General features: G+C 70.1%; 57 protein-coding genes, 1 tRNA gene, 1 pseudogene and 1 riboswitch (1 of these 60 cut by a window edge). Of the genes and pseudogenes, 38 read left to right on the top strand and 21 right to left on the bottom strand.

From position 1 onward, the window contains the following. Positions 1–701 precede the first annotated feature (701 nt). The 18 genes and pseudogenes from NVV99_RS00005 to NVV99_RS00090 all read left to right on the top strand — a co-directional run. A pseudogene (locus NVV99_RS00005) lies at positions 702–1,529 on the top strand (tetratricopeptide repeat protein); the annotation flags it as partial. Then, positions 1,526–2,557, top strand: coding sequence for an HAD-IIA family hydrolase (locus NVV99_RS00010; RefSeq protein ID WP_019289626.1), 1,032 nt, complete (start codon positions 1,526–1,528; stop codon positions 2,555–2,557). The pseudogene NVV99_RS00005 and the gene NVV99_RS00010, both read left to right, overlap by 4 nt. Positions 2,558–2,609: 52 nt before the next feature. Continuing rightward, positions 2,610–2,840, top strand: coding sequence for a hypothetical protein (locus NVV99_RS00015; RefSeq protein ID WP_019289625.1), 231 nt, complete (start codon positions 2,610–2,612; stop codon positions 2,838–2,840). Between the two features lies 1 nt (position 2,841). Next, positions 2,842–3,666, top strand: coding sequence for a TlyA family RNA methyltransferase (locus tag NVV99_RS00020; protein ID WP_024101115.1), 825 nt, complete (start codon positions 2,842–2,844; stop codon positions 3,664–3,666). Next, positions 3,663–4,607, top strand: coding sequence for an NAD kinase (locus NVV99_RS00025; protein WP_006552721.1), 945 nt, complete (start codon positions 3,663–3,665; stop codon positions 4,605–4,607). The genes NVV99_RS00020 and NVV99_RS00025 overlap by 4 nt, the downstream gene beginning before the upstream one ends. A 1-nt stretch (position 4,608) precedes the next feature. Beyond that, positions 4,609–6,378 carry a DNA repair protein RecN gene (gene recN, locus NVV99_RS00030; protein WP_260782735.1) on the top strand — a complete coding sequence of 590 codons (1,770 nt, stop codon included), beginning with the start codon at positions 4,609–4,611 and terminating at the stop codon, positions 6,376–6,378. Between the two features lie 85 nt (positions 6,379–6,463). After that, positions 6,464–7,648: a putative cytokinetic ring protein SteA gene (gene steA / locus NVV99_RS00035; protein ID WP_024101114.1), complete on the top strand. Its 1,185-nt coding sequence runs from the start codon at positions 6,464–6,466 to the stop codon at positions 7,646–7,648. After that, the gene (locus NVV99_RS00040) at positions 7,645–8,595 is read left to right on the top strand and encodes a copper transporter (protein WP_019289621.1); all 951 of its coding nucleotides are present in this window, start codon (positions 7,645–7,647) and stop codon (positions 8,593–8,595) included. The genes steA and NVV99_RS00040 overlap by 4 nt, the downstream gene beginning before the upstream one ends. 159 nt (positions 8,596–8,754) lie before the next feature. Further along, entirely contained in the window at positions 8,755–10,509 is a 1,755-nt protein-coding gene (locus NVV99_RS00045; RefSeq protein ID WP_024101113.1) for a CTP synthase, read from the top strand. Between the two features lie 5 nt (positions 10,510–10,514). Beyond that, the gene (locus NVV99_RS00050; protein ID WP_024101112.1) at positions 10,515–11,141 is read left to right on the top strand and encodes an NUDIX hydrolase; all 627 of its coding nucleotides are present in this window, start codon (positions 10,515–10,517) and stop codon (positions 11,139–11,141) included. 3 nt (positions 11,142–11,144) lie between these two features. Continuing rightward, positions 11,145–12,116 (top strand): site-specific tyrosine recombinase XerD, encoded by a 972-nt coding sequence (xerD, locus tag NVV99_RS00055; RefSeq protein ID WP_019289618.1) that lies wholly within the window; start codon positions 11,145–11,147, stop codon positions 12,114–12,116. 134 nt (positions 12,117–12,250) lie between these two features. Continuing rightward, the gene (locus tag NVV99_RS00060; protein ID WP_024101111.1) at positions 12,251–13,234 is read left to right on the top strand and encodes a ParA family protein; all 984 of its coding nucleotides are present in this window, start codon (positions 12,251–12,253) and stop codon (positions 13,232–13,234) included. Positions 13,235–13,302: 68 nt separating this feature from the next. After that, positions 13,303–14,136, top strand: a complete 834-nt coding sequence (locus NVV99_RS00065; RefSeq protein WP_050993493.1) for a ScpA family protein — start codon at positions 13,303–13,305, stop codon at positions 14,134–14,136. Positions 14,137–14,333: 197 nt separating this feature from the next. Next, positions 14,334–14,966 (top strand): SMC-Scp complex subunit ScpB, encoded by a 633-nt coding sequence (gene scpB / locus NVV99_RS00070; protein ID WP_051424918.1) that lies wholly within the window; start codon positions 14,334–14,336, stop codon positions 14,964–14,966. A 10-nt stretch (positions 14,967–14,976) separates the two neighbouring features. Continuing rightward, on the top strand, positions 14,977–16,092 hold the full coding sequence (locus NVV99_RS00075) for a pseudouridine synthase (protein ID WP_260782736.1): 1,116 nt from the start codon (positions 14,977–14,979) through the stop codon (positions 16,090–16,092). 32 nt (positions 16,093–16,124) lie between these two features. Beyond that, complete coding sequence (gene cmk, locus NVV99_RS00080; RefSeq protein ID WP_039958193.1) at positions 16,125–16,787, top strand: (d)CMP kinase; 663 nt, start codon at positions 16,125–16,127, stop codon at positions 16,785–16,787. Next, a complete protein-coding gene (gene der / locus NVV99_RS00085; protein ID WP_019289613.1) occupies positions 16,784–18,214 on the top strand; it encodes a ribosome biogenesis GTPase Der in 1,431 nt (476 codons plus the stop codon). Before cmk ends, der begins: the two co-directional genes overlap by 4 nt. A 97-nt stretch (positions 18,215–18,311) precedes the next feature. Next, positions 18,312–18,385, top strand: a tRNA-Pro gene (locus NVV99_RS00090). A gap of 517 nt (positions 18,386–18,902) precedes the next feature. Here the strand turns inward: NVV99_RS00090 and NVV99_RS00095 are convergent. After that, the gene (locus NVV99_RS00095; protein ID WP_024101108.1) at positions 18,903–19,298 is read right to left on the bottom strand and encodes a RidA family protein; all 396 of its coding nucleotides are present in this window, start codon (positions 19,296–19,298) and stop codon (positions 18,903–18,905) included. A 126-nt stretch (positions 19,299–19,424) separates the two neighbouring features. On the opposite strand from NVV99_RS00095, the gene NVV99_RS00100 reads away from it, so the two are divergent. Next, positions 19,425–20,441 carry a YafY family protein gene (locus NVV99_RS00100; protein ID WP_024101107.1) on the top strand — a complete coding sequence of 339 codons (1,017 nt, stop codon included), beginning with the start codon at positions 19,425–19,427 and terminating at the stop codon, positions 20,439–20,441. On the opposite strand, the gene NVV99_RS27230 is transcribed toward NVV99_RS00100, so the two are convergent. Continuing rightward, positions 20,368–20,574 (bottom strand): hypothetical protein, encoded by a 207-nt coding sequence (locus NVV99_RS27230; RefSeq protein WP_197539122.1) that lies wholly within the window; start codon positions 20,572–20,574, stop codon positions 20,368–20,370. The genes NVV99_RS00100 and NVV99_RS27230 overlap by 74 nt on opposite strands. On the opposite strand from NVV99_RS27230, the gene NVV99_RS00105 reads away from it, so the two are divergent. Then, on the top strand, positions 20,519–20,740 hold the full coding sequence (locus NVV99_RS00105; RefSeq protein ID WP_019289610.1) for a hypothetical protein: 222 nt from the start codon (positions 20,519–20,521) through the stop codon (positions 20,738–20,740). The two genes, NVV99_RS27230 and NVV99_RS00105, sit on opposite strands and share 56 nt — an antisense overlap. A 123-nt stretch (positions 20,741–20,863) precedes the next feature. Continuing rightward, the gene (locus tag NVV99_RS00110; protein WP_024101106.1) at positions 20,864–21,280 is read left to right on the top strand and encodes a VOC family protein; all 417 of its coding nucleotides are present in this window, start codon (positions 20,864–20,866) and stop codon (positions 21,278–21,280) included. 21 nt (positions 21,281–21,301) lie between these two features. Here NVV99_RS00110 and NVV99_RS00115 read toward each other — a convergent pair whose 3' ends face one another. Beyond that, positions 21,302–21,697, bottom strand: coding sequence for an MmcQ/YjbR family DNA-binding protein (locus NVV99_RS00115; RefSeq protein WP_024101105.1), 396 nt, complete (start codon positions 21,695–21,697; stop codon positions 21,302–21,304). A gap of 40 nt (positions 21,698–21,737) precedes the next feature. Then, positions 21,738–22,775 carry a phosphotransferase family protein gene (locus NVV99_RS00120; protein WP_024101104.1) on the bottom strand — a complete coding sequence of 346 codons (1,038 nt, stop codon included), beginning with the start codon at positions 22,773–22,775 and terminating at the stop codon, positions 21,738–21,740. A 197-nt stretch (positions 22,776–22,972) separates the two neighbouring features. On the opposite strand from NVV99_RS00120, the gene NVV99_RS00125 reads away from it, so the two are divergent. The 11 genes from NVV99_RS00125 (at position 22,973) to gcvP (ending at position 32,809) form a co-directional block, all read left to right on the top strand. Continuing rightward, positions 22,973–23,590, top strand: a complete 618-nt coding sequence (locus NVV99_RS00125) for a CoA pyrophosphatase (RefSeq protein ID WP_019289607.1) — start codon at positions 22,973–22,975, stop codon at positions 23,588–23,590. Between the two features lie 111 nt (positions 23,591–23,701). Next, entirely contained in the window at positions 23,702–24,304 is a 603-nt protein-coding gene (locus NVV99_RS00130; protein WP_024101103.1) for a CDP-alcohol phosphatidyltransferase family protein, read from the top strand. Positions 24,305–24,308: 4 nt separating this feature from the next. Further along, positions 24,309–25,172 carry a DUF881 domain-containing protein gene (locus NVV99_RS00135; RefSeq protein WP_024101102.1) on the top strand — a complete coding sequence of 288 codons (864 nt, stop codon included), beginning with the start codon at positions 24,309–24,311 and terminating at the stop codon, positions 25,170–25,172. Further along, positions 25,169–25,528 carry a small basic family protein gene (locus NVV99_RS00140; protein ID WP_006552743.1) on the top strand — a complete coding sequence of 120 codons (360 nt, stop codon included), beginning with the start codon at positions 25,169–25,171 and terminating at the stop codon, positions 25,526–25,528. Before NVV99_RS00135 ends, NVV99_RS00140 begins: the two co-directional genes overlap by 4 nt. 2 nt (positions 25,529–25,530) lie before the next feature. Beyond that, positions 25,531–26,292: a DUF881 domain-containing protein gene (locus NVV99_RS00145; protein WP_024101100.1), complete on the top strand. Its 762-nt coding sequence runs from the start codon at positions 25,531–25,533 to the stop codon at positions 26,290–26,292. A gap of 42 nt (positions 26,293–26,334) precedes the next feature. Next, complete coding sequence (gene gcvH, locus NVV99_RS00150) at positions 26,335–26,739, top strand: glycine cleavage system protein GcvH (protein ID WP_006552745.1); 405 nt, start codon at positions 26,335–26,337, stop codon at positions 26,737–26,739. A gap of 155 nt (positions 26,740–26,894) precedes the next feature. Then, positions 26,895–27,356: a glycogen accumulation regulator GarA gene (gene garA, locus NVV99_RS00155; RefSeq protein WP_006552746.1), complete on the top strand. Its 462-nt coding sequence runs from the start codon at positions 26,895–26,897 to the stop codon at positions 27,354–27,356. Further along, a complete protein-coding gene (locus NVV99_RS00160) occupies positions 27,356–28,093 on the top strand; it encodes a MerR family transcriptional regulator (RefSeq protein ID WP_006552747.1) in 738 nt (245 codons plus the stop codon). The genes garA and NVV99_RS00160 overlap by 1 nt, the downstream gene beginning before the upstream one ends. A 148-nt stretch (positions 28,094–28,241) precedes the next feature. Next, entirely contained in the window at positions 28,242–28,715 is a 474-nt protein-coding gene (locus tag NVV99_RS00165) for a bifunctional nuclease family protein (RefSeq protein WP_006552748.1), read from the top strand. Between the two features lie 239 nt (positions 28,716–28,954). Then, positions 28,955–29,581, top strand: a complete 627-nt coding sequence (locus tag NVV99_RS00170; protein WP_006552749.1) for a MerR family transcriptional regulator — start codon at positions 28,955–28,957, stop codon at positions 29,579–29,581. 117 nt (positions 29,582–29,698) lie between these two features. Further along, positions 29,699–29,794, top strand: a riboswitch (glycine riboswitch). Positions 29,795–29,956: 162 nt separating this feature from the next. Then, positions 29,957–32,809, top strand: a complete 2,853-nt coding sequence (gene gcvP / locus NVV99_RS00175) for an aminomethyl-transferring glycine dehydrogenase (RefSeq protein ID WP_024101099.1) — start codon at positions 29,957–29,959, stop codon at positions 32,807–32,809. Between the two features lie 136 nt (positions 32,810–32,945). Here the strand turns inward: gcvP and NVV99_RS00180 are convergent, their stop codons facing one another. The 6 genes from NVV99_RS00180 to NVV99_RS00205 form a co-directional block, all read right to left on the bottom strand. Then, the gene (locus NVV99_RS00180) at positions 32,946–34,103 is read right to left on the bottom strand and encodes a metallophosphoesterase (RefSeq protein WP_024101098.1); all 1,158 of its coding nucleotides are present in this window, start codon (positions 34,101–34,103) and stop codon (positions 32,946–32,948) included. Position 34,104: 1 nt separating this feature from the next. Then, positions 34,105–35,838, bottom strand: coding sequence for a substrate-binding domain-containing protein (locus tag NVV99_RS00185; protein ID WP_197539121.1), 1,734 nt, complete (start codon positions 35,836–35,838; stop codon positions 34,105–34,107). Between the two features lie 142 nt (positions 35,839–35,980). Next, entirely contained in the window at positions 35,981–38,164 is a 2,184-nt protein-coding gene (locus tag NVV99_RS00190) for a malate synthase G (RefSeq protein WP_006552754.1), read from the bottom strand. Between the two features lie 66 nt (positions 38,165–38,230). Continuing rightward, positions 38,231–39,169 (bottom strand): hypothetical protein, encoded by a 939-nt coding sequence (locus NVV99_RS00195; protein ID WP_006552755.1) that lies wholly within the window; start codon positions 39,167–39,169, stop codon positions 38,231–38,233. After that, positions 39,166–40,284 carry a hemolysin family protein gene (locus NVV99_RS00200; protein ID WP_006552756.1) on the bottom strand — a complete coding sequence of 373 codons (1,119 nt, stop codon included), beginning with the start codon at positions 40,282–40,284 and terminating at the stop codon, positions 39,166–39,168. The genes NVV99_RS00195 and NVV99_RS00200 overlap by 4 nt, the downstream gene beginning before the upstream one ends. Further along, on the bottom strand, positions 40,281–41,684 hold the full coding sequence (locus NVV99_RS00205; protein ID WP_019289600.1) for a hemolysin family protein: 1,404 nt from the start codon (positions 41,682–41,684) through the stop codon (positions 40,281–40,283). The genes NVV99_RS00200 and NVV99_RS00205 overlap by 4 nt, the downstream gene beginning before the upstream one ends. 304 nt (positions 41,685–41,988) lie before the next feature. On the opposite strand from NVV99_RS00205, the gene NVV99_RS00210 reads away from it, so the two are divergent. After that, positions 41,989–42,630, top strand: coding sequence for a bifunctional 2-polyprenyl-6-hydroxyphenol methylase/3-demethylubiquinol 3-O-methyltransferase UbiG (locus NVV99_RS00210; RefSeq protein ID WP_051424829.1), 642 nt, complete (start codon positions 41,989–41,991; stop codon positions 42,628–42,630). Here NVV99_RS00210 and NVV99_RS00215 read toward each other — a convergent pair. The 7 genes from NVV99_RS00215 to NVV99_RS00245 form a co-directional block, all read right to left on the bottom strand. Further along, positions 42,584–43,483, bottom strand: a complete 900-nt coding sequence (locus NVV99_RS00215; protein WP_024101095.1) for a DMT family transporter — start codon at positions 43,481–43,483, stop codon at positions 42,584–42,586. The two genes, NVV99_RS00210 and NVV99_RS00215, sit on opposite strands and share 47 nt — an antisense overlap. 4 nt (positions 43,484–43,487) lie before the next feature. Then, positions 43,488–44,939 (bottom strand): NADP-dependent phosphogluconate dehydrogenase, encoded by a 1,452-nt coding sequence (gndA, locus tag NVV99_RS00220; protein ID WP_024101094.1) that lies wholly within the window; start codon positions 44,937–44,939, stop codon positions 43,488–43,490. 71 nt (positions 44,940–45,010) lie between these two features. After that, positions 45,011–45,961 carry a M56 family metallopeptidase gene (locus tag NVV99_RS00225; protein ID WP_006552761.1) on the bottom strand — a complete coding sequence of 317 codons (951 nt, stop codon included), beginning with the start codon at positions 45,959–45,961 and terminating at the stop codon, positions 45,011–45,013. A 13-nt stretch (positions 45,962–45,974) separates the two neighbouring features. Then, complete coding sequence (locus NVV99_RS00230; protein WP_006552762.1) at positions 45,975–46,385, bottom strand: BlaI/MecI/CopY family transcriptional regulator; 411 nt, start codon at positions 46,383–46,385, stop codon at positions 45,975–45,977. Between the two features lie 78 nt (positions 46,386–46,463). Continuing rightward, a complete protein-coding gene (locus NVV99_RS00235; RefSeq protein ID WP_006552763.1) occupies positions 46,464–47,336 on the bottom strand; it encodes an ABC transporter ATP-binding protein in 873 nt (290 codons plus the stop codon). Beyond that, positions 47,333–48,469, bottom strand: a complete 1,137-nt coding sequence (locus NVV99_RS00240; protein ID WP_019289597.1) for an iron chelate uptake ABC transporter family permease subunit — start codon at positions 48,467–48,469, stop codon at positions 47,333–47,335. Before NVV99_RS00240 ends, NVV99_RS00235 begins: the two co-directional genes overlap by 4 nt. Then, positions 48,466–49,884 carry an iron ABC transporter permease gene (locus NVV99_RS00245; RefSeq protein WP_024101093.1) on the bottom strand — a complete coding sequence of 473 codons (1,419 nt, stop codon included), beginning with the start codon at positions 49,882–49,884 and terminating at the stop codon, positions 48,466–48,468. The genes NVV99_RS00240 and NVV99_RS00245 overlap by 4 nt, the downstream gene beginning before the upstream one ends. Before the next feature lie 196 nt (positions 49,885–50,080). On the opposite strand from NVV99_RS00245, the gene NVV99_RS00250 reads away from it, so the two are divergent. From NVV99_RS00250 to NVV99_RS00260, 3 genes are all read left to right on the top strand, one after another. Beyond that, a complete protein-coding gene (locus NVV99_RS00250; RefSeq protein ID WP_006552766.1) occupies positions 50,081–50,797 on the top strand; it encodes a hypothetical protein in 717 nt (238 codons plus the stop codon). Between the two features lie 221 nt (positions 50,798–51,018). Beyond that, a complete protein-coding gene (locus NVV99_RS00255; RefSeq protein ID WP_024101092.1) occupies positions 51,019–51,504 on the top strand; it encodes a hypothetical protein in 486 nt (161 codons plus the stop codon). A gap of 118 nt (positions 51,505–51,622) precedes the next feature. Further along, positions 51,623–52,072 (top strand): PaaI family thioesterase, encoded by a 450-nt coding sequence (locus tag NVV99_RS00260; RefSeq protein WP_024101091.1) that lies wholly within the window; start codon positions 51,623–51,625, stop codon positions 52,070–52,072. 55 nt (positions 52,073–52,127) lie between these two features. On the opposite strand, the gene NVV99_RS00265 is transcribed toward NVV99_RS00260, so the two are convergent. After that, positions 52,128–53,567 (bottom strand): NAD(P)/FAD-dependent oxidoreductase, encoded by a 1,440-nt coding sequence (locus tag NVV99_RS00265; RefSeq protein ID WP_024101090.1) that lies wholly within the window; start codon positions 53,565–53,567, stop codon positions 52,128–52,130. 79 nt (positions 53,568–53,646) lie between these two features. Continuing rightward, positions 53,647–54,690: a tyrosine-type recombinase/integrase gene (locus tag NVV99_RS00270; RefSeq protein ID WP_024101089.1), complete on the bottom strand. Its 1,044-nt coding sequence runs from the start codon at positions 54,688–54,690 to the stop codon at positions 53,647–53,649. Positions 54,691–54,841: 151 nt separating this feature from the next. Between NVV99_RS00270 and NVV99_RS00275 the strand changes: the two genes are divergently transcribed. Next, entirely contained in the window at positions 54,842–55,066 is a 225-nt protein-coding gene (locus NVV99_RS00275; RefSeq protein WP_024101088.1) for a DUF2188 domain-containing protein, read from the top strand. A gap of 45 nt (positions 55,067–55,111) precedes the next feature. Here the strand turns inward: NVV99_RS00275 and NVV99_RS00280 are convergent, their stop codons facing one another. Beyond that, positions 55,112–56,308 carry a Fic family protein gene (locus NVV99_RS00280; protein ID WP_024101087.1) on the bottom strand — a complete coding sequence of 399 codons (1,197 nt, stop codon included), beginning with the start codon at positions 56,306–56,308 and terminating at the stop codon, positions 55,112–55,114. Between the two features lie 130 nt (positions 56,309–56,438). On the opposite strand from NVV99_RS00280, the gene NVV99_RS00285 reads away from it, so the two are divergent. Continuing rightward, positions 56,439–56,645: a hypothetical protein gene (locus tag NVV99_RS00285; protein ID WP_041803376.1), complete on the top strand. Its 207-nt coding sequence runs from the start codon at positions 56,439–56,441 to the stop codon at positions 56,643–56,645. Positions 56,646–56,669: 24 nt separating this feature from the next. Here NVV99_RS00285 and NVV99_RS00290 read toward each other — a convergent pair whose 3' ends face one another. Next, positions 56,670–56,812: the end of an NAD(P)/FAD-dependent oxidoreductase gene (locus tag NVV99_RS00290; RefSeq protein ID WP_024101085.1), read on the bottom strand. The gene runs 1,444 nt beyond the window's last position; 143 of the gene's 1,587 nt are visible here — the last part of the coding sequence; the start codon falls outside the window, past its right edge; its stop codon occupies positions 56,670–56,672.

A 56,812-nucleotide genomic window follows, 5' to 3' on the forward strand; every position in this document is an offset into this window, starting at 1 on the left:
TGCGCCGATGGTACTGCACTCGACAGGGTGTGGGAGAGTAGGACACCGCCGAACACCCGTTCCGAAAGGGGACCCACTCGTTTGGGTCCCCTTTCGTGTTTTCATGAGAGGATCTTTCTGTGTCCGACGGCAACGGTGAACGTCGGTCCTTCAGGAGTGGAGGATCCACTCCGTGGTCGGGCCGCAAGAACGAGCGCGAGGAACGCGCCGGCGACAGCCGCGACGAGCGCGCACCCCGCGACCGCGACGAGCGTGGACGCGGCGACGACCGCCGGCAGGGTGGCTACGGATCCGCCGGACGTTCGTCCGGACGAGACGACCGTCCGCAGCGCGGTGACGATCGGCGCCCGCACCGGAGCGACGATCGGCGCCCCCAGCGCAGTGACGATCGGCGCCCCCAGCGCAGTGACGATCAGCGCTCCCAGCGTGGCGACGACCGCCGTTCCTTCCAGGGCGGAGACCGCCGGGATCGCGGCCGCGACGACGCTCGTTCCGGTCGCAGCGACCGTCCCTACCGCGAACGTTCCGGAGGCGACGACCGCCCCCGCCGCAGCGATGACCGGTCGAGCCGCGGCGACGAGCGTGGTCGGCAGTACGGCGACCGTCCCCGTCAGGTTTCGGACCGTCCCGGCGGTGAGCGCAGCTACGGCAACCGCGACGATCGTCGTGGTGGCGACCAGCGAGGCAGTGACCAGCGAGGTGGCGGCGACCGGCGAGGCTATTCCGGCGACCGCCGTGGCCCCCAGTCCGGTGACCGTCGTGGCGAGGGAGCACCCCGTCGTCGTGGCGGTGAAGGTGGATTCGGCCCGGGTCGCGGGCGCGATGGCATCGCACCGCAGCGTCGCGATGCACGTCCGGACGAGCCGGACATCCCCGACGACGTCGAGGCATCCGAGCTTGACCCGACGATCCGCCGCGATCTGCTGAGCCTGGACAAGTCGAACGCGAACTCCGTCGCCCGGCATCTGGTGATGGCCGGTCGTCTGCTCGACGACGATCCTCGCGCCGCGCTCACCCATGCTCGCGCCGCCCGTCAGCGCGCCGGCCGCATCGCGGTCGTCCGCGAGGCCGCCGGCATCACCGCCTACCACGCCGGGGAGTGGGCGGAGGCGCTGTCCGAACTCCGCGCAGCACGTCGCATGTCCGGTGGTACCGGACTGCTCGCCGTGATGGCCGACTGCGAACGCGGTCTCGGTCGCCCCGAGAAGGCGCTCGAACTGGGCCGGAGCGAGGAAGCTCGCAAGCTGACCGGCGACGAGGCGACAGAGCTGCGGATTGTCCTCGCCGGTGCCCGCATGGATCTCGGTCAGTACGACCAGGCCGTCGTCACCCTGCAGACGCCCGATCTCGACCCCGAGCGGACCGGTACACCGGCTGCCCGTCTCTTCTACGCCTACGCCGACGCTCTCGTCGCCGCCGGGCGGACCGAAGAAGGCCTGCAATGGTTCCTGCACTCCGCAGGCGCGGACATCGAAGGCGTCACCGACGCCGAGGAGCGGGTGGAGGAGCTCACCGGAGAGTCGCCGTGACCGACGGCACCGACGTTTCCGGCAGTACGGCTTCCAGCGACAGTCTGCGTCGGATCTACGACGTCCTGCTGCTCGACCTCGACGGCACCGTCTACCGGGGCGCCGAACCCGTCCCAGGTGCCCGCGAGGCGCTGGCCGCCGGTGACGACACCGTTCTGTACGTGACGAACAACGCCAGCCGCCGGCCGTCGGAGGTCGCCCTGCACCTGCGAGAACTCGGCTTCCCGGCCGACGACTCGTCGGTGGTGACGAGCTCGCAGTCCGCTGCGCGCCTGCTGGCCGAGCGGTTCCCGGCCGGTGTGCCGGTGCTCGTCGTCGGCACCGAGGCCCTGGCCGAGGAGGTGGCCGGTGTCGGCCTCACCCCGGTTCGGTCCGCGGACGCGCATCCGGTGGCGGTCGTGCAGGGGCATTCCCCGGACACCGGATGGGCGATCCTGGCGGAGGCGACGCTCGCCGTCCGCGCAGGCGCTCTGTGGGTGGCCACCAACGTCGACTCGACCCTGCCGACCGAGCGCGGACTCGTCCTCGGCAACGGGTCGATGGTCGCGGCAGTGCACAACGCCACCGGCGCGACCCCGATCGTGGCGGGCAAACCCGCAGCTCCGCTGCTCGAGGACGCGATCCGTCGCGGCGGTGCCCGTCGTCCCCTCGTCATCGGTGACCGGTTGGACACCGACATCGAAGGCGCCAACGCCGTCGGTGCGGATTCCCTGCTCGTGCTGACCGGGGTCAGCACCGTCGACGATCTGCTGCGGGCTCCGGCCGAGCAGCGCCCGACCTACGTCGCGGCCTCGCTCACGAGTCTCGATCAGCCGGCCGACCGGCTCCGTGTCGCATCGCACGACTCGTGGGACGTCACGGTCGACGGGGGTGATCTTCACCTCGCCGCCGCGCCGTCGGCCGCCGATCCGATGGAGGCGCTGCGGGGTCTGCTCGACATCGCCTGGGCCAACCCCGGATTCGGACAGGTCCGTCCGGTGGACGAGCGGGCGCGGTCCGTCGTGGACGCGTGGGCGGCGACGGTCTGATCCGCACCGGAGGGTGTAGCCCGGTCGCATCCATCGACTAGCGTGGACGGCGATGAGCACGCCGATTCCACGTCCGGGCGAACACCTTCCCGGCGCACGCCCCACCGTCGATCCCGCACACGTCCGCGAGGAGGTCGACGCTTTGCTGGCGCGTGTCCGCGAGGGCGCATCCGTCCCCGGTGCCGAGAGCGCCGATCAGTCCGTGCTGCTCGAGCAGGCCGACCTGCTCGAACGAGCCCACGAGGTCCTCGTGCAGGCTTTGTCGACCGTGGACAAGATCTGACGTGGCACGCCGGGCACGCGTCGACGCGGAACTGGTGCGGCGGGGTCTGGCGCGCTCACGCGAGCACGCCAGCGAACTGATCGCCGCAGGTCGGGTGCTGATCGCCGGCACCGTGGCCTCCAAACCGGCGACCGCCGTCGAACCGAACACGCCGCTGATCGTCACAGAGGGGAGCGACGAGGTCTCCTGGGCGTCCCGCGGTGCCCACAAGCTCCTCGGCGCCCTCGAGGCGTTCACGCCGCAGGGGTTGCAGGTGTCGGGGCGTCGCTGCCTCGACGCCGGCGCGTCGACCGGCGGTTTCACCGATGTCCTGCTGCACGAGGGTGCCGCGGAGGTCGTCGCAGTGGACGTCGGCTACGGCCAGCTGATCTGGCGCCTGCAGTCCGACGAGCGTGTCCACGTGATCGATCGAACGAATGTGCGTAGCATCGACGCGGAGACGATCGACGGGCGTGTCGACCTGGTGGTCGCGGACCTGTCGTTCATCTCGCTGAAGTTGGTGTTGCCGGCGTTCGTCGCCTGCGTCGCCCCCGGCGGCGACCTGCTGCCGATGGTCAAACCGCAGTTCGAGGTGGGCAAGGACCGGGTCGGCAGCGGTGGCGTGGTGCGCGATCCGGCGCTGCGCACCGAGGCGGTGCTCGACGTCGCGCGCGAAGCGCAACGCCAGGGTCTGCTCACCCTCGGAGCGGTGGCGAGTCCGCTGCCCGGACCGTCCGGGAACGTCGAGTACTTCCTGTGGCTGCGGGCCGGAGAGCCGGGGCCGGCGGAACTCGACCCTGCGGTGGTCGAACTGATCGAGCGTGCGGTGCAGGAAGGACCACAGTGAGCGAAGAGACCGCCGCGGAGGGCGCGGTGCGATCGGGCCGGGAGATCCTGCTGGTCTCCCATTCGGGGCGCGACGAGATCGCCGGCACCGCGCTGCGGGTCGCCAAGATGCTCGGTGAGGCCGGTATCGGTCTGCGCACCCTCGACGACGAGGCGGTGAGCAACGGACTCGGCGTCCTCGCCCTGCCGGGCAGTTTCATCAGCGTCGTCGAACCGGGACCGGAGGCGGCCGCCGGCTGCGAGATGGTGATCGTCCTCGGGGGCGACGGCAGCTTCCTGCGGGCCGCCGAACTCGCGCAGTACTCGGCGGTGCCCGTCCTCGGGATCAACCTCGGCCGCATCGGTTTCCTCGCCGAGTCCGAGGCCGAACACCTCGAGGAAGCGCTCATGCAGGTGGTGCGCCGCGAGTACCGCGTCGAACAACGCATGACGCTCGACGTGACGGTGCGCATGGACGCCGAGGTCCTCGACCGCGGGTGGGCGCTCAACGAGGCGAGTCTCGAGAACAAGTCGCGGCTCGGGGTCCTCGAGGTGGTGCTCGAGGTCGACGGTCGTCCGGTCTCGTCGTTCGGCTGCGACGGTGTCCTCGTCGCCACCCCGACGGGATCGACGGCCTACGCCTTCTCGGCCGGCGGACCGATCGTCTGGCCCGAACTCGAAGCGCTGCTGGTGATCCCGAGCAACGCACACGCTCTGTTCGCGCGCCCGCTGGTAACCAGCCCCGAGTCGATCATCGCCGTCGAGACCCTCGCCGGCGGCCACGACGGGGTGGTCTTCTGCGACGGTCGCCGCATCATCGACGTCCCGGCCGGGGCCCGGCTCGAAGTGGTGCGAGGATGCGATCCGGTCCGCTGGGTGCGGCTCGATTCGGCACCGTTCGCGGATCGGATGGTGCGCAAGTTCGAACTTCCGGTGAAGGGCTGGCGGGGAAGGAAACTCTGAGATGCTCGCAGAGATCCGGATCGACAACCTGGGTGTGATCTCCGAGGCGTACGCGCGCTTCCACGGGGGACTGACGGTGCTCACCGGCGAGACCGGTGCCGGCAAGACGATGGTCGTCACGAGCCTGCATCTGCTCTCCGGGGTGCGCGCCGACCCCTCCCGGGTACGGGTCGGCGCCAACCGCGCCGTGGTCGAAGGACGCTTCGAGATCGAACCGGCGCCCAGCCACATCGAACAGCAGATCGCCGAACTGCTCGAGGCCACCGGCGCCCAGCGCGACGAGGACGGCAGCATCATCGCCGTGCGCACCGTCGGCAGCGACGGCCGCTCCCGCGCCCACCTCGGCGGACGCAGCGTGCCGGTGGGGGTGCTGTCCGAGTTCACCGGGCCGCTGCTGACCGTGCACGGCCAGAACGACCAGCTGCGGCTCCTGCGTCCCGACGAGCAGCGCGCCGCGCTCGACCGGTTCGGCGGCAAGACCGTCGCCGGTCTGCTCGACCGCTACCGAACCCGGCGACGCCGCTGGCTCGAGGCCCGCGCCGAACTGCAGGAACGCACCGAACGGTCGCGTGAGCTCGCGCAGGAGGCCGATCGCTTGCACTTCGGTCTCGACGAGATCGACCGCGTCGCACCCGAACCGGGGGAGGACACCCGCATCGTCGACGAGGTGCGGCGCCTGTCCGACCTCGACTCGCTGCGCGAGGCGGCCACCGTCGCGCACAACGCCCTCGCCGGCGACGACAGCGGCGACGCCGACGCGTACTCGGCGGCACTCGACCTGCTCGGCGAGGCCCGCGCCCGCCTCGAGGGCTGCGACGATCCCGCCCTGCGCGAGCTCGGGCCCCGCCTCGGCGAGGCGATCGCGGTGGTCACCGACGTCACCGGCGACATCTCCGGTTATCTGTCCGACCTGCCGTCCGACCCGAGCGCGCTCGAGACCCTGCTCAACCGGCAGGCGGAACTGAAGAACCTCACCCGCAAGTACGCCGCCGACATAGACGGCGTGCTCGAGTGGGCGCGCGAGGCCCGCGAACGCCTGTCCGGACTGGACGTCTCCGCGGAGGCGATCGACAAGCTCGCCGCCGAGGTCGACGCGGAGGCCGCCGCGACCGCGGAGACCGCCACCGCGCTGTCGGCGGCGCGGCACAAGGTCGCCGGCAAACTCGCGAAGGCCGTGAGCAAGGAACTGTCCGGCCTCGCGATGGGGCGCGCCGTGCTCGACGTGCACATCGCCGACCGCGCGGCGACCGTGAGCGACACCGCCCCGCTGTCGGTCGGCGACCGGCTCCTGCACGCCGGCGAATCCGGGATCGACGAGGTGGAGTTCCGGCTCGCTCCGCACAGCGACGCCCCGGCCCGCCCGCTCGCCCGCAGCGCGTCCGGCGGTGAGCTCTCCCGCGTCATGCTCGCCCTCGAAGTGGTGCTCGCCGGTTCCGAGCGCGGCGCGACAATGGTCTTCGACGAGGTCGACGCCGGGGTCGGTGGCCGCGCCGCCGTCGAGATCGGCCGGCGTCTCGCGCGCCTGTCGCGCACCCACCAGGTCATCGTGGTCACGCACCTGCCGCAGGTCGCGGCGTTCGCCGACACCCATCTCGTCGTCGACGAGGTCGACGACCGGGCCGGGGTGATCAGCAGCGGGGTGCGCACCCTCAGCGAGGAGGAGAGGGTTACCGAACTGGCCCGCATGCTCGCCGGTCTCGACGACACCGAGACCGGACGTGCGCACGCCGAGGAACTGCTGGCCGTCGCCCACGCCGAGCGCACCGGCTGACCCGCCCGGCGCGCCGGGGTGATGTTCACACGACTACCGGCGCGCCTCCACAACCTCACTCGTATACCGGCGCATCATCTCTTGCATGAAGATGCCGGCGCTGCTGTCCCGTAACAACGAAACGTTGCCCGGAGTGAGTGGCATTGCCCGGGTCGACAGGAACACCGCGAAGCTGCTGCGCCGGATCGGTCCCGGCGACGTGGTCGTCCTCGACGCCATCGACCTCGATCGTGTCACCGCCGACGCGCTCGTCGAGGCGGGCGTCACCGCGGTGATCAACGCGTCCCCGTCGATCTCGGGCCGGTACCCGAATCTCGGTCCCGAAGTGATCGTCGCGCACGACATCGTGCTCGTCGACAACGTCGGCACCGAGGTCTTCAAGAAGATCAAGGACGGCGCGAAGGTCCGGGTGCACGAGGGTGGCGTGTACGCGGGGGAGAAGCTCCTCATGGAGGGCGACGAGCAGACCGACATCGAGATCTCCGACCGCATGATCGAGGCGCGAACCGGGCTCGTCGATCACCTCGAGGCGTTCTCGGGCAACACCATCGAGTTCATCCGCTCGGAGAGCCCGCTGCTCATCGACGGCGTCGGCATCCCCGACATCGACCTGGACCTGCGCGACCGGCACGTCGTCGTCGTCTCCGACGGCCCCGGGCATGTGCAGGACCTCAAGGATCTCAAGCCGTTCATCAAGGAGTACTCACCGATCCTGGTGGGCGTCGGCCCCGGCGCGGACGCCCTCTTCAAGGCGGGCTATCGCCCCGACCTCATCGTCGGCGACCCCGACGAGATCGGCACTTCCACCCTCAAATCGGGCGCCGAAGTGGTGCTGCCCGCCGACCCGGACGGCCACGCCCCGGGTCTCGAGCGGATACAGGATCTCGGCATCGGCGCGATGACCTTCCCCGCCGTCGGCACCCCCACCGACCTGGCGCTGCTGCTCGTCGAGCATCACGGTGCGGCGCTGGTGGTGACCGTCGGCAGCACTGTCTCGCTCGACGAGTTCTTCGACCACGGCCGTCGCGACACCAATCCGTCGGCGGTGATGACCCGTCTGAAGGTCGGGCCGAAACTCGTCGATGCGAAGGCGGTGGCCACCCTCTACCGCAGCCGCGTCTCGGGCGGCGTGATCGCCCTGCTCGTCTTCGCGGCCCTCATCGCCGTGATCGCCGCACTCGCCGTGTCCAATCTCGGTGCCGACGTCGTCGAACTCGCCCGGCAGTGGTGGGACTCCGCCGTCGAGTGGATTCGGGGTCTGCGCGCGTGATCTCGATGCGCCATCACGTCGTCTCCCTGGTGGCGGTGTTCCTCGGCCTGGCGGTCGGGATCGTGCTCGGCTCCGGATTGCTGGCCGACAGCGTCGTCTCCGGCTTGCGCGACGACAAGGCCGAGCTGCGCCGCGAGATCCAGGAGGCCGAGGACCACGGCAGCCGGCTCGAGGCACAACTGCTCGCCGCCGACGGGTTCGACTCGACCGTCGGCCCGCGGATCGTGCGCGACGAACTCCTCGACCGCACCGTCCTTCTCGTGACCACCCCGGACGCCGCACCCGAGGACGTCGACGCCGTCGTGCGGTCCGTCGGTGATGCCGGCGGCCGGGTCACCGCCCGGATCGCGCTGACCGATTCGTTCGTCGACGCCTCCGGCACCGACCAGCTCCGCACAACCGTCACCAACGTCGTGCCCGCCGGCGTGGAACTGCAGACCGGCGCCGTCGACCCGGGCAGCCTCGCCGGGGATCTGCTCGGCGCGGTGCTGCTCGTCGACCCGGGCACCGGACAACCGCGCAGCACCCCCGAGGAACGCGCCCTCGCCCTGACCACACTGCGCAGCGGCGGTTTCGTCACCTACGAGGACGGTCAGGTCGAACCGGCCCAGAGCGCCCTCGTTGTCACCGGCGACCACAGCGGCAACGCCGAACGCGCCGGCAATCGCGGGTCGCTCATCGCGCGCTTCGCCGGGGTCGTCGACGGCCGCGGCGCCGGCGCGGTGCTCGCCGGCCGCACGGGGGCAGCGGAGGGCAACGGACCGATCGCCGTCGTGCGGGCCGACGCCGCGCTCGCCGCGGGCCTGTCCACGGTCGACAATCTCGACCGCGAATCGGGGCGCCTGACGACGGTTCTGGCGCTGCGCGAGCAGTACGACGGGGGCACCGGCCGGTACGGGACGGGGCCGAGCGCCACCGCCGTCACCGTCGGCTCCCCGGCCCGCTGAGCGTCGCCGCCTGTGACGTCGATTGCACCGAGGGTCGGCAATCGCGAGTCGGGTACGCGCCCGCCCACGGAGGTGTTACCGTGAAGTTCCGTGGGTCGGCAGGCCCCAGCTGTATCGCATCAGTCCAAAAGTCCTGCACCTGACGTCACGGGAGCTTCTTTGCCACAGTCACGCCACTCGCGTACCCCTACCAAGCACATCTTCGTCAGCGGGGGCGTCGCGTCCTCTCTCGGCAAGGGGCTCACAGCGTCGAGCCTGGGCACTCTGCTCACCGCACGCGGCATGCGCGTGACGATGCAGAAGCTCGACCCCTACCTCAACGTCGACCCCGGCACGATGAATCCGTTCCAGCACGGTGAGGTCTTCGTCACCGAGGACGGCGCCGAGACCGACCTCGACGTGGGCCACTACGAGCGCTTCCTCGACCGCGACCTGTCCGCCGACGCGAACGTCACCACCGGGCAGGTGTACTCCACGGTCATCGCCAAGGAACGCCGCGGCGAATATCTCGGCGACACCGTGCAGGTCATCCCGCACATCACCGACGAGATCAAGCGCCGCATCCTCGCTATGGCCGCACCCGACTCCGAGGGCCAGACCCCCGACGTGGTGATCACCGAGATCGGTGGCACCGTCGGCGACATCGAGTCGCAGCCCTTCCTCGAGGCCGCCCGCCAGGTGCGCCACGAGGTCGGCCGCGACAACTGCTTCTTCCTGCACGTCTCGCTCGTGCCCTATCTCGGGCCGTCCGGTGAGCTGAAGACCAAGCCGACCCAGCACTCGGTGGCCGCGCTGCGCAACATCGGTATCCAGCCCGACGCGCTCGTACTGCGCTGCGACCGCGACGTGCCGGCCTCGCTCAAGGCGAAGATCTCGCTGATGTGCGACGTCGACGTCGCCGGCTGCATCTCCTGCCCCGACGCGCCGAGCATCTACGACATCCCGAAGGTGCTCCACAGCGAGGGACTCGACGCCTACGTCGTGCGCCAGCTCGGCCTGCCCTTCCGGGACGTCGACTGGACCGTGTGGGGCAACCTGCTCGAGCGGGTCCACAACCCCCGCGAGACCGTCGAGGTCGCGCTCGTCGGCAAGTACATCGACCTGCCCGACGCCTACCTGTCGGTCACCGAGGCGCTGCGCGCCGGCGGTTTCGCGCACCGCGCGAAGGTCAAGATCCGCTGGGTCGCCTCCGACGAGTGCGAGACCGAGGCCGGTGCGGAGAAGCACCTCGGCGACGTCGACGCCGTCCTGATCCCCGGCGGCTTCGGCATCCGCGGCATCGAGGGCAAGCTCGGCGCCATCCGGTTCGCCCGCACCCGCCGGATCCCGCTGCTCGGCCTGTGCCTGGGCCTGCAGTGTGTCGTCATCGAGGCCGCGCGGTCGGTCGGCATCGAGGACGCGTCGTCCACCGAGTTCGATCCCGACACCACCGCCCCGGTGATCTCCACGATGGCGGACCAGGAACAGGCGGTCGCCGGTGAGGCCGATCTCGGCGGCACCATGCGTCTCGGTGCCTACCCGGCCACGCTGAAGAAGGGCTCGGTCGTGGCCAGGGCCTACGGCAGCGAGCAGGTCTCCGAACGGCACCGGCACCGCTACGAGGTCAACAACGCCTACCGCGACAAGATCGCCAAGTCCGGTCTGGTGTTCTCCGGCACCTCCCCGGACGGGCGACTCGTCGAGTTCGTCGAGTACCCGGCCGAGCAGCATCCGTTCTTCGTCGCCACCCAGGCGCACCCGGAACTCAAGAGCCGGCCCACCCGCCCGCACCCGCTGTTTTCCGGCCTCGTTGCCGCGGCACTGCAGTACAAGGCGGCTGAGCGACTCCCGGTCGACATCCACGGCGAGAACAGCACCTCCGAGGAATCGGTCGGCTCGACCGCGTCGACGTCCACCGCCGGCGACGCCGAGTAGTCGACATGGCGCAGCGACACGACTTCCGCACCCTGGACAGCCGGCGGATCTACACGGGCGCCATCGTGTCGCTGCGCGTCGACATCGTGGCGATGCCCGACGGGCACACCGCCGAACGCGAAGTGGTCGAACACCACGGTGCGGTCGCGGTGGTGGCCGTCGACGAGAAGGACCGGGTGGTGCTCGTGCACCAGTACCGGCACCCGCTCGGCCGGCGACTGTGGGAACTGCCCGCCGGGCTGCTCGACGCACCCGGCGAGGACCCCCTCGACACCGCCCGCCGCGAACTCGCCGAGGAGACCGGCCTGGCCGCCGCCGACTGGGAACTCCTCGTCGACATCGCGCTCTCACCCGGATTCACCGACGAAGCCGTGCGCGTCTTCGCCGCCCGCGGCTTGAGCGAGGTCGACCGGCCCGAACCCGAGCACGAGGAGGCCGATCTCGAGGTCCGCCGCGTCCCGGTGGACGAGGCCGTGGCGATGGTGCTGCGCGGGGAGATCGTCAACGCCACCGCGGTGTCCGGTCTCCTCGCGTTCGCAACCGCCCGCGCGACGGGCACCGCGACCCGCGCACCGGACGCGCCGTGGCCGGACCGGCCCACCACCTTCGCCCGCACGCGCGCGGAGGGGTGAGCAGTGCTGCCCGGTGAGGAGCGTCCCGCCACGCAGGTCGCTCCGCAGCCGTCCCCGACACTCACCGGGCAACTCGACGCCTATCTCGCGCACCTGACCGTCGAACGGGGGGTCGCGACGAACACCCTCGCCTCCTACCGCCGCGACCTGCTGCGCTACGTCGAACACCTCACCGACATCCACATCGGTGACCTCGCCGACGTGCACGAACACCACATCAGCGACTTCGCCGCGAGCCTGCGCCGCGGAGACCCGGAACGCAACCGCCCGGCGCTGGCAGCGAGCTCGGCCGCCCGCGCCCTGATCGCCGTGCGCGGCCTGCACCGCTTCGCCGCCGCCGAAGGACAGACCCCGGTCGACGTCGCCCGCACCGTCAAACCCCCGGCGGCCGGGCGTCGCCTGCCCAAGGCGCTGACCGTCGACCAGGTCACCGCGATCCTCGACGCCGCCGGCCGCGACGCCGACGGACCCCGCAGCATGCGCGACCGCGCCCTGCTCGAACTGCTGTACTCCACCGGCGCCCGCATCTCCGAGGCCGTCGGGCTCGACGTCGACGACATCGACACCGAATCACGCTCCGTGCTGCTGCGCGGCAAGGGCGGCAAACAGCGACTCGTCCCGGTCGGACGCCCGGCGCTCGGCGCGCTCGACGCCTATCTCGTGCGGGGACGACCCGCCCTGACAACCGGCCGCACCGCCGCGGTCTTCCTCAACGCGCGCGGCGGCCGCCTGTCGCGGCAGAGCGCGTGGAAGGTGCTGCAGACCGCCGCCGAACGCGCCGGAGTCGACGTCGGGGTGTCGCCGCACACGCTGCGGCACTCCTTCGCGACGCACCTGCTCGACGGTGGCGCCGACGTACGCGTGGTACAGGAGTTACTGGGGCATGCTTCTGTGACGACCACGCAGATATACACCCTGGTCACCGCCGGTGCCCTCCGCGAGGTATGGGCGCAGGCGCATCCGCGGGCACGATGACCGACTCCGCAGGGGACGCGTGTCCGTGCGGTGATCCTGCCGACGAAGCGGTAGCGTTCTGGGGACGAGCCGCCGGGTCACCCGACGGGTCGACGAGAAGACATCCGGGTCGCAAGACAGGGGGAGTACCGAACGTGGGCACACCTCGGCCACCCGCCACGTACACGGAGCCGGAGCACCTCCGGTCGAACACCGTCCCGGTCGACGCACACGGCCGCGAGGACACCGACAGAACGTCCACCACCGAGCCTTCCACCACCTCCGGAACCGCTGCCGAGTCCGATCTCGGACCGACCGGCCGGCCACGCCGTCCCGTCCCGGAACCGGTGCCGTTGTCCACCCACGGACCGGCCCGCATCATCGCGATGTGCAACCAGAAGGGCGGGGTCGGCAAGACCACCTCGACCATCAACCTCGGGGCGTCCCTCGCCGAGTACGGGCGCCGCGTCCTGCTCGTCGACCTCGACCCGCAGGGCGCACTGTCCGCCGGACTCGGTGTCGCCCACCACGATCTCGATCTCACCGTGCACAACCTGCTCGTCGAACCGCGGGTGTCCACCGACGACGTGCTCGTGCGCACCCACGTCGAGGGCCTCGACCTGCTGCCGAGCAACATCGACCTGTCGGCGGCCGAGATCCAGCTCGTCTCCGAGGTCGGCCGCGAGCAGGCCCTGGGCCGCGCCCTGTACCCGGTGCTCGACCGCTACGACTACATCCTCGTCGACTGCCAGCCGTCGCTGGGGTTGCTCACCGTCAACGCGCTCGCCTGCGCCGACTCGGTGCTCATCCCCATGGAATGCGAGTTCTTCAGCCTGCGCGGCCTGGCGCTGCTCAACGACACCGTCGCCAAGGTCCGCGACCGGCTCAACCCGAAGCTGACCGTTGCCGGCATCCTCGTCACCATGTTCGATCAGCGCACCCTGCACGGTCGTGAGGTGATGTCGCGGGTCGTGGAGGTCTTCGGCGATCTCGTCTACGACGCCGTCATCAACCGCACCGTCAAGTTCCCCGAGACCAGCGTCGCCGGCGAACCCATCACCCGCTGGGCGCCCACCTCTGCCGGCGCCGAATCGTACCGCGCACTCGCGCGGGAAGTGATCCACCGGAGCGATCGCTGAGCCCCGTGCACGCTCCCGTCCAGGACTCTGCGGACACCGGCACGGCACCCGATGTGGAGGTCGACGCGGTGGTCCTCGAGGAACCCACCGAACCGGACCGGCCGGAGGTCGAGGAGACCACCTCGGGCTTCCATGTGCGCCTGCGCAACTTCGAGGGGCCGTTCGACCTGCTGCTCACCCTCATCTCGCAGCGTCGCCTCGACGTCACCGAGGTGGCTCTCCACGAGGTCACCGACGACTTCATCGCCTACACCCGCAAACTCGGTCCCGAACTCGGCCTCGATCAGACCACCGAGTTCCTGGTCGTCGCCGCGACCCTGCTCGACCTCAAAGCCGCCCGGCTGCTGCCCGCCGGCGAGGTCGACGACCCCGAGGATCTCGCCCTGCTCGAGGCCCGCGACCTGCTGTTCGCGCGTCTGCTGCAGTACCGGGCCTACAAGCAGATCGCCGAACAGTTCGCCGCCCTCGAGGCCGCCGCCCTGCGCCGCTATCCGCGCGCGGTGTCGCTCGAGGAGTGCTACGAGAATCTCGTACCGGAGGTCGTGCTCGGTGTCGACGCGCACCGCTTCGCCGAGATCGCGGCCGCGGCGTTCCGGCCGAAACCACCACCGACCGTCGGCCTCGACCACCTGCACACCCCGAAGGTGTCGGTTCCCGAACAGGCCGCCCACATCCTCGGCCTGCTGCGCGCCCGCGGCGCCGGCGTCTGGGTCGGATTCGACGAACTCGTCGCCGACTGCGATCTCGGACTGCTCGTCGTCGCCCGGTTCCTCGCGCTGCTCGAGCTCTACCGCGAACGTGCCGTCACCTTCGAACAACCCGACCCACTCGGACATCTGCAGGTCGCGTGGACAGGGGAGACCGACGGGGAGGCCATCGATTTCGAGGAGGACTACGGGTGAACGACGACACCGTCGCGCGGGAGCACGCGGACGACACCGTCGCGCGGGAGCACGCGGACGACACCGTCGCGCGGGAGCACGCGGACGACTCTGCGCCCGAGAGTGACGCTGCGCCGGGGAGCGCGGACGACACCGCGCGGGAACGTGACGAAGACACTGCTGCGCCGGAACGCGCGTGGGACGGTGAACTTCTCGAGATCGCCGCCGACGAACTCACTGCGGCACTCGAGGCACTGTTGCTCGTCGTCGACACCCCCGCGCCGACCGAGCAGCTCGCGACCGCCATCGGGGTCACCGCCGACCGCGCCGAGGCCGCGCTGCGGCGTCTCGCACAGGACCTCACCGCGCGCGGATCCGGCATCGACCTGCGGTTCGCGGGCGACGGCTGGCGCTTCTACACGCGCCGCGATTTCGCGCCCTACGTCGAGAAGCTGCTGCAGGGTGGCGCGCGCACCAAGCTCACCCGCGCCGCACTCGAGACGCTCGCCGTGATCGCCTACCGGCAACCGGTGACCCGCAGCCGTGTCGGTGCCGTGCGCGGCGTCAACGTCGATGGGGTGATGCGCACCCTGCTCGCGCGGGATCTGATCGCAGAGGCGGGCACTGATCCGGAGACCGGCGGCACGCTCTACGTCACCACGGAGCTGTTCCTCGAACGTCTCGGCCTGGCATCTCTGCAGGATCTGCCGCCCGTTGCGCCGCTTCTGCCCGATGTCGATGTGATCGACGACATCGCCGACAGTCTCGAGTCGGACCCACGATTTGAGAGAATGGGTAGGAACGCGCGTCCCGAGACTCTCTCGCCCGCGGAGTTCGATCCAGAGAACTGACAGGAACCAAGTGAATACACCCGCTCGCCGTGATGGCACACCGGACCGTAGAAGAAACAATCCTCGTAGCGCGAACACGCGCAACACCGGGGGATCCCGCTCGGGACGCGCGGAAGCACCGCGTTCCGGAGGACGCACCGAAGCTCCCCGCTCCGATCGCCGGGCCACTCCCGGCCAGTCGGCCGGGGGCCGCAATCCGGCACAGTCGGCCGGAGGTCGCAAACCGTCACAGCCGGCCGCCGGTCGGAAACCGCACCGCAAGGGCACCTCGACCGGTAAGCCCTCCAAGCCTGCCGCCAAGCGCGTCGCGCAGCGCGTCGTTCCGACCGTGAGCAACGCCCGTCCCGCGCGGCACCAGCATCGCGAGGCCGGCCCCGCCAAGCTGCCCGCCGGTGAAGGCGTGCGGCTGCAGAAGGTGCTCGCCCAGGCCGGCGTCGCCTCGCGCCGCGCCGCCGAGGAACTCATCGCCGCGGGTCGCGTCGAGGTCGACGGCAACATCGTCGTCGAGCAGGGCCTGCGCGTGGACCCGGAGAACGCCGTGATCCGGGTCGACGGCGTCCGCGTCGTCATCAACAAGGATCTCGTGCACCTCGTGCTGAACAAGCCCCGCGGCTGGCAGTCCACGATGTCCGATGATCTCGGCCGTCCGTGCGTCGGCGACATCGTCTCCGAACGCGTCGCCGCCGGGCAGCGTCTGTTCCACGTCGGTCGTCTCGACGCCGACACCGAGGGGCTGCTGCTGCTCACCAACGACGGCGAACTGGCCCATCGGCTGATGCACCCGTCCTTCGAGGTGCCCAAGACCTACCTGGCGACCGTCAAGGGTGTGCTCGCCCGTGGTGTCGGCAAGCAGCTCAAGGCAGGCATCGAACTCGAGGACGGACCCGCCTCCGTCGACGAGTTCTCGCTGCTCGAGGTCCACGAGGGCCAGTCGCTCGTGCGGCTCGTGCTGCACGAGGGACGCAAGCACATCGTGCGACGTCTGCTCGACGCGGTCGGGTTCCCCGTGATCCGGCTCGTGCGCACCAACATCGGTCCCGTGGCGCTCGGCGACCAGCGTCCCGGCACCCTCCGTGTCCTCGGCCGCAACGAGGTCGGGGGCCTGTACCAGGCGGTGAAGCTGTGACCGGCGCACCGGCCGACGCGTTGGTCGTCGCGATGGACGGGCCGTCCGGCACGGGCAAGTCCACCGTCTCCAAGCGTCTCGCGCAGCATCTCGGTGCCGCCTATCTCGACACCGGCGCGATGTACCGCATCGCGACGCTGCACGCCCTGCGCCGCGGCACCGATCTGACCGATCCGGCCGCGATCGCCGCGGTCACCGCCGGCCTGCCGTGGTCGATCGGCACCGACCCCACCGTCGAGGACATCCGCCTCGACGGGGACGACGTGCGCGAGGTCATCCGCGGCGCCGAGGTCACGGCCGCGGTCTCCGCGGTCTCCGCCGTGCCCGAGGTGCGCACCCTGCTCGTCGAGGCCCAGCAGCGGCTCGGCCGCGCCGAGCACCGTGTCGTGATCGAAGGACGCGACATCGGCACCGTCGTCTTCCCCGACGCGGACGTGAAGATCTTCCTCACCGCTTCGGCGGAGGCCCGCGCGCACCGGCGCAACAACCAGAACATCGCCGAGGGTCGCGGCGACGACTACGAGGCGGTCCTCGCCGCGGTGCAGCGCCGCGACCACCTCGACTCCACCCGCGCGGTGTCCCCGCTGCGTGCGGCGGACGACGCGGTCGTCGTGGACACCAGCGACATGAACATCGACGAGGTGATCGCCGCGCTGCTCGCGGTGGTCACCGAGCAGACTGGAGCGAAGCTGTGAGCGACGACCTGAGTACTGACTACACCGGGTTCGACGGCGACGGCACGTGGTCGGAAGAAGGCGACTGGGACATCGAATTCGCCGAGGGCGGCGACCTCGAGGAGTTCGTCCCGGTCCCGACCGTCGCCGTGGTCGGCCGACCGAACGTCGGCAAATCCACCCTGGTCAACCGCATCATCGGCCGACGGGAAGCCGTCGTCGAGGACGTCCCGGGCGTCACCCGCGACCGCGTCTCGTACGAGGCGTCGTGGAACGGCCGCCGGTTCATGGTGCAGGACACCGGCGGATGGGAACCCGACGCGAAGGGCATGCAGCAGTCCGTGGCCCGCCAGGCGGAGGTCGCGATGCGCACCGCCGACGCGATCCTCGTCGTCGTCGATGCCACCGTGGGCGCCACCAGCGTGGACGAGGCCGTCGCGAAGGTGCTGCGTCGGTCGAAGACTCCGGTGCTGCTCGTGGCGAACAAGGTAGACGACGACCGTGTCGAATCCGAAGCCGCGACACTGTGGTCTCTCGGACTCGGCCAGCCCTATTCGGTATCGGCCACCCACGGTCGCGGCACCGGTGATCTGCTCGACGAGCTGCTCGCCAAGCTGCCGGCCACGCCCCGCGAGGGTACCGGTGGGGAAGGGCCTCGCCGCGTCGCGCTGGTGGGCAAGCCGAACGTCGGCAAGTCGAGCCTGCTCAACAAGCTCGCCGGCGACGAACGGTCGGTGGTGCACGACATCGCCGGCACCACCGTCGACCCGGTGGACTCGATCGTCGAGCTCGGCGGCAAGCCGTGGCGCTTCGTCGACACCGCCGGTCTGCGCAAGCGCGTCAACAGTGCGTCCGGCGCCGAGTTCTACGCCTCCCTGCGCACGCGGGGTGCGATCGACGCGGCCGAGGTGGCGGTGCTGCTCATCGACGCCTCGCAGCCCATCACCGAGCAGGATCAGCGGGTCATCACGATGGTCGTCGAGTCCGGGCGCGCCCTGGTGATCGCGTTCAACAAGTGGGATCTCGTCGACGAGGATCGCCGCTACGAACTCGGCCGCGAGATCGACCGCGACCTGTTGCGGGTGCCGTGGGCATCGCGGGTGAACATCTCCGCCAAGACCGGTCGCGCCGTGCAGAAGCTCGTCCCGGCCATGGAGACGGCCCTCGAGTCGTGGGACAAGCGCATCTCGACCGGACGCCTGAACTCGTGGCTCAAGGAGGTCGTGGCCGCGACTCCGCCGCCGATGCGCGGCGGTCGCCTGCCCCGGGTGTTGTTCGCCACCCAGGCGGCCACGCGGCCGCCGACCTTCGTGCTGTTCACCACGGGCTTCCTCGAGGCCGGCTACCGCCGCTTCCTCGAGCGTCGCCTGCGGGAGGAGTTCAACTTCGACGGCAGTCCCGTGCGGATCTCGGTGCGCGTGCGGGAGAAGCGCGACCGCCGCAAGTGAGCTCCCGACGTCCGGTCGTGAAAACGCGCTGACCAGCCGATTAGTGTTTCGGTCCGTTCCTGTTGTAATCTCTGAGAGCGCTCGGAGAGAGCGCGGACGGGCTGTGGCGCAGCTTGGTAGCGCACTTGACTGGGGGTCAAGTGGTCGCAGGTTCAAATCCTGTCAGCCCGACGTAAACGCCCAGGTGAGAGTAAGTTTCTCGCCTGGGCTTCGTCATGTCCCGGGGGCGTTTTTGTCTGGTCCCGCGGCCGGCCGAGCAGCCGCGTCGGTGCGGTGCGCGACGTTGGCTCGGCGGCTTCCTGTGGATAAGGGGACCAGAGCCGCAGCGAGGCGGTCGATCGGCGGTCACAGCCTGCGCCCCTGCCGGGCTCGCGGTGCCTTGGACTTCGCGGCACCGCGTGACGATCTGCTGAGAAGGGCGTTGGCCTGCCGGTAGTCGATTTTCACCTGGGCGAGGGCGGCCTGGAGCCTGAGCGAGTTGGTCCAGGCGTACTCGGGTCCCTGGGCACCCCGGCGCCGGCGCACTCCAGCAACAGGCGGACGTTCGCTTCCCGCAGCCCCTCCAAGAAGGCGCCGATATCGCAGCCATAGACCCCGATCGTCATGATCGTGAGCATCGTATGCTCCCCATCTTCCTGCTGCTCGCGCCGGCGAGACCGGCACGAGCAGCAGGAGTGGCAAGGCTGCGTTACGCGACAGCGGTTCCGTCGAGTTCGATCATCTGACCGGGGATCGCCAGCCGCGTCACCCCGAGCATCGTGGTTGTGGGCGCGACGCCCGCGGCGCCGAGCCGCCCGGCGAGCACGCCGTAGTGCGGGAACAGCGCGTCCACGTCGGTGGTGTACACGTTGAGCCTGACGAGGTCTGTTAGGGACATGCCGGCCTCGGCGAGCACGGCTTCGAGGTTGTCCACGGCCAGCGCGAGCTGGGCCGCGATGTCCCCGTCGTGCTCGGGCCGGCCGTCCTTGCTCATCGCGGTCTGCCCCGAGATGTAGAGGGTCCGGGTGTGCCCTGCGACGACCTCGCCCTGGTTGAATCCCATCTCCTGCGACCATGTCACCGGGTTGACCGCTGTTCGTTCCATTGCCACTCCAATCGTTGCGACTGCGAGCGCCCGGCGGCCGGGTGGCCGCCGTCCTCAACGCCCGCAAACTCAGCCTCCCAACAAAACGCGACATCTTGTGTCATGATTTTTGAAAGGAATGAAACTATGCGAGCCGATCGGTTGGTCTCACTGGTGCTGCTGCTGCGCCAGCGGGGTCGGATGACCGCGGACGAACTCGCCGGCGAGCTGGAGGTCTCCGCCCGCACGGTGCTGCGCGACATCGAGGCGCTGTCCACTGCCGGCGTCCCGGTCTACGCCGATCGCGGGCGACACGGCGGGTTTTCCCTGCTTCCCGGCTTCCGCACGGAGCTGACCGGACTGAACCATGACGAAGCCCTCGCGCTGCTGACCGCCGGGTCGGGCCGCGGCGAGAAGGTCTTCGGCCTCGGCACCGCGCTCGCTTCCGCGATGCGCAAGGTGGTCGATGCGCTGCCCGAAGGCCACCGCACCAGCCTGGACGATGCGGCCCGGCGGTTCCTGGTCGAGCCCGACACCGACCTGCTCTCACGACGGCTGGTCACCGAGGACGTGGCGAGTGACGTGATGGGCGTAGTCCGCCATGCCGTGCTCACCGGGCACAAGCTTCGCTTCCAGTACACCGCACCGGACAAGGCACCCCGCTGGCACGCCGTCGATCCGATCGGTCTGGTCACCGTTCGCGACCGCACCTACCTGCTGGCCACCAAGTCGGGAGAGGATCGGACGTACCGGCTCTCGCGCATGGTGACCGCCGAGGAGCTTCCGGAACTGGCCGAGCGTCCCGCGCAGGTTGACCTCGACCGCATCTGGGCCGAGCGCAGCGCCCAGTTCTTGTCGAAGAACCACATCCCTGTGCTGGTCAGGGTCGAACCCACGCGACGTGAGGAGTTGCTGAACACCGCGCGAGCTGTCCGCGCCGAGGAACCGGAGGAAGACGGCTGGGTGCGCCTCGACGTGACCTTCGAGGACCTGCGGCACGCTGTCTGGGCGATCTGGCAGCTCGACACCGCCGCCGAAGTCCTCGCACCCGAGTCGCTGCGTGCGGCCCTCCGCGACCGGGCGGCAACCCTCAACGCCAGATACGAGAGCTTTGCCCGGTCACCTGCGGAGCCTTCGCGCGGCTCAACGCCCGACAGCCACTAGGAGTGACGCCCACGCTACGGCGAAACTGACGGGCAGCGAAGTTCGGATCGCCCCACCCCACCCGCTCAGCGATCGTCGTGATCGGCGCAGCCGTGGTGCGCAGACATGCTGCCATTCGCTCCGTCCGGAGCATCGTCGGGTACGCGATCGGAGATTGCCCGAAGGGCGACGACGCCGAGGCAACGGTGTCCGACGGCGACGTCTCGTCGTGGGCGGTCCCGCGACGTGCGGTCGGGCGCGTGCTGGCCGATCTGGTCGACCGACCCGAGTACGCCCGCGCCACAGTGGCGGTCTCCTGACACGGATCGCGCCGAACGCTCCCGGAGCGGGGTGCGCACCGTCCACGATGAGAAATGCGTCGGCGGACGGTCATTCTTCGTGCGGCACCATCCGTGCCCTGCGGCACCCGCGAAAGGACCACGATGACCACACGATTCAATCCCTATCTCGCATTCCGCGATTCCGCGCGCGAGGCCATGGAGTTCTACAGGTCGGTGTTCGGCGGCGAACTGACGGTGAGCAGATTCGTGGACATGAACGCCTCGCAGGATCCGAGCGAGGACGACAAGGTGATGCACTCGATGCTCACCACCGACCGCGGCTTCGTGCTCATGGCCTCGGACACCCCGAACGGCATGGACTACACGCCCGGCACGAACTTCTCGCTGTCGCTCAGCGGGGACGACGAGAGCGTGCTCCGGGGTTGGTGGGACGCGCTGAGCGAGAGCGGTCGCGTCGACATGCCGCTCGAGCGTGCCCCCTGGGGCGATCTGTTCGGCATGTGCACCGATCGCTTCGGCGTGTCGTGGATGGTCAGCATCGGCGACCAGCAGGGCTGAACCCGCGCCGCTCGGCGCCCGTCAGCCGAGGCGGGCGTCGAGCTCGCGCACCAGTTTCGGTGGCGCGGTCTGCCGATAGGACATGTCGAGCAGTTCGGCGACCTCGTCCCAGTCCACCTCCGGACGGGCGAGGTCGTACCCGACCCACCCGGACGGCCCGAAATACATCGGCACATAGGTGTGGGGTTCCTCGAGCAGCGCGCGGCGCTCCTCCTCGTCGGGCTTGACGATGAGGGAGCGGGGAAACGGTGCGCGGGTGCCCTTCTCGCCGCCTCCGTAGACCGCGAAGGCCGTCCGGGTGGAGAAGAACGGACGGCCGTGCGAGATCTTCTCGGAGGCGCCGGGCAGGGCCAGCGCGAGCGAGCGCACACGAGCTAGCAGGGGATCCGCCTCGTCGAACATCACCGGATGCGGCATGAGCGGAGCGTACCGAGCGACTACGACAACGGTCGCGAGATCAACTCTTCCGACTCGTCAGCGCATGGATACCGGCGTGCAACAGCGGCTCGACGCCGCGGCCGAGTTCCTCGAACCCGTCGCCGACCGTCTTGCCCTGACGGAACCGGAAGTAGATGCCCTCGAGGATCACCGCGAGCTTGTAGTAGGCCAGGGCGAGGTGGAACGCCATGTCCGACAGGTCGCGTCCACCGGCGGCCTCGTACCGGGCAAGCAGTTCGTCGTCGCCGAGGAAGCCCGGAGCGCGGGACACCGTCGACACGGGGAACTCCGTGTTCTCCCGCGCCAGCCGCTGGTACACCAGCAGCAACGCCACATCGGTGAGGGGATCGCCGAGCGTGGCCATCTCCCAGTCCAGCACCGCGACCACCTTGTCGTCGTCGTCGACGAGGACGTTGTCGAGCCGGTAGTCGCCGTGCACGATGCCCACCTCGCCGTCGCCCGGCAGATTGTCGACGAGCAGCCGGTGCAGCTCGTCGGCGCCGTCGAGGTCCCGGCTGTGCGAGTTCTCGAGCTGGGTGGTCCAGCGCCGCACCTGCCGCTCGAGGAAGCCCTGGGGGCGGCCGAAGTCCTCGAGACCCACGGTCGCCGGGTCCACCGCGTGCAGGGCGGCCAGGGTGTCGATCATCCGCTCGGAGATCACGCGCGTGCGCTCGGCGCCGAGCGGTTCGAGTTCCTCCGCGGTGCGATAGGGCGTCCCCACGACCAGATCCATGAGATAGAAGGGCGCGCCGAGCACCGAATCGTCCTCGCACAGCAGATGCGAGCGGGGGACCGGTACCGCGGTGCCGGCGAGCGCGGAGATGACGCGGTACTCGCGAGCCATGTCGTGTGCGGTCGCGAGGACGTGTCCGAGTGGGGGACGGCGCAACACCAGCCGCCGATCGCCGTCGGTCACCTCGTAGGTGAGATTCGAGCGTCCGCCGCTGATCAGGCGCGCGCGGAGGGGACCGGAGAACAGGTCGGGGGCGGAGGTCTGCAGATAGGCATCGAGCGCATCGAGGGCATCGAGGTCGAGGCCGGCGGGCACGTCGTTCATCGAGCTCCTTTCCGTCGGCTCCCACTATGACCGCGGGTGGGGATCCGTGTTCGGAGAACTCCCACCCCATGCAGATAATCCGGACTGCACGGAAACCATAAATATCCAGAACTCCCCCCCTCGAGGCCGGTGTCACCGACACCGGCCAGCGCATGCGCCTAGCCGCCGGGGCAGTTGTGACGAACTACTGTCGACCCATGCCCGCTGCTCACCCTCTCGACAGAGACAACGTCCGCGACGCGCTGGACGCGTTCGATTCGCGCCGACTGCCGCTCGACGGCCGCCGGCACGCAGCCGTCGTCGTGGCGGTGCTCGACGACGGGAACGGTAACCCCGTCATGCCCCTCACACGGCGACCGACCCGTCTGCGGGCACATCCCGGCCAGTTCGCGTTGCCGGGCGGACGTCTGGACGAGGGAGAGCAGCCCGAGGAGGCCGCCCTGCGCGAGCTGCACGAGGAACTCGGAATCGACCTCGGCCCCGAGTCCGTCCTCGGCCGGCTCGACGACTACATCACCCGCTCCGGTTACGTCATGTCACCGTTCGTCGTGTGGTCGGACACCGCGGTGAGCGATCTGAAGCCCAGCCCCGACGAGGTCGACGTGCTCTTCGCCGTCACCACCGACGAACTCGACGTCGACCCGCGCTTCGTCACCATCCCCGAATCCGACAAGCCGGTGATCCAGTGGCCCTTCCGCGGTCACCTCGTGCACGCACCGACCGCCGCGGTGGTCTACCAATTCCGCGAAGTCGTGCTGCGCCGGCGGGCCACCCGCATCGACGGTCTCGAGCAGCCGGTCTTCGCCTGGCGCTGACACCCCGGAATCTCCGCTCGCGCGGCTGTGGAAGGCTGGACTCCGCGCCCGAACGGAACGCCGGCGGGGCATCACGAGAACGACCTCACGAGAACACGGAGCGGCCCCACCATGACCGATGCGACCGGAACCGCCGACGCGCGCGGATCGGACCGCATCCTCACCGTGCCGAACGTCCTCAGCTTCGTCCGGCTGCTGGGTGTGCCCGTCTTCCTCTATCTCATCCTCGTCGCCCACGCCGACGTCTGGGCGCTGATCCTGCTGGCCGCGAGTAGCATCACCGACTGGGCCGACGGCAAACTCGCCAGGCTGCTCGACCAGACCTCCCGCCTCGGAGCCCTTCTCGATCCCGCCGTCGACCGCCTCTATATCGTGGCCACCCTCGTCGCCCTCGTGGCGCGCGACATCGTGCCTTGGTGGATCGCGGTGATCCTCGTCGGCCGCGAACTCGTCCTGGCGCCGACCCTGGCCGTCTACCGGCGCCGGGAACTGTCCCCGCCGGACGTGCTCTACCTCGGCAAGGGCGCCACCTTCCTGCTCATGTGCGCGCTGCCGCTGATGCTCGGGGCCGTCGCCGTGCCCGCCTCGGAGCCGATCACCGGACCGCTCGGCTGGGCCGCCCTGATCTGGGGGACCGTACTGTACGTGTGGACCGGCCTGCTGTACCTCGGGCAGGCCGTCGTGACGGCACGGACCGTGCCGGCCGGGCGGTGATCCGATGAGCCGCGCGTGGGAACGCATCCGGCGCAATCCGGTGCCCTCGCTCCTGAAGTCGCTCCTCGAGGATCATCTCGACCCCGGCTACGCTGCGTCCGCCGCGGACCGGGCTGCGGGGCGCTCGAGCACCTCTCCGAGCGCGTCGCGCGCGTGGCTCGGCGCCGGAGTTCTCCTCGCCGGCCTCGTGATCGGCATCGCGTACGCGCACAACGCCGACGTGCAGGCCGGCACCGACAGCACCCGCGCCGAGATCCTCGACTCCCTCCGGGCAGGGGATGAACGCATCACCGCGCTCACTGCACAGCGGGACGAACTCGGTGCCGCGGTCGACGAACGACGCACCGCCCTGTTCTCCGACGGAGGCGACGGCGCGACCATCCTCGACCGACTCCGCGACGCCGAGGCCGCAGCCGCAGCAACACCGGTGCGCGGTCCGGGGATCACGGTCACCCTCACCGAACCCACCGCGCGACCGAACCTGTCGGATGCGGCGCGAATCGAGGACCGACCCACCGCGCTCGTCCTCGACCGCGACCTGCAGTCGGTCGTCAACGCGCTGTGGGCGGCCGGTGCGGAGGCCGTAGAGGTCGGGGGCGTGCGGGTGGGTCCCGGGGTGACCATCCGGCAGGCCGGGGGAGCGATGCTCGTCGACAACCGGCCCGTATTCTCCCCGTACACGGTCTCGGCGGTGGGATCTCCCTCCCGACTGCAGACGACCTTCGTCGTCAGCGACGCCTACCTGCGCATCGCGGGGATACAGCAGCTCTACGGGGTGGGATTCACCCTCGCAGAGGAGGACGATCTCGAGTTTCCGGCCGCCACGGTCCGGAAACTCGGCAGCAGTGGAGAAACGGGGTACAGGTGAAGCGTCTCGAACACGGTCACGCGCTCTACGCGGTGCTCGCACTGGCGATCGGGATCGGCGCCGGAATCGTGTTCAGCCCACAGGTACCCGATGTCGTGCAGCCCTACCTGCCCATCGCGGTGGTCGCCGCGCTCGACACGGTCTTCGGCGGTCTGCGCGCCTATCTCGACGACATCTTCGACGCGAAGGTGTTCGTGGTGTCGTTCGTCTTCAACGTCCTCGTCGCCGCCCTGATCGTGTGGCTCGGCGACCAGCTCGGCGTGGGCACCCAGTTGTCGACCGCGGTCATCGTCGTCCTCGGCATCCGCATCTTCGGAAACGCTGCAGCCCTACGTCGTCGCCTGTTCGGGGCCTGACCGTGACCGAACCGCAACACCCCGGCCCCGCACCCGACACCGGCGCAACGCCCGAAACCGGCACTGCGCGCGCCACCCGATCGCAACGCGTCTTCCTCGTCCTCGCGGCGATTCTCGTCGTCCTGCTCGGCGCCGGCATCGCCACCCAGGTGCGTACGACCGATACCGGCGACGACCTCGACTCGGCGCGCCCTGCGGACCTGCTCGTGCTGCTCGACAACCTCAATCGCCGCGAAGCCGCTCTCCGCCAGGAGATCACCGAACTCGAGCGCACCCTCTCGAGTCTCGAACAGGAAGGCTCGGAAGCGGCGCTCGAGGAAGCCCGCACGCGCCTGTACACGCTGTCGACGCAACTCGGCACCGAACCCGCCACCGGGCCCGGAGTGGTTCTCACCGTCGACGATCCGCGCGAGGGTGTCGGATCGGAGGTGCTGCTCGACATGATCCAGGAGCTGCGCGCGGCGGGTGCCGACACGATGCAGATCGCCGGGGCGAACGGCGAGACCGTGCGCATCGGGGTCGATTCGTGGGTCACCGGACCGGGCGGCGACATCGTCGTCGACGACCGCCGACTCGATGCTCCGTACACCGTCACCGCCATCGGCGACGGACCGACTCTCGCCGCCGCGCTGAACATTCCCGGCGGAGTGGTCGACACGGTCGCCCGTGCGGGCGGATCATTGTCCGTAGAACAGTCTCCGCAGGTGGAGGTGTCCGCCTTGCGGGAGATCGAGCCACGCCAATACTCTCAGCCCGGTAACTGAATCCGACGTTCCGGTCGAACGTCGTCTCCGAAAGGACCAGTCTTGACCGATTTCGCGACACCCGAGGATCTGCGGTACACCCCCGAGCACGAGTGGGTGCGCAGGACGGGCGCGACGACCGTGCGCATCGGGATCACCGACTACGCACAGTCCCAACTCGGCGACGTGGTCTTCGTGCAGCTGCCCGAGGCGGGCGCCGAGATCGCCGCCGGCGAGTCCTTCGGAGAGGTCGAGTCCACCAAGAGCGTGTCGGACGTGTTCGCGCCGCTGACCGCGAAGGTGACCGCCGTCAACATGGAACTCGACGCGAATCCCGAACTGGTGAACAGCAGCCCGTACGAGGACGGCTGGCTCGTCGACGTGGAGATGGGCAGCGAGAACGACCTCGACGAGGCGCTCGCGGAGACGCTCGACGCGGAAGGTTACCGCGGGATCACGGAAGGCTGACGGACCCGACAGGTAACGTGACCGCGACTGTCTGCGTCAGTACCCCCGAGCGGGGTACGGTCGGATATGGCGTGTGCCGTGTCGGACCTGAACGGGGCGAACGAATCAGCGACCGTCCGGGATCACCCGGGTGGTCGAACGGATAAGGAGAAACGGTGAGCGAGAACGGCAACGCGGGTTACGAGGAGACTCCTGCAGAGACCACTTCGGTATTTCGCGCCGACTTCCTGAACGAAGTGGAGGGCGCGGGTTCGGCCACCACCGAAGCGCCCGTCTCGGGTGTCGAGGGCCTGCCCGCCGGATCGGCGCTGCTGGTCGTCAAGCGGGGGCCCAATGCAGGATCGCGCTTCCTGCTCGACCAGCCCACCACCTCGGCGGGTCGGCATCCCGACAGCGACATCTTCCTCGACGACGTGACCGTCAGCCGTCGGCACGCCGAGTTCCGCCAGGACGAGGGCGAATTCCAGGTCGTCGACGTGGGAAGTCTCAACGGCACCTACGTCAACCGCGAGCCGGTCGACTCCGCCGTTCTCGCGAACGGCGACGAGGTGCAGATCGGCAAGTTCCGGCTGGTGTTCCTGACCGGTCCGCGAGGTAATCAGGGCGCAGGTAGCTGATGACCGCGGCCCGCCAGCCGGCGCCGGCCGGAATGTCGATCGGGTCGGTGCTCGACCGCCTGCGTCCGGAATTTCCGGACGTGACGATCTCGAAGATCCGGTTCCTCGAGGCCGAGGGACTGATCAGCCCGGAACGCACACCCTCGGGCTACCGCCGCTTCTCGATCGCCGATTGCGAGCGTCTGCGGTACGTACTCACCGCGCAGCGCGATCAGTACCTTCCGCTCAAGGTGATCAAGGAGCAGCTCGAGGCGATCGACCGCGGCGCCGCCACGGTGGGATCGGTCGAGACCCGGATCACCCGGCCGCGTCCGCTGGCGGTGGCCCGCGGCGAGGTCTCGCCGGAGGATCTGCGCACCGATCGCGAGATCCGGGTGAGCCGCGAAGATCTGTGCACCCGTGCCGGGATCGACGCGGCCTTCCTCACCGAGCTGGTGGGGGCGGGCCTGCTCAAGCCGGGCCCGGCCGGTTTCTTCGACGAGGACGCGGTGCTGCTCGCCCGCACGGCGAAGGCGATGGCGGAGTTCGGCCTCGAGGTTCGGCACCTGCGGGCGTTCAAGCTTGCCGCCGACCGCGAGGCCGCGCTCGTCGCGCAGATCGCCGGCCCGATCGCGAAGGGCCGCGACGCCGGGGCACGGCAGCGCGCCGAGGAGATGGTGCGCGAACTGGCCGCACTGTCGTTGACATTGCACACCTGCCTGGTGAAAGCGGCGGTGCAAGGAGCCCTCGACCGTTAGGCGACGAATTCGTCGTCGAGTGCGACCACGGCCCTCCGTCAGGTGGTGACCTACGGCACCTGACGGATGCGCTGGAGGACACTAGAATTCCAGGCAGTACCTGTCGGGTGGTCCCACCACCGACGAGCAGCAGGACGGAGGCATCGCGATGAGCGAGATGCGGATAGTAGGGATTCGTATCGAACAGCCGCAGAACCAGCCTGTCCTCCTGCTGCGGGAGGTCGACGGCGATCGGTATCTGCCGATCTGGATCGGGCAGAACGAAGCGACCGCCATCGCCCTCGAACAGCAGGGGGTCGAACCGGCACGGCCGCTGACCCACGACCTGATCAAGAACCTCCTCGAGGCGTTCGGTCGCAACCTCCGCGAGGTGCGCATCGTCGACCTGCGCGAAGGGACGTTCTACGCGGATCTGGTCTTCGACGGAGGGATGCGTGTTTCCTGCCGGCCCTCCGACGGGGTCGCGGTGGCCTTGCGCATCGGCGCGCCGGTCCACGTCGAGGAACCGGTGCTCACCGAGGCAGGACTGGTCATGCCCGACGAACGGGAGGACGAGGTCGAGAAGTTCAAGGAGTTCCTCGACTCCGTCTCGCCCGACGATTTCAAGGCGACGGACGGCTGAGCGCCGTCCGTCGCACGGCGACGAGCGTTGGCGCGCGCGTCGGCCGTGACGGTAGTAATGTCGAACGTTGCCTTCCGGTCGGCGTGTCGCAGCCCGACGCCCAACACCGGAGCGTACGCTGAGTTGATCCGCCAGGGATGACTCGGTGAGCCTGGGAGGGCTCGATGATCGGATGTGGTCGGGGGATCCACCAATCGATCGTTGCGAGGCAGAACTGGGCGCGCGAGAGGGAGTCAGTAGTGCGAGATCGGACGAAGGGACAGCCACTCGGCGTCGATTCCGGCGATCGCTCGAATCCGGCGCCGCGGACGAACGAGACCGACGAGATCCAACCGGGCCTGTTTCCGGACAACTCGGCGCCCGACGAGCTCGTCGGCTACCGCGTGCCCATCGCCTGCCAGATCGCAGGAATCAGCTACCGCCAGCTCGACTACTGGGCCCGCACGAATCTGGTCGTACCGTCCATCCGCGGGGCTGCCGGTTCCGGTAGCCAACGGCTGTACTCGTTCAAGGACATCCTCGTCCTCAAGATCGTCAAGCGCCTGCTCGACACCGGCGTCTCGCTGCAGAACATCCGCGTCGCCGTCGACCATCTCCGCAGCCGTGGGGTGGGCGACCTCGCGAAGATCACTCTTTTCTCCGACGGCACCACCGTCTACGAATGTACGTCGCCCGAAGAGGTCGTCGACCTGCTGCAGGGCGGGCAGGGCGTCTTCGGGATCGCGGTGAGCGGCGCGATGCGCGAGCTCACCGGCAGCATCGCCGATTTCCCCGCCGAACGCGCCGACGGCGGCGGCGTCGAGGAACGCCCCGAGGACGAACTGGCGTCGCGTCGCCGCGAACGCATCAACCGCCGCATCGGCTGACCACACCACTGATGTCGCATCGGCCGACCACATGACCGCTCCACTCCACCGCCGGCGGCACTTTCCGCACCTGCGGTATTTCGACCCCCGCGACGTGAACTAGACTCGAAGACGCGTCGCCATCACGCGGGAGAGACCCGGACACCGAGCCGGGCGCCGAAGGAGCAGCACCTCCCCGTCAATCTCTCAGGCAACCGGGACCGCGTGAGCTCCGACGTCTCTGGAAAGTGGCGGGAGCACCCGCCCGCCCACGGGGAAAGGCTCTGGCCGGCCGAATCTCTCAGGCGCTCGCTCCGCGAGCTCACGACAGAGGGGGAGGAACCACCTCGCGCGACCGCGCGCATGTGGACCTCGCCGACCAGCCCGGGAGCTGCGATGACAGATGCCGTCACCTCGAACTTCGCCGATCGCCACATCGGCCCCGACACCGCCGGCCTGAACCGGATCCTCGACGTCGTGGGAGTCGATTCCCTCGACGCCCTCGCCACCGCCGCGGTGCCGGCCGCCATCCTCGACGACCGTGCAGACAACGTGCCGACCGGCCTCGACGTCCTCGACGCGCCCCGCTCCGAGCACGACGTACTCGCCGAACTGAAGGCACTCGCGTCGCAGAACACCGTGGCGACGTCGATGATCGGCCACGGCTACTACGACACGCTCACGCCGCCCGTGCTGCTGCGCAACATCATCGAGAACCCCGCCTGGTACACGGCCTACACCCCCTACCAGCCGGAGATCAGCCAGGGACGCCTCGAGGCGCTGCTGAACTTCCAGACCATGGTCGCCGACCTGACCGGCATGGAGATCGCGAACTCGTCGATGCTCGACGAGGCCACCGCCGCTGCCGAGGCCATGACCCTGCTGCGCCGCGCGAACCGCAAGTCCAAGAGCCCGCGCCTGGTCGTCGACGTCGACCTGTTCGCGCAGACCGCCGCGGTGCTGGCGACCCGCGCCGAACCGCTCGGTATCGAGATCGTCACCGTCGACCTCGCTGCCGACGGACTTCCCGAGGGCGAGTTCTTCGGCGTGATCCTCCAGGTGCCCGGCGCTTCGGGCCGCATCATCGACGCCGCTCCGATCATCGCGGCGGCCCACGACCGCGGCGCGCTCGTCGCCATCGGCGCCGACCTGCTGGCCATGACCTTGATCACCCCGCCCGGGGAGCAGGGCGCCGACGCGTGCTTCGGCACCACCCAGCGGTTCGGTGTGCCGATGGGCTTCGGCGGGCCGCACGCCGGCTACCTCGCCGTCGGTAGCGCCCACACCCGCACCCTGCCCGGACGCCTCGTCGGTGTCTCGGTGGACGCGGACGGCAACCCGGCCTACCGCCTCGCGTTGCAGACCCGTGAGCAGCACATCCGCCGTGAGAAGGCCACCAGCAACATCTGCACCGCCCAGGTGCTCCTCGCCGTGCTCGCGGCCATGTACGCCTCGTACCACGGCGCCGAAGGCCTCACCGGCATCGCCCGCCGCGTCGCCGGGCACGCCCGCCGCCTCGCCGACGGTCTGCGCGCCGGTGGCGTCGAGGTTGTCCACGATGAGTTCTTCGACACCGTCCTCGTGCGCGTCCCGGGGCGTGTCGACGCCGTGCTCGCCGCCGCCCTCGAGGCCGGCATCAACCTGCACCGGGTCGACGACGATCACGTGTCGATCTCGTGCGACGAGGCCACCACCGCGGCGCACGTCGACGCGGTCCTGCGCGCCTTCGGCGTCACCGCCGGGGACGCCGCCGAGGGAACGGCGCTGCCGCAGGCCCTTGCCCGCACCAGCGAGTTCCTGCAGCATGCGGCGTTCACCCGCTACCGCACCGAGACCGCGATGATGCGTTACCTGCGGCGCCTGTCCGACAAGGACCTCGCCCTCGACCGGACGATGATCCCGCTGGGCTCGTGCACGATGAAGCTCAACGCCGCCGCCGAGATGGAAGCCATCACCTGGCCCGAGTTCGCGGGTCTGCACCCCTTCGCTCCGGCGGATCAGACGGCGGGGATCCGCCGCCTCATCGCCGACCTCGAAGGCTGGCTCGCCGCGGTGACGGGATACGACGCCGTGAGCCTGCAACCCAACGCCGGCAGCCAGGGCGAGTACGCGGGTCTGCTCGCGATCCGCCACTATCACCTCGACCGCGGCGACACCGATCGGGACATCTGCCTGATCCCGTCGAGCGCGCACGGCACCAATGCCGCATCCGCCGTGATGGCGGGCATGCGTGTCGAGGTCGTCGCGTGCCGCCCGAACGGGGATGTCGATCTCGACGACCTGCGCGCCAAGATCGCCGACCACGGTGCGCGCCTGGCCGCGATCATGATCACCTATCCGTCCACGCACGGTGTGTACGAGCACGACATCGCCGACATCTGCGGTGCCGTGCACGACGCCGGCGGTCAGGTGTACATCGACGGTGCCAACCTCAACGCTCTCGTGGGTCTGGCGCGGCCGGGCAAGTTCGGGGGCGATGTGAGCCACCTGAACCTGCACAAGACGTTCTGCATCCCGCACGGTGGCGGCGGTCCGGGTGTCGGCCCGATCGGCGTCCGTTCGCATCTGGCCCCGTACCTGCCGGGCCATCCGGCGGAGCCGGGACTCGGGGGAGCGGGACCGGTCTCGGCGGCGCCCTACGGATCGGCGTCGATCCTGCCGATCACCTGGGCGTACATCAAGATGATGGGTGCCGAGGGGCTGCGTCGCGCGTCGCTGACGGCGATCGCGTCGGCCAACTACATCGCGCGTCGTCTCGACGAGTACTTCCCGGTGCTGTACACGGGGGAGACCGGCATGGTCGCCCACGAGTGCATCCTCGATCTGCGTCCGCTGACGAAGGCGACGGGGGTGACGGTCGACGACGTCGCGAAGCGTCTGGCCGACTACGGCTTCCACGCGCCGACGATGAGCTTCCCGGTGGCCGGCACCCTCATGGTCGAGCCCACCGAGAGCGAGGACATCGCCGAACTCGACGCGTTCATCGACGCGATGATCTCGATCCGCGGTGAGATCGACCGGGTCGGGGCAGGGGAGTGGCCGGTGGACGACAATCCGCTGCGCGGCGCTCCGCACACCGCGGAATGCCTGGTGGGCGAGTGGAACCACCCGTATTCGCGGGAGATCGCGGTGTTCCCGATGGGGAAGAGCCGAGCCAAGGTTTGGCCGGCGGTGCGGCGTATCGACGGCGCACACGGCGACCGGAACCTGGTGTGCGCGTGCCCGCCCCTGGAGGCGTACAGCGGCTGATGCCGGGGATGGCCGACGGACACGTCCGTCGGCCATCATCATCGATGAGATAACTCCGAACGATACGGAAATCACAGAAATCCAGAATTGTCTCCCCGCCTACAACGAAACTCACCGAGCCACTAAGACAAGGCAGTCAGTTCGCGGCGGTCAGCTCGAGGACGGAGATCTCCGGTGGAGTGCCGACCCGCACGGGCGGTCCCCACGCACCGGTGCCCTGGGACGTGTAGATCTGCGTGTCGCCGAAGCGGTCGAGTCCGGTGACGGTCGGGTTGGCCAGGGAGACGAACGGCCGCAGCGGCCACATCTGTCCGCCGTGGGTGTGCCCGGACAGTTGCAGGTCGACTCCGAGCTCGCGTGCCTCGTCGACGTGCCGCGGCTGGTGGGCGGCGAGGATCACCGGGGTACCGTCCGCGATGCCGGCGAGAGCGGCGGGCATGTCGGGGTGGTGCGGTTCGGGGGCGGTGTAGTCGTGGACGCCGGCGAGCGCGACGACGTCGCCGTCCCGCTCGAGGACGACATGGTCGTTCCGCAGGGTGCGTACACCGAGCGTCTCCCAGTGGTTCAGCCACGATTCGGCGTCGTCGGAGTAGTACTCGTGGTTGCCGCTGACGCCGTACACCCCGAGCGGGGCCTGCAGTTGCCGGAGCGGTTCGAGATCGGAGCCGACGAGTTCGACGGTGCCGTCGGCGAGGTCGCCGCCGAGCACGATCAGGTCGGGTTGCTCCTCGGCGACGAGGTCGACGACACCTTGCACGAAGTCGGCTCCGCGGGAGGGTCCGACGTGCAGGTCGGTGACGAGCGCGATGCGGGCACCGTCGAAGCCGGCAGGCAGGTCCTGCAGGGCGACGGGCACAGTGACGATCTGCGGCCGGTCGGCCTCGATCGTGCCGTATCCGACGGCGGCGACCGCGGCCACGACGAGCACGGCGGTCGCGATACGCAGCCCCCGTCGCGGGGTCTCGACGGTGCCGTCCTCGGTGATCGGCCGGGGTTGCCCGCGTCGGGCGAGGCGGGCGACGAACAACGCGACTCCGATGAGCAGGAGCCCGAGCATCAGGTACAGCACCACCGCCAACCAACTCCAGCCGAGGAACCCGATGGGGCGGGCCCAGGCAGGATCGAGCACCGTGCCCACCCCGGAGGCGCCGAGCGTGAGCACGAACAGGACGACGAGGACGAGATCGGCGGCGAGTGCGGCAGGTCGCGGCAGGCCGGGTGCCCGGACGAGTCGTCGATGCAGCAGGTAGGTGAGGAGGGCAAGGAAGACCCCCACGACGAGAAGTCGGAGCACGTCAGGACGTCAGCTTTCGGAGGAGGTCGGTGAGATCGGCGGGGTCGGTGGTGTCGACGACGGTGAGGCTGCCGTCGGTGGCTTCGGCGGCCTGTTCGAGGACGAGGTCGGCGCGGTCGCCGAGGACGACGACGTCGATCCGCACGGGGGTCTCGGGGGACGAGAGTTCATCGATCGCGGCGCGCAGGTCGCGGGCGGCTGCTTCGTCGGGGTCGTCGCTGTCGACGACGACGAGTACGGAGTTCGGTCGGCCCGGGTCGTAGTTGTCGACGGCGTCGCGGTAGGCGGCGGTGAGAGTGGCGTAGACGGGTTCGCGGTCGACGAGATCGATGTCGTCGAGGATCGAGGACATCGCCGCGCGCTTGGCTGCGGTGAGCCCGTCGCGGATGACGGCGACGCGGTGTCCCTCGGGGGTGTCGGCGAAGACGTACATGCCCATCACCGAGTTGATGGACGCGCGACGCATGGCCTCGCGTACGGCGCCTGCGGTCGCGGTGAGGCGGGTGCCGTCGCCGGCGGGGGTGCCCATGGAGGTGGAGGTGTCGACGACCATCGTGACCTTGCGCGGGGACACCGGGGCGAGACGCAGTGCGACGAGGACGTCGTCGACGGTGGGGTCGGCGGGGGCGAGGACGGTGTCGACGCGGGGCAGCGGAAGTTCCCCGGCGGGTTCGGGGACGGCGTCGGCGGTGCGGAAACCGTGGGCGGTGAGGATGCCGGCCTGCTCGGGGCGCCGCGCGTAGTCGGTGAACTCCGCGGCGGCGCGGGCGAGCGTCTCGTCGACCCAGGGAGCGTCGACGACGGCCGTGGGGAAGTCGACGACGGGCGCGACGCCGATCGGCAGGTGGCCGGTGAGGCCGCGGACCTGTCCATCTGTGAGGGCGCGGTGCAGTTGCTGTTCGATGACCGGCACGGCGTGGATCGGGGCCGCGGTGTCGGGGTGGGTGCCGAGCGCCGCGAGGGTGTCGGCGGTGGTACCGACCGCGCCAAGGGTGTCGGCGCCGAGGGCGAGGGTGCTCACGGCGGTGATGGCGGCGGGGGTGGCGGCCTGTTCGAGGGTGACCGGTCCGGCACCGATGCCGGTGGTGGCGGCGGTGACGGCTTCGAGGGCGAGGGTGGTGGCGTGGGTCTCGGTGCCGGTGGGCAGGGCGAGGCCGAGGGTGCCCCAGATGTCGAGTCCGCTCTCGCGCATGGCGGCGGGGTCGTTCTGGAGTCGGGGCAGGTCCTGCCAGCGGACGGTGGCGGTGGTGAGGGCGCGGCCGAGGTCGGTGGGGACGGCGAGCACGACCGGGGAGGTGGCGAGGGATCGGGGGGTGCCGTCGATGGCGTCGGCGGCGCGGGCGCTCATACGGGTGTCGAGGGGTACCCACAGGGCGGGTTCGGGGCCGAGCGTCGGATCCCAGGCGTCGGTGCCGAGGGTGTCGGCGGCGGCGAGGCTGTCGACGGCGGTGATCTCGGCGGTGACGCAGTGGTCGCGGATGACGCGGACGCCGCCGTCGGTCCATTGTTCGGCGAGTTCGGTGAGGGCGGGGGCGATGAGGGGGTCGGCGGCGATGTGCAGGACGGTGTCGCCTTCGACGCAGGTTTCGGCGGCGGCGGTGGCCTGGTTGTCGATGTTGTCGCGGAGGCGGAACCAGCCGAGGACGGCGAGCAGGGAGAGTACTACGCCTAGGGTGACCACGATGACGCTGGTGCTGATTCCTCGTCGTCCGCTACCGCGATGTCGCCCGCTCACGTCGTGTCCGCCTCGTTTCGTTCGTCGATCCGATGGTCGAGTCTAGTGAGGGGCGGGATGTGATCCGGCTCCGCCGCGCGGTGCGGGGACGGGCAGGGCCCCGATCCGTGTGGATCGGGGCCCTGTGGTGTCGGTGTGCGGGTCAGGCGTACTTGGCCTTGTACTCGCGGCGACGGCGGTGCAGGATCGGCTCGGTGTAGCCGCTGGGCTGCGTGGTGCCTTCGAGGATGAGTTCCTTGGCGGCCTGGAAGGCGATGCTGTCGTCGAAGTTCGGGGCGAGCGGCCGGTAGCCGGGGTCGCCTTCGTTTTGCCGGTCGACGACGGGGGCCATGCGCTCGAGGGAGGCGACGACGTCGTCGGCGGTGACGACGTCGTGGCGGATCCAGTTGGCGAGGAGCTGGCTGGAGATGCGCAGGGTGGCGCGGTCCTCCATGAGCGCGACGTCGTGGATGTCGGGGACCTTGGAGCAGCCGACGCCCTGGTCGATCCAGCGCACGACGTAGCCGAGGATGGACTGGCAGTTGTTGTCGAGTTCTTCGCGCTTCTCCTCGGCGGACCAGTTGGGGTTCTCGGCGAGGGGAATGGTGAGGATGTCGTCCACGGTGGCGCGGCTCTTGCCCTGGAGCTCGTTCTGGACCGCGAAGACGTCGACCTCGTGGTAGTGGGTGGCGTGCAGGGTGGCTCCGGTGGGTGAGGGCACCCAGGCGGTGTTGGCGCCGGCCTTGGGCTGGCCGATCTTCTGCTCGACCATGTCGCGCATGAGGTCGGTCATGGCCCACATGCCCTTGCCGATCTGGGCCTTGCCCTGCAGGCCGCAGGCGAGGCCGGTGTCGACGTTCCAGTCCTCGTAGGCGGCGATCCAGCGCTGCTGCTTCATGGCGGCCTTGCGGACGACGGGTCCGGCCTCCATGGAGGTGTGGATCTCGTCGCCGGTGCGGTCGAGGAAGCCGGTGTTGATGAAGACCACGCGGTCGGAGGCGGCCTTGATGCAGGCGGCGAGGTTGACGGTGGTGCGTCGCTCCTCGTCCATGATGCCGACCTTGAGGGTGTTGGTGGGCAGGGAGAGGACCTCTTCGACGCGGCCGAACAGTTCGGTGGTGAAGGCGGATTCCTCGGGGCCGTGCTGCTTGGGCTTGACGATGTAGATCGAGCCGGTGCGGCTGTTGGCGAGCGGGCCGTGGTCCTCGTCGATGTGCAGGCCGTGGATGGCGCACAGGCTGGTGATGAGCGCGTCGAGGATGCCTTCGGGGACCTCGTTGCCGTCGCGGTCGAGGATGGCGGGGTTGGTCATGAGGTGCCCGACGTTGCGGACGAACAGCAGGGAGCGGCCGTGCAGTTCGAGGTCGCTGCCGTCGAGGGCGGTGTAGACGCGGTTCGGGTTCAGCTTACGGGTGAGGGTCTTGCCGCCCTTGTCGAAGGACTCGGACAGGTCGCCGCGGTTGAGGCCGAGCCAGTTGCGGTAGCCGACGACCTTGTCGTCGGCGTCGACGGCGGCGACGGAGTCCTCGAAGTCCATGATGGTGGTGACGGCGGATTCGAGGACGACGTCCTTGACGCCGGCGGCGTCGGTGCTGCCGATGGGGGATTCGGGGTCGATCTGGATCTCGATGTGCAGACCGTGGTTGCGCAGCAGCACCGAGGAGGGGGTGGCCTTGTCGCCGAGGTAGCCGACGAGCTTGTCGGGCTGGGCGAGTCCGGTGACGGTGCCGCCCTCGAGGGTGACTTTCAGTTCGGTGCCGTCGATGCTGTAGCCGGTGGAGTCGGCGTGCGAGCCTTGCGCGAGGGGTGCGGCCTTGTCGAGGAAGTCGCGGGCCCAGGCGATGACCTTGTCGCCGCGGACCTTGTTGTAGCCGGTGCCCTTCTCGGCGCCGCCCTCTTCGGGGATGACGTCGGTGCCGTAGAGCGCGTCGTAGAGCGATCCCCACCGCGCGTTGGAAGCGTTGAGCGCGAAGCGGGCGTTGAGGACGGGCACGACGAGCTGCGGACCGGCGGTCTCGGCGATCTCGGTGTCGACGTTCTCGGTGCCGATGGTGAACGGTTCGGGGGTGGGGACGAGGTAGCCGATCTCTTCGAGGAAGGCCTTGTAGGCGACGGGGTCGTGGGGCTGTCCGGCGCGGTCGCGGTGCCAGCCGTCGATCTTGGCCTGGAGGTCGTCACGCTTGGCGAGCAGTGCCCGGTTCTTGGGGGCGAGGTCGTGGACGATCTTGTCGGTACCCGCCCAGAAGGTGTCCGCGTCGACCCCGCTGCCGGGGATGGCCTCGTTGTTGATGAAGTCGTAGAGAACCTGCGCGATCTGGAGTCCGCCGACCTGCACGCGTTCTGTCATCACCCTCACTCTTTCCGGTTGCTGTGCGGCCGGAAACGTCCCGGCCACACGGAATCGTCGATTATGTTACCCGCCGGTAGTAACGGACGCAGTGGTTCTGTGCGTCTGCAGGACGGTACATCGATTCACCAGCTCTTCTCTCAGAGCTGCGGCGCGACGGGTGAGCGCCGACTGCTCGCGGACGTACTGTGCGCGTCCTGCGGCAGTCTCGATCCTGATGGGCGAGTAGCCGTAGTCCTCGAGATCATACGGGCTCGCCCGCATGTCCAATTCACGGGCTGCGGACGCGTGTCGCAGGCACCGCACCGTCAGCTCCGAATCCGTCAGGGGCAGCAGCTTGTACGCCCACTTGTACAGATCCATGCCGGCGTGCAGACAGCCGGGTTGCTCGGTGCGTACCTGCTGGTCGCGGGTCAGTTCGGTGGCGTTGCGTGGGACGGCGTCGGGGGTGAAGAACCGGAACGCATCGTAATGGGTACATCGGAGCTGCATTGATTCCACCACTGTGTCGGTTCCGGTATGGCCGAGCCGCAACGGCACCGACGAGTGCCGCACCCCGTCGGCTCCCGCCCGGTACACCATCGCCCATTCGTGTAATCCGAAGCAGCCGAGCTGCGGCGGCCGGGAGGAGGTCGCGGTGAGCAGCCCCGCGACGAAGTCGACGGTGTCGGCGCGTCGGTCGAGCACCTCCCGGCTCACCCGCACCCCCGGCTGCCCGTCGACGGTGGCCCGTTCGTAGCCGGGATGGTCGCGGTAGCCGCGCACCGCGGCCGCGCCGAGCAGCACGGTGCCGTAGCCGGGATGCCAGCGCCGCAGCTGACTCGGCCGCAGGCTGTAGTAGGTGAACAGGAAGTCGTGCACGGGATGGGTGCGGCCGGCGGCGCGTCGTTCGAGATGCCCGGCGAGCAGCTCGTCCACGGCGGCGTGATGGGCGTCGCGCCGCGCGGTCCACTCGTTCTCGGTGAGGATCGCCGGGCGGTCGGTCACGGACAGGGAGCGGGTCATGGTTCTCGTTCGGTCGATCGGGGTGCGGTGGTGCGGGGGCGGTTGCCCAGCGGATCCGCGACCCGGTGGGTGGCGTCGCGGACCGTTCCGACGAACTCTTCCACGAGGTCCTCGAGCGCGACGATGCCCCGCAGTGCTCCGGTGGTGTCGGTCACCCCGGCCAGATGCGCGTTGCTGCGGCGCAGCGCGGCGAGCGCCTCGTCGAGACCGTCGCCGATCCCGATGGTCGGCAGCTCCCGGATCACCGCGGCGGGGATGACGGTCTCGGGACCGGTGGACTGTTCCCGCACCAGATCGAGCACGTCCTTGATGTGCACATAGCCGGTGATCGTGCCGTCCGGACGGCGGGTGGGATATCGGGAGAAGCCGGTGGTGGTGACCGCGTGCTCGACGTCGCCGAGGGTCGGGCCCGCGCCGGTGTGCGGGACGGTGCGTACCCGAGCGAGCGGGATCATCACGTCGGCGACGGTGCGGTTGCCGGTGGCCAGGGCGCGGGTGAGGCGCTTGTGTTCCTCCTCGTCGAGCAGCCCCTCGGAGCGGGATTCGCCGATCATCTCCGTGAGCTCCACGGCGGAGACGGAGGTGTCGAGTTCGTCCTTCGGGTCGATGCGCGCCGCGCGCAGGGTGGCGTTGGCGCACAGGTTGTAGAAGGCGATGACCGGCCGGGCGGGTCGCATGAACAGCAGGTGGATCGGGACGAGCAGCATCGCGGCGCGTTCCGGGCCGGCGATGGCGATGTTCTTCGGCACCATCTCGCCGAGCAGGATGTGCAGCACCACCACGATCGTGAGCCCGATGGTGAACGCGATGGGGTGCAGCAGCGCGTCGGGCACCCCGGCCGCATGCAGCGGCACCTCGATCAGGTGCGCGATGGCCGGTTCGGCGACGCGGCCGAGCAGGATCGAGCAGATCGTGATGCCGAGCTGGGAGCCGGCGAGCATGAGCGAGAGGTGTTCGCCGGCGTGGATGACGGTGCGGGCCCGGGTCTTGCCCTGGGCGAGCAGCGTCTCGAGCCGGTCGCGGCGGACGGTGATGAGGGAGAACTCGGCGCCGACGAAGAAGGCGTTGCCGGCGAGCAGCAGAACGGCGAGGACGATTCCGAACCAGTCGCTCATCGCTGCGCACCCCCCTCGTCGGCGGCCGGGGCGTCGTCCCTGTCACCGTTGTCGCCGTCGGGGTTCTCGGGGTCGGGGGCGGCGCCGGGCACGAGCAGCACCCGGTCGATGCGGTGCCCGTCCATCTCGAGGATGCGCGCGTACCAGGTGAGGTCGCGTTCGCCGCGGCGCAGCGGCAGCTGGATCTCGTCGTCGACCTCGGGGATGCGGCCGAGTTCGGTGAGGATCAGCCCGGCGAGGGTCTCGTAGTCGCCGTCGGGGGCGCGGTAGCCGGTGAGCTGGGCGAGCTCGTCGGTGCGCAGCAGACCCGTGCACGACCAGCCCTCCCCGTCGCGGTGGGCGTCGAGTTCGGTCTCGTCGTGTTCGTCGCGGACGTCGCCGACGATCTCCTCGACGAGGTCCTCCATGGTGATCAGTCCGGCGGTGCCGCCGTATTCGTCGACGACGAGCGCGACCTGCATGCCGTCCGAGCGCACCCGTTCCATGACGGTGTCGCCGTCGAGGCTGGTCGGCACGGTGGGCACGAGGCGGGCGAGGGCGCCGACGGCGGTGGTGCCGCGCGCCGGGCCGGGCACGGTGAACGCGTGCTTGACATGCACGACGCCGAGCGGGGCGTCGAGGTCGCCGTCGACGATCGGGAAGCGGGAGTAGCCGGTGCGGGCGGACAGTTCGATGAGGTCGAGGACGGTGGCGTTGCGGTCGAGGCTCTCGACGGTGCTGCGTGGGGTCATGAGGTCCTCGGCGGTGCGGTCCCCGAACTGCAGGGATCGGTAGACCAGGCGGGCGGTGTGCTCGTCGAGGGTGCCGCTGCGGGCCGAGGCGCGCACCAGCGAACCGAGCTCCTGCGGGGAACGCGCCGAGCGCAGTTCCTCGGCCGGTTCGATGCCGAAGCGCCGCACGATGTGGTTGGCGGCGCCGTTGAGTCCGAGGATCGCCCAGCGGAACAGCAGGGAGAACGCCAGTTGGAGACCGGCGGTGGCGCGGGCGGTGCCCATGGGCCGGGCGATGGCGATGTTCTTGGGGACCAGTTCGCCGAAGACCATGGAGAAGGACGTGGCGATGAGCAGCGCGAGGACCAGCGAGGCGGTCGAGGCGACGGAGGTGCTCAATCCGATCGCGTCGAACAGGGGGGTGAAGAACTGCGCGAGGATCGGTTCGGCGAGATAGCCGGTGATCAGTGTGGTGATGGTGATGCCGAGCTGGGCGCCGGACAGCTGGAACGACAGGGTGCGGTGCGCGTGCTGGACCTGCCGGGCGCGCCGGTCGCCGTCGTGGGCGTGCGCGTCGACGGCGCTGCGTTCGAGGGCGGTCAGGGAGAACTCGGCGGCGACGAACAGGGCGGTGCCTGCGGTGAGCGCCACGAAGCCGAGGAGCGCGACGATATCGAGCAGGACGGACATCAGGGGCGGTCCTGCCGGGCGGGGTGGTGGCCGGGGTGGTGACCCGGCCCGATAGAGGATCCTTCCGGCCCGGAGTCGCACTCCGTGCAGGGGGAGGAGGTGTCGGGCGGTGGGGTGGCTGTGGGTGCCGCGGGCACCGGTGTCCTCTCGTCGGGTCCGGTCGCGGACGGTGTCTGCTTGCCGGAAGTGGTTTCGACGGGTACCGATTCTACTGAGGGTGGTTGCCGTGTGTTGCGGTGCCGGTGACGGCGTGGCGCCTACGGTGGGGATCGCGCATGTGTCCCGGTGGAACGAAGGAGCGTGGATGAGCGGCGGCGAGGGTCCGGAACACGGTGGCGGCGAGCGGGTGCCGAGCCGGTGGGAGGAGATCGTGGCGGAGAATCCGGCGCATTCGTCGTGGTACGTCGAACGGTTCCGTGCGATGGTCGCCCGGGGGCAGGACACTGTCGGGGAGGCCCGGTTGATCGATGCGATGGTGCCGCGTGGGGCGCGGGTTCTCGACGCAGGGTGCGGGCCGGGCCGGCTCGGCGGTTATCTGCATCGGGCCGGGCACAGTGTGGTCGGGGTGGATGTCGATCCGGTGCTGATCGCGGCGGCGGAGGAGGATCATCCGGGGCCGAGGTGGCTGGTGGGGGATCTGGCCGAGCTGGATCTGCCGGCCCGCGGTGTCGACGCCGATTTCGATGTGATCGTGTGCGCGGGGAATGTGATGACCTTCGTGGCGCCGTCGACCCGGGTGGCGGTGCTGCGCAATTTCGCGGCGCATCTGGCGCCGCAGGGCCGGGGGGTGATCGGTTTCGGGGCGGGCCGTGAGTATCCGTTCGAGGAGTTCTTCGCCGATGCGCAGCAGGCGGGTCTGGCGGTGCAGGTGCGGTTGTCGACCTGGGATCTGCGGCCGTTCAGCGATGACGCGGAGTTTCTGGTGGCGGTGCTGGGGCGGGCGTAGCCGCGGCGTCGGCGGGGGTGTCGGCGGCCTGGGCGCGGGAGAGCGCCACGGTGGTCACGAGCATCACGACGACGGCGGCGCTGACGAGGATCCGTCCGGGGCCGTCGGTGCGCAGGTGTTCGCCGAGCACGGTCATGCCGAGCACGATCGCGGCGAGCGGTTCGCCGACGGTCAGGGCGGGCAGCGATGCGGTGAGCGATCCGGCCTGGAATGCGCGTTGCTGCAGGTAGATCGCGGTGGCGCCGGCGGCGACGAGTGTCCAGGTCTGCCACGAGCCGAGCAGTTGCGGGATGCCGTGTTCGGCGAGGTCGGTGACGTGTTTGGTGAACGCGCTGGTCACGCCGTAGAGGACGCCGGCGGCGATCCCGAACGACAGTGCCCGCCGTCGCGGGGAGAGCAGGGCGACGACGACTGCGGCGGCGGTGACGGCGAGCACCGTTCCGAGCGGCAGCGCCCAGCGGGCGGCGGCGGCATCTCCGGTGCCTTCGCTGGGGTTGCCGGCGAGCAGGAAGATCGCCAGCGCCGCGCACAGTGCGCCGGCGAGTAGCCAGGTGGTGCGGGTGACGCGGCGGCCGGTGGTGGCGGCGGCGAGCGGCAACGCGAACAGCAGTGACGCGACGAGCAGGGGCTGGACGAGCAGCACCGATCCGAAGACGAGCGCGATGACCTGCAGAACGTAGCTGCCGCCGTCGCCGAGGATGCCCGCCCACCAGCGGGGGCTGCGCAGCAGCGAGCCGACGAAGGAGTCGGTGTCGGGCACGGCAGCGGCCGAGGTCTGTTGCGCGACACTGCCGACCGCGATGAGCGCGGCGGCGGCGAGTGCGCACAGGACGGCGACTGCCGTGCCCGTCATCGGGTCAGGCCTGCACTTCGGAGCGGTCCCCGCTCCACAGGGTGTGGAACTTGCCGGGCTTGTCGGTGCGCTCGTAGGTGTGGGCACCGAAGAAGTCGCGCTGGCCCTGGGTGAGGGCGGCGGGCAGCCGGTCGGCGCGCAGCCCGTCGTAGTAGGACAGCGACGACGCGAAGGCCGGGACGGGGATGCCGAGTTGGGTGGCGGTGACCACGACGCGCCGCCAGCTGTCGATGCCGATCTCGATGGCGTCGCGGAAGTACGGTGCGAGGATCAGGCTGGGCAGGGCCGGGTCGGCGTCGTAGGCCTCTTTGATGCGGTTGAGGAACTGGGCGCGGATGATGCAGCCGCCGCGCCAGATCGTTGCGAGCGCGGCGCGGTCGACGTTCCAGCCGTATTCGGCGCTGCCGGCGGCGATCTGGTCGAAGCCCTGCGCGTAGGCGACGATCTTCGACGCGTACAGGGCGGCGCGGATGTCCTCGGTGAACTGCGCGGCGTCGGTGGGGGCGGCGCCGAGGTTGCCGGCGGCAAGGCCGCGGGCGGCGGCGCGCTGGTCGCGGGAGCCGGACAGGGCGCGGGCGAAGACGGCTTCGGCGATGCCGGTGACGGGGACGCCGAGGTCGAGGGCGGCCTTGACGGTCCAGCGGCCGGTGCCCTTCTGTTCGGCGGCGTCGACGATGACGTCGACGAGGGGTTTGCCGGTGGCGGCGTCGGTCTGGCGCAGCACCTCGGCGGTGATCTCGATGAGGTAGGACTCGAGGGTGCCGGTGTTCCAGTCGGCGAAGACGTCGGCGATCTGCCCGGCGTCGTAGCTGAGGGCGTCGCGCAGCAGGTGGTAGGCCTCGCCGATGAGCTGCATGTCGGCGTATTCGATGCCGTTGTGCACCATCTTCACGAAGTGGCCGGCGCCGTCGGGGCCGATGTGGGTGCAGCAGGGGGTGCCGTCGACCTGGGCCGCGATGGTTTCGAGCAGCGGGCCGAGCGCCTCGTACGATTCGGCGGGGCCGCCGGGCATGATGGACGGGCCGTTGAGGGCGCCTTCCTCGCCGCCGGAGATGCCGGCGCCGACGAAGTGCAGGCCGCGGGCGCGCAGGGCGGCTTCGCGGCGGATGGTGTCGGTGTAGAGGGCGTTGCCGCCGTCGATGATGATGTCGCCGGGTTCCATCGCGTCGGCGAGCTCGTTGATGACCGCGTCGGTGGCGTCGCCTGCCTTGACCATGATCAGGACGCGGCGCGGCTTTTCGAGGGCGGCGACGAATTCGTCGATGGTTTCGGTGCGGACGAAGGTGCCGTCGCTGCCGTGCTCGGCGAGCAGCGCGTCGGTCTTGGCGATGCTGCGGTTGTGGAGGGCGACGGTGTAGCCGTGGCGGGCGAAGTTGCGGGCGATGTTCGAGCCCATCACGGCCAGTCCGGTCACGCCGATCTGGGCCTGCGGTGTTTCGGTGCGTTCGACGGTCATGGTCTACAGCTTCCCCCGAAACGGGGGCCGATCGAAATCGGGGCGGGCCGAACGGTGCGGCGTGTCGCGGCTCAGAGGCCGAGCAGCAGGGACAGTTCGGTGAGCCAGGGCACCGCCACGGCGATGGTGGGTACGACGAGGATGGCGGCGGCGGCGGTGTAGGCGGCGGCGGAAATGCCGAGGTTGGGCCCCGGTCCGGTGAGGCGCTGCACGCGTAGCACGGTGCTCGGTCCGCCGACGGCGAGGGCGCCGGTGGGGGTGTGGGCGCCGGCGCAGGCGACGAGGGCGCGGGCCAGCGGTGCGGGGCCGGTCTTGCGGACGGCGGAGTCGTCGGCGAGCAGCTCGACGAGCAGTTTGACCGAGCCGAGCGCCGAGCCGGAGCGCACGACGCGGGGGAACGCTTCGTAGACGGCGGTGAACGCCTCGAGGATGAGGTCGTGGCGGGCGCGCAGGTGGGAGTGTTCGTGGCGCAGGATCGCGCGTAGTTCGTCGTCGCCGAGGTTGTCGAGGGTGCCTTCGCTGAGCACCACCCGGTGCCGCAGCCCGGGCAGGCAGTAGGCGATGGGGTCGGCGGTGTCGAGGATCCGCACGTGCGGGTGGTGGCGGACGGCGGCGCCGCTCTCGCGGCGGTCGAGCAGGTCGACGAGCATGCGGTGGCGGGAGCGGCGGCGGCGGGTGCGTACCGCGACGCGCAGCATGGAGAAGGTCAGGCGGGCACCGATGAACACGGTCAGGGCGAAGACGATGACGTAGGTCAGCCACAGGGGCAGACCGAGGGCGTCGATCTCTTCGAGGGGCCCGGTGGTGGGTCGGCCGTCGGCGCCGGGTGCGAGGAGGCGGGCGGCGATGGCCAGGCCGCAGGAGAACGCGGAGAGCACCGCCGCCAGGGCCACGGACTGCCACAGCACGAGGGCGGCCCGGGGGTTGCGGTGCGGCCAGGTGGCGCGGGCGAGCAGCCCCGGCACCGGACCGGCGAGGAGAAGCGCTGTGGTTCCGAAGAACAGCGCCGTGGTCGCGTTCATGACATCGAGTGTGTCAGCCGGCCCGCTCGGTGTCGTGGCCGGTGCTGTCGTCGCCGTGTTGCGCTTCGAGTTTCGCCAGCGCCGCGCGCAGGGCAGCGGCTTCGTCGGCGCCGACGCGGCCGACGAAGTGGACGAGGGCGGCGGCGCGGCCGGCGGTCTCGTCGGCTTGGTCGAGGGCGTCGACCATGAGGCTGGCGACGAGTTCGTCGCGGCCGTGCACCGGCAGGTAGCGGTGGGCGCGGTCGTCGCGTTGCTGGATGACGAGGTTCTTCTTGGCGAGGCGCTGCAGGACCGTCATGACGGTGGTGTACGCGAGGTTGCGTCGAGCCGAGAGGGCTTCGTGGACCTGCCGGACGGTCTGTGGTTCGGGGGTGGACCACAGGTGGTCCATCACTGCGCGTTCGAGTTCGCCGAGTGCTGCCATGGGTCGATTCTACGGATTTCTCCGACGAATGTGCGTACTACCCCTAGTCGTAGGTTCTGACCTGCGGTGGGACCATCGTCACCTCCGGTGGGGACCTCCGGCGGCGCCGTAGACGTGGCGGGTGCCGATGGGCACGATCAGCGGCCGGTCGGACACCGGATCGTCGATGACCGAGGCGTCGAGGTCGAACACCTCGCGCAGCAGTTCCACGGAGATCACCTCCGAGGGCACCCCGGAGGCGACGACGCGGCCGTCTTTCATCACCACGAGGTGGTCGCTGTAGCGCACGGCGAGGTTCAGGTCGTGCAGCACCATCACCACGGTGCGACCGAGTTCGCTGTGCAGCCGGTCGACGAGGTCGAGGACCTCCACCGAGTGCGCCAGGTCGAGATAGGTGGTCGGTTCGTCGAGCAGCAGGATGTCGGTGCCCTGTGCGAGCGCCATGGAGATCCAGGCGCGTTGCCGTTGCCCGCCGGACAGTTCGTCGATGGGCCGGTCGGCGAGGTCGGCGATGCCGGTACGTTCGAGGGCGATGGCGACCTCGTCCTCGTCGTCGGAGGACCACTGCCGGAACCACGACTGGTGCGGGTGCCGGCCGCGGGAGACCAGATCGGCGACGGTGAGCCCTTCGGGCGCGACGGGGGCCTGCGGCAGCATGCCGAGCACCCGGGCGACCTCGCGGGTGCGCATGGTGGTGATGTCGTGCCCGTCGAGCAGCACGGTGCCGGTGCGGGGCTTGAGCAGCCGGCTCAGCGCGCGCAGCAGGGTGGATTTGCCGCAGCCGTTGGGGCCGATGACGGTGGTGACGACCCCGGTGGGGATGGACAGGTCCAGGTCGTCGACGATGAGCCGTTCGCCGTAGCCGAGGCTGATGTGCTCGGCGACCAGTCGCGGCGCCGCGTGCTCGATCGGGCCGGGGGCCGGGACGGCAGGCAGATGGGTGTCGGTCATCGGGAGACCTTTCGGTTGGAACGCACCAGCAGGTACAGCAGGAAGGGGCCGCCGAGTGCGGAGGTGACCAGGCCGACGGGCAGCGGCACCGGCAGGATGGTGCGGGCGATGAGGTCGGCGGCGACGACGAACAGCGCCCCGGTCAGGGCGGAGGCGATGATCGGGCTGCCCGCCGAGCCGACGAGGCGCAGGGCGATCTGCGGGGCGGCGAGGGCGACGAAGCCGATGGGGCCGGCGGCGGCGGTGGCGACGGCGGCGAGCGCGCACGCCGCGACGAGCAGCAGCGCCTGCTGGGTCTGCAGCTTCACGCCGAGGGAGCGGGCGGTGTCGTCGCCGAGGCGCAGCGCCCCGACGGTGAAGGAGGCGGTCGCGGCCCAGCCGCCGACGAGCAGCAGCGCGATCGCGGCGGGCACCACCTGACTCCAGGAGACACCGTTGAGCGAGCCGGTCAGCCACACCTGGGCGCGGCTGACGTCGTTGATGTCGGCGGAGACGAGCATCCACTGGGTCAGGGCGATGAGCATGGCGTTGATACCGATGCCGATGAGCACGAGCCGGAAGCCGTCGGCGCCGCGCCGCCAGGCCAGCAGATAGATGACCGTGGCGGTGAGCAGCGCGCCGAGCAGCGCCGACATCGGCAATCCGAGGGTGGCGAGCAGTCCGACGATGGAACCGCCGCTGGTGACGACGATCAGGGCCACGGCGGCAGCGGAGGCGCCGGCGGTGATGCCGAGGATGTCGGGGCTGGCCAGGGCGTTGCGGGACACCGATTGGGTGATGGCGCCGGAGACCGCGAGGGCGGCGCCGACGACCACGGCGGCGATCCCGCGTGGGAGGCGCAGGTCGAAGACGATGAACCGGTCGAGGCGTTCCCCGCCGCCGAGGAGCACCTCGACGACCTGCAGGGGGCTGAGCGGGTAGTCGCCGCGGCCGAGGGAGATCGACAGCAGCACCGCGGTGGCGACGACGATCAGCGCGCACACGATGACCATGCGGGCACGCCAGACGACGGAGACGGAGCCGAGCCGGAAGGCGGGCCGGCCCGGGACGCGGGTGGAGACCTGCGCGGGTGAGCGGCGCTTGTCCGTCGTCGGCTCGTTCGTGTCGAGGGACGGGGTGGGGGTGTCGTTCACAAGGCCACCAGCTTCCGGCGACGGACGAGGGCGATGAAGAAGGGGGCGCCGATGAGGGCGAGCACGATGCCGACCTGCAGTTCGCCGGGGCGCACCACGATGCGGCCGACGACGTCGGCGAGGACGAGCAGTGCCCCGCCGAGCAGCCCGGCATAGGGCACGAGCCAGCGGTAGTCGGGGCCGGTGACCGCGCGGGCGATGTGCGGGACGATCAATCCGACGAAGGCGATGGGTCCGCAGGCGGCGGTGGCGGCGCCGGTGAGCACGGTGATCGCGGCGATGCCGATCACCCGGGTGGTGACGACGTTGGTGCCGAGCGAGCGGGCGACGTCCTCGCCGAGGCTGAGCAGGTTCAGGGCCGGGGTGGAGGCGAGCGCGATGAGCAGTCCGACGACGATGAACGGCAACACCTGCCAGAAGACGTCCATGCCGCGGCCGGCGACGGAGCCGACCACCCAGAAGCGGTAGCCGTCGAGGCTGGTCTGGTCGAGCAGCACGATGGTCTGGATCATCGCCTGCAGGAAGAACGCCACCGCCGCGCCCGCCAACGCGAGACTGAGCGGACTCGAGCCGCCGTTGCCGATGGACGCGAATCCGAACACCACGATGCTGGCGAGCGCGGACCCGGCGAAGGCGAACCACAGATACTGCGCCGGGGTGGAGAGCCCGAACAGGTAGATCGACAGCACCACCAGGAAGGCGGCGCCGGCGTTGATGCCGAGCAGACCGGCGTCGGCGAGCGGGTTGCGGGTGTGCCCCTGGATCAGTGCGCCAGCGACGCCGAGCGCGGTGCCGACCAGCAGCGCGAGCAGGGTGCGGGGGATGCGCAGCGAATGCACGATCACGTCGGTTTCGGAGCCGTCGTTGACGACGAGGGCGTGGAAGACCTCCGCGAAGGTCATCGGGCGGGCGCCGACGGCGATGCTGGCGAGCGCGCCGAGCACCAGCAGTACGAGCAGCGCGGCCAGGCCGAGCAGGCGCCGGCGGCGCAGGGCGGCGACGTTGCCGTCGGTGGGGCGCGGGGTGAACTCGTCGTGGCGGGCGTGGCGTTCGGTGACGATCTCGGTGCCGCGGCGCAGCAGGGCACGGCGGGTGCCGGCCGGTCCGGTGGTGGCGCGGTCGCGCAGCACGAGCCCGGTCCACTGCAGGCCCAGACTTTGGCCGGTGCGGCCGGCGCGGTAGCCGTGGTTCCACCACAGCAGTCCGGCGGCGGCGGCCAGGGCGGCGCCGCCGAAGACGATGCGGTCGGTCTGGCCGCCGCCGTTGGCGTCGGCGAGGGTGTCGACGACGAGGGCGCCGATGAGCAGGGGAATGGCGAGGAGCGCGAGGTCGCACAGGACGGCGGCGATCCGGCGTCCCGGGCGGGGCGGGGCGGTCGGGTCGGCGTCCGGTGGGGCGTGGGGGGTGACGGTCACGGGCGCGGGGTGCTCCTCGGGAAGGCGGTGGTGCGGTTCGGGTCGTCGCGGATCGTGGGGAACGCGAAGGCCTTCGGAGTTAGGTTACGGAATCCTATGTGCCGACGGGAGTGGGGGATGGGGTTGCGCACACCACCCCCGGATGCAATGGTTAGGCTTACCTAATCAAGATTCACCGTCGATCAGGAGGTGTCGGATGACGACGCTGCTGCTGCCGCCCACGGCGGCACCCGTCCGCCCGTTCGAGGACACGCGCGCTCGGCTGCGCGCACTCGCTGCGGGAGCCCCGCGCGTGTATGCGGTGGCCTGTATCGACGAAGAACCCCGCCGCCGCTGGTGGTTCCTCGGCGGCGGTGAACGCCAGCAGCGCATCGAGGCGCTCTACGACCGTGCCCTGCTCGACACCGAGGACCCGCGCATCGCCGTCGAGCAGGTCGCCGGCGCCCTCATCCACGCCGTGGTCGGCCGCGTCCTCGCCCCCTACGCCCTCGAGGGCCGCGTCTGGGATCCGGGTCTGGACAATCTGTGGCTGCACCAGGACAGCGACGGCTGCATCGACTGGGCCGGTCTCGCCGACGACACCCTGCGGGTGCTGCCCGAGGACCGCGCCGTCGGGGAACGCGACGTGGTGGTGCTGCCGTGCGAGCAGGCGATGGCGGTGTGGACCGCGCACCGCGCCGCGACCGCTCTCGATGCCGTCCATCTCGCGCTGCGGTCCCTCGTCCCGCTCGACCGGAACCGCTTCTGGGCGATCGTCGGGCGCACCGTCGTCACCGGCGCCGCCCAGCTACCCGTGCTCGGTGGTGCCTCCCGCCGTACCGCCGCGCGCCGCGGTCAGGCATTGCTCGACGCCTTCGTCGCCGCCGGCTATCCCGTCCGAGGCCTTGCCGGATTAGGGCAGCCTTCCCTATAATCGAATCCGTTCCGACTGCCGGACCGCAGCGGAGTCCTGAGGGCTGCAGTGACTCCCGGTCCCTTCCCGCGGCGGGCCTCACATCCATGTGGGGCCCGCCGTCGTGTGTCCGGAGCCCTGCGCCGTCGACGCACAGCGCAACCGGCCGATCGCAGGCGCGGCGGTGGCGAACCCGGAGGATGCTGGAGGGATCCGCGCCGCGACCTGGGAAGCACCGAGAGATGACCACCCTGTGGATGATCGAAGACCTCGAACCGTGGCCAGATCAGCCTGCTCCCGGGCAGGTGTGTGAACCGACCACCTCCTGGATCACACCGGGCGCGAGCGACTGCATCCGCGAACTCGCGCGGCACGTGCCCGCCCGGGTCGAGCAGATCACCGTCGACGATCGGGTCGAGCTGCTCGCCCATCTCGGTCACGGCTTCACCACCGTGCTCCCACCGCAACTCGACACCCTCGGCGACGTCGTGCTCACGGGGCATCTGGTGTGGGACCGCTATCTGTGGACGCTGTACCGCATCCGACCGCACGGGCGCGCCCGGGTCGCCGAACGGCATCCGGTGATCCAGCGGACCATCAGGATCCCGACCGCGGACGCGGGTTGGTACGGCGTCGAGTACGAGGGTCCGCGGACCGTGCACCGGTTCGGGCCGATCCCTGACGGCTACTCGGTCGTCGCCTACGCGCTGCTGGTGACCCTGCAGTGACCACCCCGCTTGCCACGGTCGGAGGTGGGCCGGCCGAAAACCGCCATGTCCTACCATCGTTCGACGGCCACCTGTCCCGGCGGCCGGTCGAGACCACGCACGAACAAGGGAAGCCCGTATGAGCGACCAGTCCACCTCCGCCCCGGCCCAGCACGACGTGCAGGCGATCAACGCCGTCAACGACATCGGCTTCAACACTGCCCTCGGCCTCGAGTTCGTCGAACTCGGACCCGATCTCGCGCGAGCCCGGTGGACGATCACCCCCACGCAGCACCAGCCCTACGGCATCGTGCACGGCGGGGTGTACTGCGCGGTGATCGAGACCGTCGCCAGCGTCGCCGGCGCCAACTGGTTGGGGGACAAGGGCAACGTCGTCGGGGTCAACAACAACACCGACTTCCTCCGCGCCACCCGCGAAGGGGTCCTCACCGCGACCGGCACCCCGGTCCACCGCGGCCGCACCCAGCAGGTGTGGCGGGTGGAGATCGTCGACGAGCAGGACCGTCTCGTCGCGCAGGGACAGGTGCGCCTGGCGAACATCACGAACGCGGACCGCATCGGGCACTGACCCTGTAGCCGGGCGGCTCCGGCCGGGACACCGCGCCCGGCCGGAGCGCCGACGGTCAGCCCGCAGCCTGCGTCCCGCCGCGGCCCTGCCCGGCCGGCGCCTGTGCGGAGCGGTCCCCGCCCTTCGTCGCGCTCTCGCCGTTCTGCGAGTCGCCGTCGGGTTCGTCCGCGCGCATGTGCTCGAGCGCGATCCGCGCGAACACCTGCTGCTCGGTCGCGGCCATCTCGTTGCGGCCGGTGGAGAAGAACGCCTGCGCCCACGACAACAGCGTCGACAGCTTCGACGAGAACCCCACCAGATACAGCAGGTGGATGAACAACCACGCCACCCAGCCGAGGAACCCGCTGATCTCGAGTTTGCCGACCTTCGCGACCGCACTGAACCGCGAGATGGTCGCCATGCTGCCCTTGTCGAAATACTTGAACGGTTCCCGATGGGTCGGGTCGGCGCCGTCGAGGGAGGCGATGATCTGCCGGGCCGCGTACTTGCCGCCCTGCATCGCCACCTGCGCCAGACCGGGCAGCTTGTTCAGCGACATCATGTCGCCGATGACGAACACGTTCGGATGCCCCGGCAATGTCAGATCCGGCAGCACCTCCACCCGCCCCGCCCGGTCGACCTGCGCCCCGGACTGCTCGGCGAGCTGCTTGCCGAGCGGACTGGCCGACACGCCCGCCGACCACACCTTGCACTGCGACTCGATGCGCCGCTGCGAACCGTCCTTCTCCTTGACGACGAGACCGTCGGCGTCGACATCGGTGACCATCGCGCCGAGCTGGATCTCCACCCCGAGCCGCTCGAGGGTGTTACGGGCCTTGCGGCTGAGTTTGCCGCCGTAGACCGGCAACACATCGGAGGCGCCGTCGAGCAGCACCACCCGCGCCTCGGTCGGATCGATGTTGCGGAAGGTGCCCTTGAGGGTGCGGCGTGAGAGCTCGGCGATCTGCCCGGCCAGCTCCACCCCGGTCGGACCGGCACCGACCACCACGAAGGTCAGCAACCGGGCGCGTTCGTCGTGATCGTGGGACAGTTCGGCCTGCTCGAACGCCCCGAGGATCCGGCCGCGCAGCTCGAGGGCGTCGTCGATGGTCTTCATGCCCGGCGCGAACTCGGCGAACTGGTCGTTGCCGAAGTAGGACTGGCCGGCGCCGGCGGCGACGATGAGACTGTCGAAGGGCGTGGTGGTGTAGCGCTCGAGGAACCGGGAGGTCACCGTCCGGTTCTCCAGGTCGATCCTCTCGACGTCCCCGAGCAGCACCTGCGCGTTCTTCTGTTTGCGCAGCACCATGCGGGTCGCGGGGGCGATGTCGCCGACCGACAGGATGCCCGTGGCCACCTGGTACAGCAACGGCTGGAACAAGTGATGGGTGGTGCGCGCCACGAGCGTGACGTCCACATCGGCACGAGCCAGGGCCTGGGTCCCGAACAGCCCACCGAAACCGGATCCGATCACGACCACACGATGACGGCGGGGTTCGGTCTGCTCGACGCTCATGGATGCTCCTTCACGTTGCCGGATGGATTTTGTCCCCAGTCTTGCAGTTGCCGCGCCCGCCCACAGCGCAACCGACGAGCTAGCCCGGCCCGTCGCCGAGCGACCCGAGCAGCCCGTAGACGGGGTTGTGCCGGGCGGCGTGCCGCACCGCATCGTTGGTCGCCGAGGTGTACACCTGCACGGTCTGCAACGACCGGTGCCCGAGCAGCTGCTGCAACTCGACCATCGTTGCGCCGCTGTCGGCCAGGCTCGTCGCGAAGGTGTGCCGCAGCGCGTGGGCGAGCGCACCGCGTTTGCGTTCGGACTCGATACCCGCGCGGCGGTAGATGCGCCGCACCCGGTACTGCAGGGTGCCGCGGGTGATGCGTTTGCCGTCCGCGCCGACGAACAGCGGGTCGGCCGGGTCGTGCCGCTCCCACACGGGCAACTCGTCGCGGTCGCGGGTGCGGCGCCGCGCGGCGGGGAAGCGGGCGTAGCGTTCCTCGAGATAGGCGGTGACGATCGCCGTCCAGCTGTCTTCGAGGGGGATCTCCCGTTCGATCGCGCCCTTGCCGAGCACCCGCAGCACCGGTGCCCGGCAGCCACCGAGGATGCTGCCCACATCGAGCCGGATCAACTCGTCGGAGCGGATCCCGGTGAGCAGCAGGGTCGCGATGAGCGCGAGATCGCGTTGCGGCCAGTCCCGCGCCGATTCCGCGGGGCGTTGCGCCTCCACGGTGACGGTGTCGACGAGTTGGTTGATCGCGGTGGGGGAGAACGCTTTCGGGGTGTGCTGTGGTTTCTTGGGCTGCGCGATCGAGGCCATCGGGTTGCCTTCCGACACCCCTTCGGAGACGAGGAAGTTGCAGAAGTTGTTCCACACCGACCAGGCGCGGCGCACCGACGCCGGTTGCCGCTCGGCGGCGAACGCCGCGAATGCCGACCGCAGCCCGCGTACCGTCACGTCCCCGAGCGTCAACGCGTCCTCCGGCACGGCGGCAGTCGCCGCGAGATGCGCGCGCACCGCGTGCAGGTCGAGCCGGTAGGCCTTGATGGTGTGCGGAGACCGTTTCGCGGTCTGCAAGGTCTCCAGATACGACCCGATCCAGTCCGACAATCCCGGCTCGGTCGCGCTGCCCGCCACGATGCCCCTCCCGTGAAGATCCGCTCGTACAAATGTGCGAGTCCAGTGTGACAGCAGGGACCGACGGGACAGCAGAGACCGCGTCCGGATTCGGGGAGACCGGCGCCGGGTACGCGATGGACAACCGACCGTTCGTGGAGAGGAGCACCCCATGCCCGCAGGCGATGTCGAGACGTTCCACCAGGACGGATCCTGGCACAACCGCATCGAGGGCTCGAGCGACCTGCTCGGCACCTATCCCACCCGCGAGGAGGCCGTCGCCGCCGGCCGCGACGAGGCGCGCCGCCGCAAGGTCGAACACCTCGTCCACAACCTCGACGGGACGATCGGCGAACGCAACACCTACGGTCACGACCCGCGCGACATCCCGGGCTGATCGACCCCGAACCGGCCGTCGCCGGGGCGATCGATACCGAGGAAGTCAGTCGCGGCGGCGTTTGGCGCGCGCGGCGAACTCGTCGAGCACCCGCACCACATCCTTGGCCTGCCAGATGCGATTGCGGCGCCCCTCGGTGATCTGCGTGAGGATCCCCGCGTCCACCAGCCGATCGATGGCGATCTGCGCGTTGGCGCCGGTCACCGACAAGGCCGCGGCGGCCGACCGGTTGTCGATCACCGGCTGGCGCAGCAGCACGTCCGAGAGCCGGTGCACTGCCGAATCCCGCCGCGCCGTCACCCGGGACCGCCACAGCTCGCGTACCGCCTCGAGATCGGCGACGAGCGTGCGGCCGTTGGCGACCGCCGCGAACGACGCGTCGACGATCGAGTGCACGATCGGCCCGATGTCCCCGGCGCGGTAGGCACCGAGCGCATCGAAGTACTCCCCGGTGTTGTGCAACAGGCCCGCCGAGACCGGCACGGCGACACTGCGGGTGAGCTGCCCGCCGCGCAACATCGCCTGGATCAGCGCGCGACCCACCCGGCCGTTGCCGTCCGGGAACGGGTGGATGGTCTCGAACTGCGCGTGCGCGACCGCGATCTGCGCGACCACCGGCAGATCCACCCGGTGGGCGAAGACCACCAGGTCGTCGATCAGCTCGGGCACCCGCGCGTGGTGCGGGGGCACGAACTGCGCGGTGTGCGGGCCCAGGCTGCCCCCGCCGATCCACACCTGCTGGGTCCGCCACCGTCCCGCGATGGTCGGATCGTCGTACTCGAGCAGCGCGTGGTGCATCCGCAGGATCGCGGCGGCGTCGATCGCATCGGACAGCTCGAGCGCCGCGCGCATCGCCCGCACGTTGCCGACGATCAGGCGAGCGTTGCGGGAGGCGTGTTCGCCGAGTTCGGCGAGCGCGATCTGCCGCGCCCCGCTGGAGAGGTTCTCGATCTCCGAACTCGACGCGCTCTCGGTGCGCAGCAGGATGGAGGCGAACGGGGCGGTGATGTGCCCGACCTCGACATCGAAGCGGGTCAGTTCCGTCGCGGCTTCCTCGGTGAGGGCCTGCAGTTCGCCGTCGAGCGGGAGGGGCCGGTGGGCGATGAGCGGGGGGACCGCGGCGCGGTAGGGGCCGGTGGTCAGGCGTTTCTCCCGCCGCGAGCCGTAGGCATCGCTGTTCACCCACGGGTGCTGTTCGTAGGTGACCGCGGGCCAGCCGGACGCGACGTCAACCGATGCCATCCCCGGAACATACCATCGGATAGTCGATTATCCGATGGTATGGATCGGGGGTGGGTTCGGATCCGGCCGTTGTGCACGGCCGGAACCGGAGGTTTGGGCCACAGGTGGTTCGGACGTAGGGTGCTGGGCCATGGCATTACCGACCTTCGATATCGACACGCCCATGGCCTATCACGTTGCGCAGCACAACATCCTGCAGAGACTCGATGCCGGCGACGACGCCGGGACCGTGCGGGAGGGATGGCGGCAGACCATCGAGCGCATCATCGACAACCATCTCGCCGGCCACGACGCGCTGAGCTTCGTGACCGCTCCCGCGCTCGGCCCGGTCGACTAGCCGCCCCGACCGCAGCGGAAGGGTCTACCGCAGCACGGTGTGCTGGAGCGAACGCATCACCGCGCGATACATCCCGCCGCCGGCGCCGTCGCGGGCCAGCGCGGCCCGCGCGGCGTTGGCGCCGGGCGCACCGTGGACCGCGCCACCGGGATGCGCCGAGGCGCCGG

The organism is Rhodococcus sp. PAE-6, assembly GCF_025290685.1.
In the GTDB taxonomy this organism is placed as follows: Bacteria; Actinomycetota; Actinomycetes; order Mycobacteriales; family Mycobacteriaceae; genus Rhodococcus; species Rhodococcus pyridinivorans.

Excerpts from the sequence above, each read along its gene's own strand:
- NVV99_RS00015 (WP_019289625.1), top strand. The coding sequence starts at position 2,610 with ATGAGCACGCCGATTCCACGTCCGGGCGAACACCTTCCCGGCGCACGC.
- recN (WP_260782735.1), top strand. The coding sequence starts at position 4,609 with ATGCTCGCAGAGATCCGGATCGACAACCTGGGTGTGATCTCCGAGGCG.
- steA (WP_024101114.1), top strand. The coding sequence starts at position 6,464 with ATGAAGATGCCGGCGCTGCTGTCCCGTAACAACGAAACGTTGCCCGGA.
- NVV99_RS00050 (WP_024101112.1), top strand. The coding sequence starts at position 10,515 with ATGGCGCAGCGACACGACTTCCGCACCCTGGACAGCCGGCGGATCTAC.
- cmk (WP_039958193.1), top strand. The coding sequence starts at position 16,125 with ATGGACGGGCCGTCCGGCACGGGCAAGTCCACCGTCTCCAAGCGTCTC.
- NVV99_RS00095 (WP_024101108.1), bottom strand. The coding sequence starts at position 19,298 with ATGGAACGAACAGCGGTCAACCCGGTGACATGGTCGCAGGAGATGGGA.
- NVV99_RS00100 (WP_024101107.1), top strand. The coding sequence starts at position 19,425 with ATGCGAGCCGATCGGTTGGTCTCACTGGTGCTGCTGCTGCGCCAGCGG.
- NVV99_RS27230 (WP_197539122.1), bottom strand. The coding sequence starts at position 20,574 with ATGCTCCGGACGGAGCGAATGGCAGCATGTCTGCGCACCACGGCTGCG.
- NVV99_RS00110 (WP_024101106.1), top strand. The coding sequence starts at position 20,864 with ATGACCACACGATTCAATCCCTATCTCGCATTCCGCGATTCCGCGCGC.
- NVV99_RS00115 (WP_024101105.1), bottom strand. The coding sequence starts at position 21,697 with ATGCCGCATCCGGTGATGTTCGACGAGGCGGATCCCCTGCTAGCTCGT.
- NVV99_RS00120 (WP_024101104.1), bottom strand. The coding sequence starts at position 22,775 with ATGAACGACGTGCCCGCCGGCCTCGACCTCGATGCCCTCGATGCGCTC.
- NVV99_RS00125 (WP_019289607.1), top strand. The coding sequence starts at position 22,973 with ATGCCCGCTGCTCACCCTCTCGACAGAGACAACGTCCGCGACGCGCTG.
- NVV99_RS00130 (WP_024101103.1), top strand. The coding sequence starts at position 23,702 with ATGACCGATGCGACCGGAACCGCCGACGCGCGCGGATCGGACCGCATC.
- NVV99_RS00135 (WP_024101102.1), top strand. The coding sequence starts at position 24,309 with ATGAGCCGCGCGTGGGAACGCATCCGGCGCAATCCGGTGCCCTCGCTC.
- NVV99_RS00160 (WP_006552747.1), top strand. The coding sequence starts at position 27,356 with ATGACCGCGGCCCGCCAGCCGGCGCCGGCCGGAATGTCGATCGGGTCG.
- NVV99_RS00165 (WP_006552748.1), top strand. The coding sequence starts at position 28,242 with ATGAGCGAGATGCGGATAGTAGGGATTCGTATCGAACAGCCGCAGAAC.
- gcvP (WP_024101099.1), top strand. The coding sequence starts at position 29,957 with ATGACAGATGCCGTCACCTCGAACTTCGCCGATCGCCACATCGGCCCC.
- NVV99_RS00190 (WP_006552754.1), bottom strand. The coding sequence starts at position 38,164 with ATGACAGAACGCGTGCAGGTCGGCGGACTCCAGATCGCGCAGGTTCTC.
- NVV99_RS00195 (WP_006552755.1), bottom strand. The coding sequence starts at position 39,169 with ATGACCCGCTCCCTGTCCGTGACCGACCGCCCGGCGATCCTCACCGAG.
- NVV99_RS00200 (WP_006552756.1), bottom strand. The coding sequence starts at position 40,284 with ATGAGCGACTGGTTCGGAATCGTCCTCGCCGTTCTGCTGCTCGCCGGC.
- NVV99_RS00205 (WP_019289600.1), bottom strand. The coding sequence starts at position 41,684 with ATGTCCGTCCTGCTCGATATCGTCGCGCTCCTCGGCTTCGTGGCGCTC.
- NVV99_RS00210 (WP_051424829.1), top strand. The coding sequence starts at position 41,989 with ATGAGCGGCGGCGAGGGTCCGGAACACGGTGGCGGCGAGCGGGTGCCG.
- NVV99_RS00215 (WP_024101095.1), bottom strand. The coding sequence starts at position 43,483 with ATGACGGGCACGGCAGTCGCCGTCCTGTGCGCACTCGCCGCCGCCGCG.
- gndA (WP_024101094.1), bottom strand. The coding sequence starts at position 44,939 with ATGACCGTCGAACGCACCGAAACACCGCAGGCCCAGATCGGCGTGACC.
- NVV99_RS00225 (WP_006552761.1), bottom strand. The coding sequence starts at position 45,961 with ATGAACGCGACCACGGCGCTGTTCTTCGGAACCACAGCGCTTCTCCTC.
- NVV99_RS00230 (WP_006552762.1), bottom strand. The coding sequence starts at position 46,385 with ATGGCAGCACTCGGCGAACTCGAACGCGCAGTGATGGACCACCTGTGG.
- NVV99_RS00235 (WP_006552763.1), bottom strand. The coding sequence starts at position 47,336 with ATGACCGACACCCATCTGCCTGCCGTCCCGGCCCCCGGCCCGATCGAG.
- NVV99_RS00250 (WP_006552766.1), top strand. The coding sequence starts at position 50,081 with ATGACGACGCTGCTGCTGCCGCCCACGGCGGCACCCGTCCGCCCGTTC.
- NVV99_RS00255 (WP_024101092.1), top strand. The coding sequence starts at position 51,019 with ATGACCACCCTGTGGATGATCGAAGACCTCGAACCGTGGCCAGATCAG.
- NVV99_RS00260 (WP_024101091.1), top strand. The coding sequence starts at position 51,623 with ATGAGCGACCAGTCCACCTCCGCCCCGGCCCAGCACGACGTGCAGGCG.
- NVV99_RS00265 (WP_024101090.1), bottom strand. The coding sequence starts at position 53,567 with ATGAGCGTCGAGCAGACCGAACCCCGCCGTCATCGTGTGGTCGTGATC.
- NVV99_RS00275 (WP_024101088.1), top strand. The coding sequence starts at position 54,842 with ATGCCCGCAGGCGATGTCGAGACGTTCCACCAGGACGGATCCTGGCAC.
- NVV99_RS00280 (WP_024101087.1), bottom strand. The coding sequence starts at position 56,308 with ATGGCATCGGTTGACGTCGCGTCCGGCTGGCCCGCGGTCACCTACGAA.
- NVV99_RS00285 (WP_041803376.1), top strand. The coding sequence starts at position 56,439 with ATGGCATTACCGACCTTCGATATCGACACGCCCATGGCCTATCACGTT.